The 57,671-nt window shown below is 67.9% G+C and carries 53 protein-coding genes and 2 tRNA genes (2 of these 55 cut by a window edge); 24 read left to right on the forward strand and 31 right to left on the reverse strand.

What is annotated here, in order from left to right:
- The 5 genes in view from ACFXIV_RS30855 to ACFXIV_RS30875 are tightly spaced (at most 20 nt apart) and all read right to left on the reverse strand, a layout consistent with a single transcriptional unit that may run on beyond the window.
- Positions 1-1,176 carry the 5' portion of a sulfate/molybdate ABC transporter ATP-binding protein gene (locus tag ACFXIV_RS30855; protein WP_379400779.1) on the reverse strand. Its footprint begins 6 nt before the window's first position, so only the first 1,176 of its 1,182 coding nucleotides appear in the window; the start codon lies at positions 1,174-1,176; its stop codon lies off the left edge, out of view.
- A gap of 4 nt (positions 1,177-1,180) precedes the next feature.
- Positions 1,181-2,800 (reverse strand): DUF885 domain-containing protein, encoded by a 1,620-nt coding sequence (locus ACFXIV_RS30860; protein ID WP_379400780.1) that lies wholly within the window; start codon positions 2,798-2,800, stop codon positions 1,181-1,183.
- A 10-nt stretch (positions 2,801-2,810) separates the two neighbouring features.
- Positions 2,811-3,584, reverse strand: a complete 774-nt coding sequence (locus tag ACFXIV_RS30865) for an ABC transporter permease (protein ID WP_379384544.1) — start codon at positions 3,582-3,584, stop codon at positions 2,811-2,813.
- Complete coding sequence (gene modA / locus ACFXIV_RS30870) at positions 3,581-4,324, reverse strand: molybdate ABC transporter substrate-binding protein (RefSeq protein WP_379400821.1); 744 nt, start codon at positions 4,322-4,324, stop codon at positions 3,581-3,583. The genes ACFXIV_RS30865 and modA overlap by 4 nt, the downstream gene beginning before the upstream one ends.
- 20 nt (positions 4,325-4,344) lie before the next feature.
- Positions 4,345-4,758, reverse strand: a complete 414-nt coding sequence (locus ACFXIV_RS30875) for a TOBE domain-containing protein (protein WP_354849050.1) — start codon at positions 4,756-4,758, stop codon at positions 4,345-4,347.
- A gap of 53 nt (positions 4,759-4,811) precedes the next feature.
- Here ACFXIV_RS30875 and ACFXIV_RS30880 point away from each other — a divergent pair, with 53 nt between their 5' ends.
- Positions 4,812-5,726, forward strand: coding sequence for a hypothetical protein (locus ACFXIV_RS30880; protein ID WP_379400781.1), 915 nt, complete (start codon positions 4,812-4,814; stop codon positions 5,724-5,726).
- A gap of 19 nt (positions 5,727-5,745) precedes the next feature.
- Here the strand turns inward: ACFXIV_RS30880 and ACFXIV_RS30885 are convergent, their stop codons facing one another.
- Positions 5,746-7,185 carry a CCA tRNA nucleotidyltransferase gene (locus ACFXIV_RS30885; protein WP_379400782.1) on the reverse strand — a complete coding sequence of 480 codons (1,440 nt, stop codon included), beginning with the start codon at positions 7,183-7,185 and terminating at the stop codon, positions 5,746-5,748.
- Between the two features lie 203 nt (positions 7,186-7,388).
- Between ACFXIV_RS30885 and ACFXIV_RS30890 the strand changes: the two genes are divergently transcribed.
- Together ACFXIV_RS30890 and ACFXIV_RS30895 are read left to right on the forward strand one after the other, a co-directional pair.
- On the forward strand, positions 7,389-7,943 hold the full coding sequence (locus ACFXIV_RS30890) for an NUDIX hydrolase (RefSeq protein ID WP_354849043.1): 555 nt from the start codon (positions 7,389-7,391) through the stop codon (positions 7,941-7,943).
- Positions 7,940-10,459, forward strand: coding sequence for a DUF6049 family protein (locus ACFXIV_RS30895; RefSeq protein ID WP_379400784.1), 2,520 nt, complete (start codon positions 7,940-7,942; stop codon positions 10,457-10,459). Before ACFXIV_RS30890 ends, ACFXIV_RS30895 begins: the two co-directional genes overlap by 4 nt.
- A gap of 20 nt (positions 10,460-10,479) precedes the next feature.
- On the opposite strand, the gene ACFXIV_RS30900 is transcribed toward ACFXIV_RS30895, so the two are convergent.
- Positions 10,480-10,785, reverse strand: a complete 306-nt coding sequence (locus ACFXIV_RS30900) for a hypothetical protein (protein ID WP_379421352.1) — start codon at positions 10,783-10,785, stop codon at positions 10,480-10,482.
- A gap of 165 nt (positions 10,786-10,950) precedes the next feature.
- Between ACFXIV_RS30900 and ACFXIV_RS30905 the strand changes: the two genes are divergently transcribed.
- From ACFXIV_RS30905 to ACFXIV_RS30930, 6 genes are all read left to right on the forward strand, one after another.
- Positions 10,951-14,787, forward strand: a complete 3,837-nt coding sequence (locus ACFXIV_RS30905) for a lipid II flippase MurJ (RefSeq protein WP_379400822.1) — start codon at positions 10,951-10,953, stop codon at positions 14,785-14,787.
- Positions 14,788-15,048: 261 nt separating this feature from the next.
- Positions 15,049-15,636, forward strand: coding sequence for an RNA polymerase sigma factor SigM (gene sigM, locus ACFXIV_RS30910; RefSeq protein ID WP_379400786.1), 588 nt, complete (start codon positions 15,049-15,051; stop codon positions 15,634-15,636).
- 101 nt (positions 15,637-15,737) lie between these two features.
- Complete coding sequence (locus ACFXIV_RS30915; RefSeq protein ID WP_379400787.1) at positions 15,738-16,661, forward strand: hypothetical protein; 924 nt, start codon at positions 15,738-15,740, stop codon at positions 16,659-16,661.
- Between the two features lie 248 nt (positions 16,662-16,909).
- Positions 16,910-17,893, forward strand: coding sequence for a thioredoxin-disulfide reductase (gene trxB, locus ACFXIV_RS30920; RefSeq protein WP_379400789.1), 984 nt, complete (start codon positions 16,910-16,912; stop codon positions 17,891-17,893).
- Positions 17,894-17,905: 12 nt separating this feature from the next.
- The gene (gene trxA, locus ACFXIV_RS30925; protein ID WP_354849029.1) at positions 17,906-18,244 is read left to right on the forward strand and encodes a thioredoxin; all 339 of its coding nucleotides are present in this window, start codon (positions 17,906-17,908) and stop codon (positions 18,242-18,244) included.
- 144 nt (positions 18,245-18,388) lie between these two features.
- Positions 18,389-19,585 (forward strand): N-acetylmuramoyl-L-alanine amidase, encoded by a 1,197-nt coding sequence (locus ACFXIV_RS30930; protein WP_379400790.1) that lies wholly within the window; start codon positions 18,389-18,391, stop codon positions 19,583-19,585.
- A gap of 69 nt (positions 19,586-19,654) precedes the next feature.
- Here the strand turns inward: ACFXIV_RS30930 and ACFXIV_RS30935 are convergent, their stop codons facing one another.
- From ACFXIV_RS30935 to rpmH, 9 genes are all read right to left on the reverse strand, one after another.
- Positions 19,655-20,374 carry a GNAT family N-acetyltransferase gene (locus ACFXIV_RS30935; RefSeq protein WP_379400791.1) on the reverse strand — a complete coding sequence of 240 codons (720 nt, stop codon included), beginning with the start codon at positions 20,372-20,374 and terminating at the stop codon, positions 19,655-19,657.
- Between the two features lie 160 nt (positions 20,375-20,534).
- The gene (locus ACFXIV_RS30940) at positions 20,535-21,551 is read right to left on the reverse strand and encodes a ParB/RepB/Spo0J family partition protein (RefSeq protein WP_379400792.1); all 1,017 of its coding nucleotides are present in this window, start codon (positions 21,549-21,551) and stop codon (positions 20,535-20,537) included.
- 51 nt (positions 21,552-21,602) lie between these two features.
- Positions 21,603-22,571 carry a ParA family protein gene (locus ACFXIV_RS30945; RefSeq protein ID WP_379400824.1) on the reverse strand — a complete coding sequence of 323 codons (969 nt, stop codon included), beginning with the start codon at positions 22,569-22,571 and terminating at the stop codon, positions 21,603-21,605.
- 348 nt (positions 22,572-22,919) lie between these two features.
- Positions 22,920-23,657, reverse strand: coding sequence for a 16S rRNA (guanine(527)-N(7))-methyltransferase RsmG (rsmG, locus tag ACFXIV_RS30950; protein WP_379400793.1), 738 nt, complete (start codon positions 23,655-23,657; stop codon positions 22,920-22,922).
- A 157-nt stretch (positions 23,658-23,814) separates the two neighbouring features.
- The gene (locus tag ACFXIV_RS30955; protein WP_379400794.1) at positions 23,815-24,351 is read right to left on the reverse strand and encodes a protein jag; all 537 of its coding nucleotides are present in this window, start codon (positions 24,349-24,351) and stop codon (positions 23,815-23,817) included.
- Positions 24,352-24,381: 30 nt separating this feature from the next.
- Positions 24,382-25,470 (reverse strand): membrane protein insertase YidC, encoded by a 1,089-nt coding sequence (gene yidC, locus ACFXIV_RS30960; RefSeq protein ID WP_379400795.1) that lies wholly within the window; start codon positions 25,468-25,470, stop codon positions 24,382-24,384.
- Positions 25,471-25,474: 4 nt separating this feature from the next.
- Positions 25,475-25,795, reverse strand: a complete 321-nt coding sequence (gene yidD, locus ACFXIV_RS30965) for a membrane protein insertion efficiency factor YidD (protein ID WP_354849007.1) — start codon at positions 25,793-25,795, stop codon at positions 25,475-25,477.
- A complete protein-coding gene (gene rnpA, locus ACFXIV_RS30970; RefSeq protein ID WP_354849003.1) occupies positions 25,792-26,163 on the reverse strand; it encodes a ribonuclease P protein component in 372 nt (123 codons plus the stop codon). The genes yidD and rnpA overlap by 4 nt, the downstream gene beginning before the upstream one ends.
- Positions 26,164-26,251: 88 nt before the next feature.
- On the reverse strand, positions 26,252-26,395 hold the full coding sequence (gene rpmH / locus ACFXIV_RS30975) for a 50S ribosomal protein L34 (protein ID WP_033085250.1): 144 nt from the start codon (positions 26,393-26,395) through the stop codon (positions 26,252-26,254).
- 536 nt (positions 26,396-26,931) lie between these two features.
- On the opposite strand from rpmH, the gene dnaA reads away from it, so the two are divergent.
- The 9 genes from dnaA (at position 26,932) to ACFXIV_RS31020 (ending at position 39,703) form a co-directional block, all read left to right on the forward strand.
- Positions 26,932-28,896: a chromosomal replication initiator protein DnaA gene (gene dnaA, locus ACFXIV_RS30980; RefSeq protein WP_379400796.1), complete on the forward strand. Its 1,965-nt coding sequence runs from the start codon at positions 26,932-26,934 to the stop codon at positions 28,894-28,896.
- An 802-nt stretch (positions 28,897-29,698) separates the two neighbouring features.
- Entirely contained in the window at positions 29,699-30,868 is a 1,170-nt protein-coding gene (gene dnaN, locus ACFXIV_RS30985) for a DNA polymerase III subunit beta (RefSeq protein ID WP_379400797.1), read from the forward strand.
- A gap of 163 nt (positions 30,869-31,031) precedes the next feature.
- Positions 31,032-32,216, forward strand: a complete 1,185-nt coding sequence (gene recF, locus ACFXIV_RS30990) for a DNA replication/repair protein RecF (RefSeq protein ID WP_379400798.1) — start codon at positions 31,032-31,034, stop codon at positions 32,214-32,216.
- Positions 32,217-32,328: 112 nt separating this feature from the next.
- Positions 32,329-32,937, forward strand: coding sequence for a DUF721 family protein (locus ACFXIV_RS30995; protein ID WP_379400799.1), 609 nt, complete (start codon positions 32,329-32,331; stop codon positions 32,935-32,937).
- A 431-nt stretch (positions 32,938-33,368) separates the two neighbouring features.
- Positions 33,369-35,402: a DNA topoisomerase (ATP-hydrolyzing) subunit B gene (gene gyrB, locus ACFXIV_RS31000; RefSeq protein WP_354848986.1), complete on the forward strand. Its 2,034-nt coding sequence runs from the start codon at positions 33,369-33,371 to the stop codon at positions 35,400-35,402.
- A 78-nt stretch (positions 35,403-35,480) separates the two neighbouring features.
- On the forward strand, positions 35,481-37,994 hold the full coding sequence (gene gyrA, locus ACFXIV_RS31005; RefSeq protein WP_379400800.1) for a DNA gyrase subunit A: 2,514 nt from the start codon (positions 35,481-35,483) through the stop codon (positions 37,992-37,994).
- A gap of 45 nt (positions 37,995-38,039) precedes the next feature.
- A complete protein-coding gene (locus ACFXIV_RS31010; RefSeq protein ID WP_379400801.1) occupies positions 38,040-39,014 on the forward strand; it encodes a DUF3566 domain-containing protein in 975 nt (324 codons plus the stop codon).
- 137 nt (positions 39,015-39,151) lie between these two features.
- A tRNA-Ile gene (locus tag ACFXIV_RS31015) sits at positions 39,152-39,225 on the forward strand.
- 370 nt (positions 39,226-39,595) lie between these two features.
- Positions 39,596-39,703 (forward strand) — tRNA-OTHER (locus tag ACFXIV_RS31020).
- Positions 39,704-39,885: 182 nt separating this feature from the next.
- Here the strand turns inward: ACFXIV_RS31020 and ACFXIV_RS31025 are convergent.
- Both ACFXIV_RS31025 and ACFXIV_RS31030 read right to left on the reverse strand, forming a co-directional pair.
- Entirely contained in the window at positions 39,886-40,266 is a 381-nt protein-coding gene (locus tag ACFXIV_RS31025) for a nuclear transport factor 2 family protein (protein ID WP_379400802.1), read from the reverse strand.
- Positions 40,263-40,883: a hypothetical protein gene (locus ACFXIV_RS31030; protein ID WP_379400803.1), complete on the reverse strand. Its 621-nt coding sequence runs from the start codon at positions 40,881-40,883 to the stop codon at positions 40,263-40,265. The genes ACFXIV_RS31025 and ACFXIV_RS31030 overlap by 4 nt, the downstream gene beginning before the upstream one ends.
- Positions 40,884-41,407: 524 nt before the next feature.
- On the opposite strand from ACFXIV_RS31030, the gene ACFXIV_RS31035 reads away from it, so the two are divergent.
- The 6 genes from ACFXIV_RS31035 (at position 41,408) to ACFXIV_RS31060 (ending at position 43,725) form a co-directional block, all read left to right on the forward strand.
- Positions 41,408-41,737: a hypothetical protein gene (locus tag ACFXIV_RS31035; RefSeq protein WP_379400804.1), complete on the forward strand. Its 330-nt coding sequence runs from the start codon at positions 41,408-41,410 to the stop codon at positions 41,735-41,737.
- The gene (locus tag ACFXIV_RS31040) at positions 41,734-42,033 is read left to right on the forward strand and encodes a hypothetical protein (RefSeq protein WP_379400805.1); all 300 of its coding nucleotides are present in this window, start codon (positions 41,734-41,736) and stop codon (positions 42,031-42,033) included. Before ACFXIV_RS31035 ends, ACFXIV_RS31040 begins: the two co-directional genes overlap by 4 nt.
- Positions 42,034-42,099: 66 nt before the next feature.
- Positions 42,100-42,411, forward strand: coding sequence for a hypothetical protein (locus ACFXIV_RS31045; protein WP_379400806.1), 312 nt, complete (start codon positions 42,100-42,102; stop codon positions 42,409-42,411).
- An 11-nt stretch (positions 42,412-42,422) separates the two neighbouring features.
- Positions 42,423-42,692, forward strand: coding sequence for a hypothetical protein (locus ACFXIV_RS31050; protein WP_379400807.1), 270 nt, complete (start codon positions 42,423-42,425; stop codon positions 42,690-42,692).
- On the forward strand, positions 42,689-42,865 hold the full coding sequence (locus ACFXIV_RS31055; RefSeq protein ID WP_379400809.1) for a hypothetical protein: 177 nt from the start codon (positions 42,689-42,691) through the stop codon (positions 42,863-42,865). Before ACFXIV_RS31050 ends, ACFXIV_RS31055 begins: the two co-directional genes overlap by 4 nt.
- 203 nt (positions 42,866-43,068) lie before the next feature.
- The gene (locus tag ACFXIV_RS31060) at positions 43,069-43,725 is read left to right on the forward strand and encodes a hypothetical protein (protein ID WP_379400811.1); all 657 of its coding nucleotides are present in this window, start codon (positions 43,069-43,071) and stop codon (positions 43,723-43,725) included.
- A 65-nt stretch (positions 43,726-43,790) separates the two neighbouring features.
- Here the strand turns inward: ACFXIV_RS31060 and ACFXIV_RS31065 are convergent, their stop codons facing one another.
- From ACFXIV_RS31065 to ACFXIV_RS31125, 13 genes are all read right to left on the reverse strand, one after another.
- The gene (locus ACFXIV_RS31065) at positions 43,791-44,216 is read right to left on the reverse strand and encodes a hypothetical protein (protein ID WP_379421353.1); all 426 of its coding nucleotides are present in this window, start codon (positions 44,214-44,216) and stop codon (positions 43,791-43,793) included.
- Between the two features lie 12 nt (positions 44,217-44,228).
- Positions 44,229-45,665 carry a hypothetical protein gene (locus ACFXIV_RS31070; RefSeq protein WP_379421354.1) on the reverse strand — a complete coding sequence of 479 codons (1,437 nt, stop codon included), beginning with the start codon at positions 45,663-45,665 and terminating at the stop codon, positions 44,229-44,231.
- 2 nt (positions 45,666-45,667) lie between these two features.
- Positions 45,668-45,955, reverse strand: a complete 288-nt coding sequence (locus ACFXIV_RS31075; protein ID WP_379403985.1) for a hypothetical protein — start codon at positions 45,953-45,955, stop codon at positions 45,668-45,670.
- Complete coding sequence (locus tag ACFXIV_RS31080) at positions 45,952-46,353, reverse strand: hypothetical protein (RefSeq protein ID WP_379403986.1); 402 nt, start codon at positions 46,351-46,353, stop codon at positions 45,952-45,954. Before ACFXIV_RS31080 ends, ACFXIV_RS31075 begins: the two co-directional genes overlap by 4 nt.
- Positions 46,353-47,168 (reverse strand): N-acetylmuramoyl-L-alanine amidase, encoded by an 816-nt coding sequence (locus ACFXIV_RS31085; protein WP_379421355.1) that lies wholly within the window; start codon positions 47,166-47,168, stop codon positions 46,353-46,355. The genes ACFXIV_RS31080 and ACFXIV_RS31085 overlap by 1 nt, the downstream gene beginning before the upstream one ends.
- Complete coding sequence (locus ACFXIV_RS31090; RefSeq protein WP_379421356.1) at positions 47,161-47,799, reverse strand: hypothetical protein; 639 nt, start codon at positions 47,797-47,799, stop codon at positions 47,161-47,163. Before ACFXIV_RS31090 ends, ACFXIV_RS31085 begins: the two co-directional genes overlap by 8 nt.
- 7 nt (positions 47,800-47,806) lie before the next feature.
- Positions 47,807-48,844, reverse strand: coding sequence for a hypothetical protein (locus tag ACFXIV_RS31095; RefSeq protein WP_379421357.1), 1,038 nt, complete (start codon positions 48,842-48,844; stop codon positions 47,807-47,809).
- Complete coding sequence (locus ACFXIV_RS31100) at positions 48,841-49,917, reverse strand: hypothetical protein (RefSeq protein ID WP_379421358.1); 1,077 nt, start codon at positions 49,915-49,917, stop codon at positions 48,841-48,843. Before ACFXIV_RS31100 ends, ACFXIV_RS31095 begins: the two co-directional genes overlap by 4 nt.
- Positions 49,917-50,963 (reverse strand): hypothetical protein, encoded by a 1,047-nt coding sequence (locus ACFXIV_RS31105; protein ID WP_379405764.1) that lies wholly within the window; start codon positions 50,961-50,963, stop codon positions 49,917-49,919. Before ACFXIV_RS31105 ends, ACFXIV_RS31100 begins: the two co-directional genes overlap by 1 nt.
- Before the next feature lie 29 nt (positions 50,964-50,992).
- Positions 50,993-52,597: a phage tail protein gene (locus tag ACFXIV_RS31110; RefSeq protein ID WP_379405762.1), complete on the reverse strand. Its 1,605-nt coding sequence runs from the start codon at positions 52,595-52,597 to the stop codon at positions 50,993-50,995.
- Positions 52,597-53,493 (reverse strand): phage tail protein, encoded by an 897-nt coding sequence (locus ACFXIV_RS31115; protein ID WP_379405760.1) that lies wholly within the window; start codon positions 53,491-53,493, stop codon positions 52,597-52,599. The genes ACFXIV_RS31110 and ACFXIV_RS31115 overlap by 1 nt, the downstream gene beginning before the upstream one ends.
- Positions 53,490-57,254: a phage tail tape measure protein gene (locus ACFXIV_RS31120; RefSeq protein ID WP_379421359.1), complete on the reverse strand. Its 3,765-nt coding sequence runs from the start codon at positions 57,252-57,254 to the stop codon at positions 53,490-53,492. The genes ACFXIV_RS31115 and ACFXIV_RS31120 overlap by 4 nt, the downstream gene beginning before the upstream one ends.
- A gap of 393 nt (positions 57,255-57,647) precedes the next feature.
- Positions 57,648-57,671, reverse strand: partial view of a hypothetical protein gene (locus ACFXIV_RS31125; protein WP_379406011.1) — the 3' portion only. 348 nt of this gene lie beyond the right edge of the window; the window shows 24 of its 372 coding nt (coding positions 349-372); its start codon lies off the right edge, out of view; the stop codon is at positions 57,648-57,650.

Below are 57,671 nucleotides of genomic sequence, written 5' to 3' on the forward strand. Positions count from 1 at the left end.
CGGGTAGACCTCTACTTCGGTCGCCTTCACCGCGAAGTACACCTCCATCCCGGGGACCACACCGAGCTGGGCCACCGCGGCCGGAGTCAGATCCGCCGCCAGGCCCGCGGCCGCCCCCGGACCGTCCACCCCGCGCACCCGCACCAGACCGCCGCGATCCTCCAGCTCCGCCACCCGCACCCGGAACACATTGCGGGGACTGCCCTCCGGATGCTCCAGGTGCACCGCCACGGCCACCGGCGAGAACACCGCCGCCGCCCGCCCGGCGGCCGTCCACTCGCCCTCGGACCTGCCGAAGACCTCGACCGTCCCGTCCGTGACCGCACCCAGCCCGGCGCTGCCGCCGCTCACGGCCGCACCCATGATCAGGTTGACTCCGGCGATCCGGGCAGCGAACCGGCTGCGGGGCCGCGCCAATACCGCAGCCACCGAACCGGACTCGATCACCCGCCCGGCCTCGAGGACCGCGACCCGATCGGCCAGGGTCACCGCGTCGATGATGTCGTGCGTCACCAGAATCGTGGCGCTGGGCCGGGCATCCGGCAGCGTCACGGGATGCGCGGCTATATCCCGTGCAGTGGCCATCAACTCGCCATTTTCATCCTCCGCACTGCCGGAGGCAGGTTCCCGCAGGACTCTCCGCAGCAGCGCCCGCATGGCGGGCGCCGCGGTCACATCCAACGCGGCCATCGGCTCGTCCAGCAGCAGTACCCGCGGGTGCACGGCCAGCGCGCGGGCCAGGGCCACGCGCTGCGCCTGACCGCCGGACAATGACCCGGGCGACCGGTCCGCGAATTCCTCGGCATCGACGGCCCGCAGCCATTCCCGCGCGAGAGCGGCGGCGGCCCGGCCACGTACACCCCGGCTGCGCGGCCCGAAGGCCACATTCCCGGCCACCGACAGATGCGGGAAGAGCAGGGCATCCTGCGCCAGCAACGAGACGGCCCGCCGATGCGGCTCCACCGCAATGCCTTTCGCGACATCCGTCAGCACCCGCTCGCCCAGCCGGACCTGCCCCTCGTCCGGAATCACCAGTCCGGCAACCACATCCAGCAGTGTCGACTTTCCCGCACCGTTCGGTCCCAGCACGGCCAGCACTTCCCCGGCCGGAATGTCCAGCCGCACCTCGAAATCCCGGTCCGCCAGGCGCGCGGAGACCGCCAGCCCGCTGGTCATCGAATCAGCTCCCGTCGATCCCGAGCAGGGTGCGCAGATGGCGCGGGGCGGGGGAGCCGTGGGAAAGCATGGCGTCGTGCCAGTCACGCAGGGGAGTGGCGGCCGGGCGAGCCGCGGCCACGGCGGCGACCTCGGTATAACCGACGAAATAGGTCGAGAGCTGGGTGGAGCTGAGCAGGGTGCGGCGCCACTTGCCGGCGGCCTCGCCCTCCTCCTGGAGGCCGAGGTCCCGCATCAGCCGCAGGGCCTCGGCTTCGGTCATGCCGTCGCAATGCACCGACTGGTCGAGGATGGCGTTGATGGTCATGCGCAGGTGGGACTTCAGCTGCTGCAACCGCACCGGCAGGCCGCCGAAACCGGTGTCGGCCATGAGCTTCTCGGTGTAGACCGCCCAGCCTTCGATGAAGGTGCCGCTCCAGCACAGCGCGCGCACGGGGGTGGAGCCGCGGAAGCGGCGCGACCGGGCGAGTTGCAGGTAGTGGCCGGGCATGGCCTCGTGCACGGTCAGATTGCGCATCATGTGGTTGTTGTATTCGCGATAGAACGAGGTCACCCGCTCGGGCGACCAGTCCGCCGGGGTCGGTGCGATGGCGAAAAAGGTCGGCAGCTCGGCGGTTTCGAGCGGGCCGACCGGATCGCAGTACGCCACCGCCACCCCGCGCGCGAACTCCGGCATCTTCTGGATGACCAGCGGATCCTCGACCAGGGTGGCCAGGTCGTGGTCGCGGACGAAGGCGGTGGCCTCCGCCAGCGCCTCGGCCGCCACCGCGACCACCGTGTCATCGGCCGGTCGGTCCGCCGACAATTGCGCCAGCGCCCGGCGGACGGTCTCCGCATCCGGATTCGCGACACCGAGCAGTTCGCCTGCCGCGGAGCGGATCTCGCCGGTCAGCTGATCCAGGTGCCGGTGCGCGCGGTCCAGGATCTCCCGCGCGCCCAGCTCGGTGTCGAGGGTGTGCCAGAGCTTGGCCTCCCACAGCCTGCGGCCCAGACGCGGATCGCGGTCCGCGCTCTCGACCTGGCCGGTGAGCCACGCGGTGAAGTCGGTCAGCGCCGACATCGCCGCGGTGGCAGCGGGTTCGATCGCGAAGCCGGGCACCTCGGCGGCCAGCGCGGGCACCTGGTCGCGCACCAGCGCGGTCACGCCGCCGAACTGCCCGATGGCGGTCTCGACGTGCACGCGCGGCATCTCGCCGAGCAGCGCGCGGGCGGTGGCCAGCGCGTCGGGCACCGCCGTCAGCCGGTCGCGCAGCGCCGCCAGCCGCACCTCGGCGGGCGCGAACGGGCGCGCCAGCAGGTGGTGGAGCAGCGGTCCGGGATTGTGCACCAGCGGATTCCACTCGTGCTCGCGGATTTCGGTGAGCTCGAACAACAGGCCGTCGACCCGCTGCTGCAGGAGCGCGAGATCGACGCCGTCCGCGGGGGCCAGGTCGTCCGGATCGACCTCGGCCAGGGTATGCGAGGCCTCGCGCAGCAGCTCGGCGTGCCCGCGCACCGCCTCCGCCGACCAGTCGGGGAGCCGATGATCGGCGCGGTGGTCGCCCACCGAGGCGGCCAGCTGCGGGCCGGCGGTCAGCAGCGCTTCGACGATGCGCTCGGCACGGGAGACGAATATCGGCGACATGGCAGCCACGCTAGCGCGCCTCCGGCCGCCGGTAGGCCACCAGCACGATCACCGCCGCGACCAGCACCAGCAGCAGCGAAAGCGCCACGGCGGCATCCGGATCGGACTCGCGCTGGAGATAGATCTCCAGCGGCAGCGTGCGGGTCTTCCCCTGCAGGCTGCCCGCGAAGGTGAGCGTCGCGCCGAACTCGCCCAGGGCGCGGGCGAAGGCCAGGATCGTGCCCGACACCAGAGCGGGGCGCAGCAGCGGCAATGTCACCCGCCACCACACCAGCGACGGCCGCGCACCCAGGGTGGCGGCGATCCGTTCGTAGCGGTCGCCCGCGGTGCGCATCGCACCCTCCAGCGTGATCACCAGGAACGGCAGCGCCACGAAGGTCTGCGCCAGCACCACCGCGGTCGTGCTGAAGGCGATGCGGATGCCGAGCGACTCCAGCTGGTGGCCCACCAGCCCGTTCCGCCCGAACAGATACAGCAGCGCCAGACCACCCACCACCGGCGGTAATACCAAGGGCAGCAACACCAGTGCGCGCAGCACCGGCAGCGCCCGCCAGCGCGAGCGGGCCAGCACCGCGGCCATCGGCACACCCAGCAGCACGCACAGCAGCGCGGCCGCCACGGAGGTGCGCAGGCTCAGCAGCAGCGCCACCCGCGAGGACTCCGAGGTGATCAGATCCAGGAAATGCGACCAGTCCACCGCCCCGGTCAGCGCCACCAGCGGACCGGCCACCAGCACGAAGCCGATGGCCGCCGGCAGCAGCAGCCAGACCGGGGGCTTGATCACGGCCGCCCGAAACCGGCCTGCTGCAGCGCCTGCCGGCCATCGGGCCCGGTGACCAGCGTGACGAAGTCCTTGGCGGCCGCGGCGTTCTTCGAATCCGCCACGGTGGCAATCGGATAGGTGTTCACGGCGGTCGCGGACTCCGGGAAGTTCACCGTCGTCACCTTGTTACCCGCGCCGGCCGCGTCGGTGACGTAGACCAGGCCCGCGTCGGCCTGCCCCGAGGTCACCTTGGCCAGCACGTCGGTCACCGAGGACTCCTCACTGACCGGCGAAATCGACACGCCCGCACCGGTGGTCACCTTCTTGGTGGCCGAACCGCACGGCACCTGCGGCGCGCACACCACCAGGCGCAGCCCGGACTTGGACAGATCCGCCAGCGAACCGATGTGCGCCGGATTGCCCGGCGGCGTCACGATGGTGAGGACATTGGTGGCGAAAGTCTGGGGCTTGTCGGTGATCCGGCCGCCCTTCACCGCCTTGTCCATGTTCGCCTGATCGGCGGAGGCGAAGACGTCGGCGGGCGCGCCCTGATTCAACTGCGCCACCAGATCCGAGGAACCGGCGAAGGAGAAGGTCACCTTCGTGCCGTGGTGCGCGCTCTCGTACCGAGTGCCCAGCTGGGTGAACACCTGCTTGAGCGAGGCGGCCGCGAAGACCGTGATCGTCGTGGTGTCACTGCTGTCCGAGGAGGAACCGCAGCCCGACAGCAGACCCGCGCCCAGCACCGCGGTCGCGGCCAGCACGGCTCCGGACCTGGAACCTAGGCCGCGCCACCGGTTTCCGTGGCGGTCTCCACCACCACCGTGGTGGCCTTCACGCTCGCCCACGCCACGCTGCCGGGTTGCAGCCCCAGCTCGCGCACCGACTCGCTGCTCATCAACGACACGACTGTGAACGGTCCGCATTGCATCTCCACCTGTGCCATCACGGTATCGGCCACCACCCTGGTGACCAATCCGGGAAAACGATTGCGCGCCGAACTGGCACTAGCCATCCGGGTCTGTGGAGTGCGAGCCTGCTCGACGGCCAATTCCGCGAGCTCGCTGCCATCCACCACCAGGCGACCGGATTCGTCCTTGCGTGCGGACAGCACGCCACCGTCGATCCAGCGGCGCACGGTGTCGTCGCTGACGCCCAGCAGCTGGGCGGCGTCACGAATCCGAATTTCGGGCATGACAAGCAGAATAGATCCGCAAATACGGAAGTACCAATCGAATCGAACCGTAGATGCGGACAACAACGGCCGGCAAGGTGTTCCAGTTCACTGTCGCGCCGCTGGCGCCCGCACCGGCGGCCAGTACGCTCGAAGCAATCATGGCCACGTATTTCGATCCGAAGGCCTGGTCACCCCTGCGCGCGGTGGACCTGGGTATGGACCTCGGAAGACGCTTGTTCGACCAGAGCTGGCTGGACCAGTGGACCAGTTTCACCACCGCCTGGCTCGAACCAGCCGCCGACTTCGGAGCCGGGACAGTCACCGCGCTCATGCCCGACGTCCTCATGACGCTGCTGTCGGAAGGCATCCTGAGCCAGTTCGGCGGGCAGGAGGTCAGCGCCACCCTGCTCGGACACGACCTGCGAGCCACCCTCCACACGCTCAAGGTGCGCCGGCGCGGGGCGCACTTCCAGACCAAAACCGTGCTCACCGGGCTGATCTGGAACACCCACCCCATCGAGGAACTCACCGTCATCGCCCACGGCGTGCGGCTGATCCCCGGCGTCCCCACCAAACTGCGGACCTCACAGCTCGACCTCACCGGTGTGATAACCCTTGCGGCACTGCTGGAGTGGATCAACACCTGGCAGCCCGACTGGGAACTGCAGCCCGCCGACGACGGGCTCATCCTGGCCCGCCACCGGCGCCGCAGTATCCGGGCGCTGGCCGCGGCCGAGATCACCGACAACGTCCTGTCCATCACCGTGCACCGGGCCCACTGGCGAAAGGTGCGCGCGCCCAGGCGATTCACGACGCTGAACCCGATTCCGCTGTCGGGGCTGCCCAGCGAGGCGCGCATCAGCCGAGCCGAACACGTCGGGGAGCACGTGTTCTTCAGCGTCGACCTGCCCGCGATCAGCGGCTCGTTCGATCTCGCGCAGATCCGCTCGGCCATCGTCGCGGGGACGACGCTGATCATCTTCTAGGGAACCCCGACTCCCGGGGCTATCGAACCTGCTGCGTCGGCCACCATTCGAGCAGGGCCGCCTCGGCCTCTTCACGCGTCATCGGACCACGGTCCAGGCGCAGTTCCCTCAGGAAACGCCACGCCTTGCCGACATCCGGGCCCGGCTTCAGGTCCAGCAACTCCATGATCGAATTGCCGTCCAGATCCGGGCGCACCCGCTCCAGATCCTCCCGCTCCCGCAGGCGTTCGATCCGGGTCTCCAGATCGTCGTAGGTCGAACGCAGGGCGGCGGCGCGGCGCTTGTTGCGAGTGGTGCAGTCGGCGCGGACCAGCTTGTGCAGACGGGGGAGCAGCTCACCGCCGTCGGTCACGTAGCGGCGCACCGCCGAATCGGTCCACTGCCCCTTGCCGTAGCCGTGGAAACGCAGGTGCAGATACACCAGCCGCGCCACGTCCTCGGTGAACTGCTTCGGATACTTCAAGGCGCGCATGCGCTTTCGCACCATCTTCGCGCCCACCACCTCGTGATGGTGGAAGCTGACCCCGCCGCCGGGCTCATTGCGCTTGGTCGGCGGCTTGCCGATGTCGTGCAGCAGGGCGGCCCAGCGCAGCACCAGATCCGGATCGCCCTGCTCCTGATCGATGGCCTGGCGCAGCACGGTCAGCGAATGCTGGTAGACGTCCTTGTGCTGATGGTGCTCGTCGATCTCCAGCTGCATGGCCGGGACCTCCGGCAGCACCCGTTCGGCCAGCCCGGTCTCGACCATCACATCGATGCCCTCGGTCGGGTATTCGCCGCCGATCAGCTTGTCCAGCTCCGCCCGCACCCGCTCGGCCGTGATGCGCTCGATCTCCGGGGCCATCTCGATGATCGCCGCCCGCACCCGCGGCGCCAGCCGGAAACCCAGCTGCGCGACGAAGCGCGCGGCGCGCAGCATGCGCAGCGGGTCGTCCTGGAACGAATCATGCGGCAGCGCAGGCGTATCCAGCACCCCGGACAGCAGCGCCTCGACGCCGTTCAGCGGATCCACGAACTCCAGCTCGCCCAGCGCGCCGATGCGCACCGCCATCGCGTTCACCGTGAAATCGCGGCGCACCAGATCACCCTCGAGGGTGTCGCCGAAGGTGACCGCCGGATTGCGCGAGACCCGGTCGTAGGCGTCGCTGCGGAAGGTGGTGATCTCCAGCTGCTGCCCGGACTTGGACGCGCTCACCGTGCCGAAGGCCAGACCACCGGTGTCCCACAGATGATCGGCCCAGCCGCGCATCAGCTCCTGCACCACCTCGGGGCGGGCGTCGGTGGTGAAGTCCAGGTCGGTGCCCAACCGGCCGAGCACCGCGTCGCGCACGCTACCGCCGACCAGATACAGCTGATGACCGTGCACGGCGAACAGTTCACCCAGCGGAATCAGCACATCCGAGAGCCGTCCCAGCGTTATCGCGGCCGCCGCCAGCAGGCGAGTACGACGATCCTCCACAGCTGCTTCCTCGGACTTCGGCGAAACCACGAAAAAGCAGCTTAGTCGGTCGGGGTCGCGATCCCCGAAAAGTGTCCTGCCGCTCCCGCCGGTCACCCGGCGTGCCGCGCCACGACCGGTGTCTACCTGCTATGAGAGCTCTGTATATATAGGAGCTACTCCGCTGGGGCGGGCGGAGCCGCCGTCCCCTATAGACTGACGCAGTGTCCCCGGCCGATCGCGCGAACAGTCGACGCCGCCAGCCCCGGCGGCGTGGTTCGGCCGGTACCGCGGCGAAATCCACCGGTGCGGCCAAGCCTCGCATGCGCACGGTCCGCGAAACCTCCGCGGGCGGACTGGTGGTGGACGGCCTCGACGGCCCCAGCGATAAACGCTGCGCCGCCCTCATCGGGCGCACCGACCGGCGCGGACGACTGCTCTGGTCGCTGCCCAAGGGCCACATCGAAGAGGGCGAGACCGCCGAGCAGACGGCCATTCGGGAGGTGCAGGAGGAGACCGGCATCCACGGCACCGTGGTCGCCGAACTCGGCAGCATCGATTACTGGTTCGTCACCGAGGGCCGGCGGGTACACAAGACCGTGCACCACTATCTGATGCGCTCACTCGGCGGTGAGCTCTCCGATGCCGACGTCGAGGTCACCAAGGTGGCCTGGGTTCCCTTGAGCGAACTAGACTCCCGGCTCGCTTACGCTGACGAACGCAGGCTGGCCGAGGTCGCCAACCGGCTGATCGACCGGATGGAGAACGGCAGACAATGACGCGTGCGGGATCGCAGCGCACGCTGCTTTCACTCGTCGCGGTAATGCTGGCGGTGCTCACGACGCTGGGAATCGGACCCGGAATCGGCACACCCATTGCCGCCGCCGAACCCACCGGCAGCGGCAGCGGACAGCCGAGCGGACCGAAATTCCTGAAGCTTTCCCTGGATTCGGTGACGCCCACCGCCATCACCGCCGCCAGCGACCCCTACTTCGTGGTGTCGGGCACCGTCACCAATATCGGTGACCGGCCGGTGGACGATGTCAGCATCCGCATCCAGCGCGGCGCGGCCGTCACCAGCCCCAGCGGCCTGCGCTCCACCCTGCGCCTGGACCAGGTCAACTACGACATCAACGGCGAATTCCAGGACGTCTCGGACCAATTGACCCCGGGACAGCGCAAACAGTTCAGCCTTACCGTCGCCCTGCGCGCGGGAACCGATCTGCCCAGCGACATCTCGTCACTCGACATCGCCGCGCCCGGCGTCTATCCGCTGCTGCTCAATGTGAACGGCCAGCCCGCGTACGGCGGGCAGGCCCGCCTCGACGACGCCCGCTTCCTGCTGCCCGTCCTCGGCGTCCCCGGCACCGACGCCAAACGCGCGCTCGCACCGGCCGCTCCGCCCGCCGTCGACGCCCCGCCGGTGGCCACCACCATGCTGTGGCCGCTGGCCGACCGGCCCCGCCTGGTCGCCGGACAGCCCGGCACCCCAGACGGGCAGGCGCTGCTCACCGACGACGACCTGGCCGCCTCACTCGCGCAGGGCGGACGACTCGACCAGCTGCTGTCGGCCCTGGAGAGCGTGGTCAAACCCGACAGCGGGCGCGACCGCAACCTCGTCAGCGCGCTCTGCCTGGCCGTCGACCCGGACCTGCTCATCACCGTGTCCGACATGACCAGGGACTACCGGGTGCTGGCCAGCCCCTCGGATCCGGACGGGCCCACCCGCTCCGGCACCGGTAGCCACGCCGCCAAGGCGTGGCTGGAACGGCTGCGCGCCCTCGCACCTGGAATGTGCGTGGTGGCACTGCCGTTCGCGCAGGTCGACCCGAGCGCGCTGGCCGCCGCCGGCGACGTCACGCTGGCCGACCGCGCGCTCAACGCGCCCGCCGACCTGATCGACTCCCTGCTCGCGGTGAAATCGGTACGCGGCGTGGCCGTTCCGGATGCCGGCACCGTCGACACCGACGGCGCCACCCTGTTCGCGCACCACGGCTTCACCACCACCGTGCTCGCCGACAACGCCGTGACCACCGGCGACAACCGCGCCAACTTCACCGCCGCCAAGACCCCACCGGGCGGCGCCGCCCCCGAACCCGGCACCCCCGACCTGGTGAACCTCGCCGACATCACCCTGCCGCCCGCCGCCGGCGCGGCCCCGCCGCCCGCGCCCGCCACCCTGCACGCCGCCACCTTCGACATCTGGGCCGCGACCGCCCTGGCCGCCATCGGGTCCAATCCGCCCACGCCGCCTTTCACCCCCGACAAGGTCCGCTACGAGGTCACCAACGACTCCCGCGCCGCCCGACTGCAGGACGCGCTCGGGGCCATGGCCTGGACCGCGCTCAACCCGGAACCCGGCCGCCCGCGCTCGGCGCTGCTGATGCCGCCGCAGCAGTGGGGCGCCAACCGGGACGAAGCCTCCACTGTGCTGGGACAACTGGACCTGCTGGTGAAGACCGGCCTGGCCACGCCGCGGCCGTTCACCGATCTGGTTGCGCAGCAGCCGGATCCGCAGGGCTACCAGCTCGACTACCCGGGCGAGGCCGCCGACGACGCGGTACCCGCCCACTTCGCCGAACCGGTGCACCAGCAGGCCCAGCGCATCACCGAGCTGATGAGCGCGCTGGTGGACGTGCCGCAGCAGGAACTCAGCCCCCGCGCCTTCCTCACCCCGCTGCGCGACGACCTGATCCGGGTGCTCTCGCTGTCCGACCGGCGGGCCGGGGCCGCCGCCGCGGACACCAACGCCCAGCGCCGACTCGACCAGACCACCAAAACCATGGACAACCTCTACGGTTCGGTGACAGTGCTGCCGCCCGGCGGCGTCTACACCCTCGCCTCCGAGCAGAGTCCGCTGCTGCTGGTGGCCCGCAACGACCTGCCGGTGGCCATCCGGGTGCGCTTCAAGATCGACGCGCCGGCCGAGACGAACATCACTGATATCGGCGAACAGCAGCTGCCCGCCAAGGGGAATCGATCCTTCCAGATCCCCACCGAGGTATCCGACAGCCGAAACCTGGTCATTCCCATCGCGCTTACCACATCCGACGGGGTGACGCTCGGCAATGCGGTATCGGTATCCGTGCGGTCCAACGCTTACGGTCAGGTGTTGGCAATAATTACTGCGTGCGCCTGTGCGCTGCTGCTCCTGCTGGTCGGCCGCCGGCTCTGGCACCGCTTCCGCGGACAGGCCGACCCGGCCGACGAAGGGTTCGAACCCGAACCCCGAGGCGGAGACGACAGTGCGGGGCGCGCGGGTAAGCGGGACAAGAAACGACAGGAGGCACGGTGAGCGAGTACGGCGGGCCGCGCTCATCCGGCCGACCAGAGGGACCCGACGGGCCGCCACCGCGGCGCACACCATCGGCGCCGTGGGAACGCGGCGCTCCCCGCCCCGGCCCGCGCGGGCCGCAGGGCCCAGCCTCCGGACAGCAGCGGGCGGTTCCCGGTAATCCACAGGGATATCCGGGCCAGCCGTATCCGGGACAGCCGTCCGGTCCACAGCGGCAGGTGCCGCCGCCCGGCGAATCCGGGCCCATCATGCACCGCCCCCGCCCCCAGCAGGGACGACCCGATCCCATGGCGGGCGGGCGCGTCCCGGCCGAAGAGCGCTACCACTGGGGACACCCCGGCGGCGAAGGCAACCGCCCGCAGGGCCCCGGCCCACGCCCCATACCGCCCAACGAGCAGCGATACCCGACACCGCCGATGTCGAACCCGCGCCCGAGTCCGTCGACCGGCCCACAGCGCCGGGCTCCCTCGACCGGTCCGCAGCGGCAGACAATGCCGCGCACCGCGACCGTCCCCGCCGCACAGGTGGAGGAGAAGGCCGACAACTCGAACGCCAAACTGGTCCGGGACACCGGGTCTCTGGCCATCGCGACCCTGATCAGCCGCATCACCGGTTTCGCCAAACAGGCGCTACTGCTGACCGTGCTCGGCCCCGCCATCGCCAGTGCCTTCACGATCGGCAGCTCCATCCCGAACATGATCTCGGAGCTGCTACTCGGCGCGGTGCTGACCGCGATCGTGGTTCCGACCCTGGTTCGTGCCGAGCGTGAGGACGCGGACGGCGGCGCGGCCTTCGTGCGTCGCCTGTTCACCACGGCGTTGACCATCCTCGGCACCGGCACGGTACTCGCGTTGATCCTCACGCCGGTCCTGACCAGGCACGTCTTCCTCTCCGCCGACAGCAAGGTCAATTCCGGGCTCACCACCGCGCTGACCTTCATGCTGGTCCCCGCGGTGCTGCTGTACGGAATGTCCGCACTACTCATGGCGATTCTGAACACCCATCAGGTGTTCAAGCCCGGCGCCTGGGCGCCCGTCCTCAACAACTGTGTCGCTCTGGTGGTTCTGAGCCTGTACGCGGTGACACCGGGTGAGATCACTCTGGATCCGGTTCGAATGGGCGAACCGAAGCTGCTGCTACTCGGTATCGGCACCACGCTCGGCGTAGCGGTCCAGGTAGCGGCGCTGCTGCCCGCGATTCGCCGGGAGGGCATCGATCTACGGCCGCTGTGGGGTATGGATGCCCGCCTCAAGCAGTTCGGCGGGATGGCCGCGGCCATCGTCCTCTATGTCCTGATCAGCCAGATCGGTTTCAGTTTCACGCTGCGAGTCTCTTCGCACGCCGATGTCGCGGGTCCGACCATCTACCAGAACGCCTGGCTGCTGTTGCAACTGCCATGGGGTGTGCTCGGCGTGACCCTGCTGACCGCGATCATGCCGCGGCTGAGCCGCAACGCGGCCGCCGACGACACTCCAGCGGTGGTGGACGATCTGGGCGCAGCAACCCGACTGACCATGATCGCGCTGGTCCCCATCGTCACGTTCCTTACCTTCGCCGGACCACAGATCGGCGAGGCGATCTACGGCTACGGTCGCTTCGGCGGCGACGCCGCGCGACTCGGCGAGGCGGTGTCCTGGTCGGCGTTCAACCTGATTCCGTACGCGCTGGTGCTGATTCACCTGCGCGTCTTCTACGCGCGTGAACAGGCGTGGACACCCACCTGGATCATTCTCGGCATCACCAGCGTGCAGATCACCCTGTCCGCGCTCGCACCTGTCCTCGTCTCCGCGGACCACGTGGTCATCGCGCTCGGCGTGGCCCGCGGCCTCGGCTTCGTCACCGGCGCGATCATCGGCGGCTGGCTGCTGCACCGCAGCCTCGGCGATCTGCGCATGGCGAATGTCGGCCAGACCATCACCCGCGTGGTGCTGGCTTCACTGGCCGGTGGCGCTGTCCTGCTCATCGTGGACAAGGTGCTGGGCCTGCACCGGCTTTCGGACAGCTTCGGCGGATTCGGCTCGCTGGTGCGGGTCGGCCTCACCGCCATCGTCATGTTCGGCGTGGCCTTCGGCCTGATGCGCCTGCTCGGCATTCCCGAGATCGTGGCCATCACCGTCGCGGTCTCGCGCCGGCTCGGCATCACCCCGCCCGCACCGGATCTCGACCTCGACGGCACCCCGCTCGAGGACATCCACGAGACCACGCTGCTGCCCAAACCGGACCTGCGGGCGGCGCCGTACTACTACCGCTTCGATCCGTACCTCGACGCGCAGACCATGGTGCTGCCCGTCATCCGGCCCGATGCGGTTGAACTCACCGAAAAGACCGAGTTCCCGTACCCTGTTCGGCAGGCAAGCGCAACTGCCCAGACCGGCATGTCCGCGGACAGCTCCCGCGGCACGCCGGACAGTGCACGGACACCGGACGGCGGCTTCCGCACGACTTCGGATGCCGGCGCAGCGGTTCCGGCTCCGATACATCGGTCTTCGACATACCAGGGCGAAGGAGGAACGAGGGTGAGCGACGATGCGGCGGGCGGTGTCCCGGCCGCCGAATCCGCAACGGCCGCGGGCGGCGGGCTCTCCACGGACACCCCACCCTCCGGCGCAGCCGGCGGAAAGCCCGGTGGCCGAGCCGAATCCGCGGCCCACTCCGGCGGTCCCGGCGACCACGAGGAACCCGAGCACCTACCGGAGGCGGAGGACCACGCCGGTCCCGAAACCGGTGTGTACGAGGCCATCTCGCCGCAGATGCCGCCCATGCGGGTGGAATCGCCGAGCAAGCGCATCCAGCGCGGCCCCAAGCTGACGCCCGGCGCGTCGGTGGCGGGCGGCCGGTACCGGCTGCTGGCCGGCCACGGCGGCGCGCGCGGGCTCAAGTTCTGGCAGGCCCTCGATGTGAAACTGGACCGCGAGGTCGCGCTCACCTTCGTCGACGCCGATCAGCAGGCCACCGACAACTCCGGACACGATGGGCCGCAGGCCATCCTGTCCCGCACGCTGCGCCTGGGCCGGATCAACTCGCCCGGTCTGGCCCGCGTGCTGGACGTGGTGCGCGGCTCCTCCGGCGGCATCGTGGTGGCCGAGTGGACCCCCGGCCGCTCGCTCAAGGAGATGGCCGAGACCGTGCCGTCGCCGATCGGCGCCGCGCGCGCCGTCCGGGCGCTGGCGGCCGCGGCCGAAATGGCTCACCGCGGTGGCGGTTCGCTGTCCATCGACCATCCGGACCGGGTGCGCATCAGCGCCACGGGCGACGCCGTGCTGGCCTTCCCCGGCACGCTGTCCGACTCGGACGCCCAGTCCGACGTGCGGGGCCTGGGCGCCATGCTCTACGCGCTCATGACCGCGCACTGGCCGATCCGGGTCGGCGGCATCTCCGGCAGCGCGGCCACCGTCGGCGGCCTGCCGCTGGCCGACTTCGGCCCGGATGGAACGCCGGTGGAGCCCAGGACCATTCGGCCCGAGGTGCCCTTCGAGATCTCCGCGGTCGCGGTGCGGTCGCTGGAGTCCAACAAGGGTGTGCGCACCGCCGCCACCGTCCAGCACGTGCTGGAGCAGGCGTCGGTGGTGGACCAGAAGACCGACTTCATCCCGGTGCTGCGCCTGGGTCAGAAGCCGCCCAGCGCACCCGACGAGACCCTCGCCGATCCGGAACTGCTCGCCGCCGAGAAGGAACGCTCGCAGCGGATGATGTGGATCCTGGTCGGTCTGGGCGTGCTGGCCGCGCTGGTGGTCGGCGTCATCATCTGGTGGCTGCTGAGCGTCTTCGCGCCCGGCTCCTCCAACGCGCCGCTCAACGAACAGCGCAATATCGGCCTCACCACCTCGGCGACGGCGCCGCCCAGCCCCGGCGCGTCCCAGGCTCCGGCCAGCGCGCCGGCCAGCGGCGGGGTGCCGGTGCCGGTCACCGGCGCCACGGTGTTCTCCCCGGAGGGCACCCCGGACAATGTCGGCAGCGTCGCGGCGGTGCTGGACAACAACCCGGCCACCACCTGGCGCACCGACGCCTACTTCCAGCAGTTCCCGGCCCTGAAGAAGGGCGTAGGCGTGCTGACCACCCTGGGCAGCCCCAGCAAGCTGACCAAGGTGATCATCGAATCGCCCTCGCCCGGAACGCAGGTCGAGATCCGCACCTCGCCGACCGCCTCGCCGACCCTGGATCAGACCCAGCTGATCGGGTCGGCGGTGCTCGGCGACGGCACCACCGAGATTCCGGTGCGGGCCGATCAGCCGGCCCGCTACGTGCTGGTGTGGATCACCCAGCTCGCCAACAACGGGGGTCAGTTCCAGTCTTCGATCGCCGAGATCCGGTTCGAAGCCAGCGTCTAATTTGCCCTCCGCTTCGCTCCGGGCTGGTTGAACAACACTGAGCGCTGATTACAAGTAGATCGCGCAATTCAGACCAAGCGCCTGCTACCTGCGCTTTTTCTCGATTTTCGTTGCTACCGAATCGTTATCTTCGATATGATCTTGCGTACTCTCGGCAAGGGGAGCTCCCGGGGGCCGACTTCTACGGTCCCGGATGACAGCCACACATCTCGGTGACGCCCGGCCCGTGAACAGGCCGTGCCGCCGGTCTGAGGGGAAGCATTGTCGTCAGCGCACGAACTCGTGGAAGCACCGCAGGTCAGCGATCGCGACCTGCTCACCGCCCACGCCGGTGGGGCACCCTACGCCTTCGCCGAACTGCTCCGCCGCCACCGCGACCATCTCTGGCAGACCGCGCTACGCGCCTCCTACGGCCCCGAGGACGCCGCCGACTCGCTCCAGGACGCCCTGCTGTCCGCGCACAAGGCCGCGGGTGCCTTCCGCGGCGACGCCGAGGTACGCAGCTGGCTGCACCGCATCGTGGTCAATGCCTGCCTGGACCGCATCCGCCGCAACAAGCTGCGCCGGACCGAACCCCTGTCCGAGGACACGGCCGACGAACCACGCTGCCCGCGAGACGATTTCGCGGCCCTGGAGGCCACCCTGATGGTCGACGCGGCGCTGTTCACCCTGCCCGCCGACCAGCGCACCGCCCTGGTCGCCATCGAGCTCGAGGGCTACTCCATCGCGGATGCCGCTGCGCTGCTGGGCATTCCGGAGGGCACCGTCAAGAGCCGGTGCGCCCGCGGGCGGCGGCGGCTCGCGGCGCACTTTCAGGAAGCAAACACCGGACCTGCGATGAACACCTGAATTCCACTCGAACACCGCGATATTGGGGGAACCTTGAACGGTTCCGCTGCGTCGGATACAAAGACAGGTCTGCGTTTCCTACTCGAGGCCCTGGAGGGGCAATGGAGGACACCGGAGGAGCAATGGCGGGTACCGCGGTACCCACGCCGCCCTTCTCCACCGAACTGCTCGCCGATCTGCACGGCGGCAGTCTGCCGCCGGAAGAATCCGAGCGGCTCTGGCCCGCGGTCCGGCGCGACCCGGAGGCCATGCGCTATCTGCACTCACTCGACCGCGTCGACGATCGCCTGCACGACCTCGGCCAGGACGAACACATCGCCCACCCCATGCCCGCCGAGGTGGCCGCCCGTCTGGAACGCATGATCGAAGACCTCGCCACCGGCGACGAGGACCCGGCCACCGCCGACCGGCCTGCCGCCGTGACCCGGCTGCCCGTCGCGCCGCCGCCCGTCACCCGCTCCACCCATCCGGCCCCGCCCTCCACCACCCCCATGCCGGTGCTCGACGGCTCCGTCTTCGATACCGGCCGGCTCGATCCCCGGGAGCTCGAGGATCCCGAACCTCCGGCCGCGTTCGAGCACGATACGGATCCCGGCGAGCCCGTCCCGTTCGAGACCCCCTCCCGCCGCCTGCGCTGGCTCACCGTCGCCGCGGCCGCCGCGGCGGTGGTCGCGGGCGCCGTGGTGGCCGTGGACGCCGTCAGCACCCGCACCGTGACCCCGGCCGCCCAACCGGCCGCCGACGCCAACCTGGACCCGGGTCTGGCGCCGACAGCCGTCCTCACCGCCATGGGCCGCCACGACATCACCGGCCCACTGGCGGCCGGCAATGCGCTCGCCGCGTGCCTGCAGGCGGCCGGGCTGGACCGCCAGGTGCTCGGCTCCCGCAGCGTCGTGTTCTCCGGCACACCCGGGGTACTGGTCCTGCTGGCCGGACCCAAACCTCCGCAGATCACCGCCGCCGTCCTCGGAACAGCCTGCGGCCCAGGCAATCCCCAGGTGCTCGGACGCGCCGACATCGGCTAGCGCTCGCGGCCCGGCTCGATTCTGGACTGCGCTCCGCCTCCCCGCGCTTGGAGCGGGGGAGCGAAGCGGAGGAGCGGAGGAGGGAAGAATCGAGCTTCCGGCTCCATAGACCTGCGCCTTGGCCGCGAACCGCCCGGAGCGAAGCGGAGGGCAAACAGGCACGGGAACAACAGCGTTTAGGCTGTTGTTGACCGACACGCTCACGCTCGAGCGATCGAGATTCTGCACAACAGCTTCGGAGGGCCACCTTGAGCACGCCTGTTCGCGACCTGATCATCGTCGGTTCCGGTCCGGCCGGCTACACCGCCGCGGTGTACGCCGCCCGGGCGGAACTGGAACCGCTGCTCTTCGAGGGCACCCAGTTCGGCGGCGCGCTCATGACCACCACCGAGGTCGAGAACTTCCCCGGCTTCCGCGAGGGCATCATGGGCCCCGACCTGATGGAGGAGATGCGGGAGCAGGCCAAGCGCTTCGGCACCGACATCCGCACCGAGGACGTCGACGCCCTCGACCTGACCGGTCCCATCAAGAAGGTGACCGTCGGCGGTGAGGTCCACGAGGCCTACGCTGTGATCCTCGCCATGGGCTCCGCGGCCCGCTACCTGAACGTCCCGGGCGAGCAGGAGCTGCTCGGCCGCGGCGTCAGCGCCTGCGCCACCTGTGACGGCTTCTTCTTCAAGGGCCAGGACATCGTGGTGATCGGCGGCGGCGACTCGGCGATGGAGGAGGCTACCTTCCTCACCAAGTTCGCCAGCTCGGTGACCATCATCCACCGCCGCGAGGAGTTCCGCGCCTCCCGCATCATGCTGGAGCGGGCCAAGAACAACGACAAGATCCGCTTCGTCCTGAACTCGGAAGTCGTTGCGGTGCACGGGGATACCGCGGTCACCAGCCTGACCCTGCGCGACACCCGCACCGGCGAGACCTCCGAGCTGGCCGCCACCGGCCTGTTCGTCGCCATCGGCCACGACCCGCGCAGCGAACTGGTGCGCGGCCAGGTCGATCTGGACGACGAGGGCTACGTGCTGGTCCAGGGCCAGAGCACCTACACCTCGCTGCCGGGCGTCTTCGCCGCCGGCGACCTGGTCGACCACACCTACCGGCAGGCCATCACCGCCGCCGGTACCGGCTGCCGCGCGTCCATCGACGCCGAGCGCTGGCTCGCCGAGCAGGGTGACATCACCACCAACACCCTCGATCACGCCGGTCAGCCGGTGGAAGTGAACAACTAAAAGGAGCTAGGCATGTCCGACGCCAAGACCGGTGCCACCAAGACGGTGACCGACGCCACGTTCGCCGACGAGGTGTTGCTCAGCGAGAAGCCCGTTCTCGTCGACTTCTGGGCCGCGTGGTGCGGCCCGTGCAAGATGGTCGCACCGGTGCTGGATGAGATCGCGGCCGCCAACACGGACAAGATCACCATCGCCAAGGTGGACGCCGACAACAACCCCGAGACCGCGGCCCACTACGGCATCATGTCGTTGCCTACTATGGTCCTGTTCCAAGGGGGCAAGGAAACCAAGCGGATCGTCGGTGCGAAGGGCAAAGCTGCCCTCTTGCGCGAACTGGAAGAAGTTCTTTAACGACTCGCCGTAGGATGCCTGCACTCGACAGTTGCCGAAATTCGGTCCGGGTCTGAAACAATCGTTCGACGCTCCGGTCGTGCGTAGGTGTGAACCGCCGCATGAATGGGTACCCGGGTTGGCGGAAGGAAAGGGCTCTCACGCATGCACCGACTTCGTCACGGCGATACAGGACCAGCCGTAGCAGAGGTTCGGAGCACCCTGGCAAGCCTCGGGTTCCTGCATTCCCGCCCCAACAGCGACCCCTCGGGTCCGATCGGGGAGTACTGGAAGGACGCCGACGCGATCTTCGACCATGATCTGGACTCCGCGGTGCGTGCCTTCCAGCAGCACCGCGGACTCCTGGTCGACGGCGTGGTCGGTCCGGCGACCTACCGCGCGCTGAAAGAGGCGTCCTACCGCCTCGGCGCGCGGACCCTCATCTACCAGCTGTCCGCACCGCTGTACGGCGACGATGTCGCCACCCTGCAGCGGCGACTGCAGGATCTGGGCTTCTATGTGCACCGGGTGGACGGCTACTTCGGCCCGCACACCCACGACGCGCTCACCTCGTTCCAGCGCGAGATCGGGCTGTCCTCGGACGGCATCTGCGGTCCCGACACCCTGCGCTCGCTGGATCTGCTGGGCGCCCGCGTCACCGGCGGCAACCCGCACCGCATCGCCGAGGAAGAGGTGGTGCACCGGGCCGGGCCGCAGCTCACCGGTAAGCGCATCGTCATCGATCCGGGCCTGGGCGGACCCGACAAGGGCTCCCCGGTGCCGACCGAATTCGGTGACGTCTACGAATCGGAGATCCTCTGGGATCTGGCCAGCCGGCTCGAAGGACGGATGGCCGCAACCGGTATGGAGACCTTCCTGTCCCGGCCGTGGGGGGCCAACCCCTCCGACGCCGAGCGGGCCGAGACCTCCAACACCTTCGACGCCGACCTGATGATCTCGCTGCGCTGCGCCAGCAATGACAGCGGCGCCGCCAGCGGCGTGGCCAGCTTCCACTTCGGCAACTCGCACGGCTCCACGTCCATGATCGGACAGGTGCTGGCCGGGTTCATCCAGCGCGAGATCGTGGCGCGAACCTCGTTGCAGGACTGCCGGACCCACGCCCGCACCTGGGATCTGCTGCGGCTCACCAAGATGCCGACCGTCCAGGTCGATATCGGCTACCTGACCAGTGATTACGACTCCTCGGTGCTGACCAACCCGCGCATGCGCGACGTGATCGCCGAGGCCATCCTGATCTCCGTGAAGCGGCTGTACCTGCTGGGCCAGGACGACCAGCCCACGGGGACATACACATTCGCCGAACTGCTCGCCGAGGAACTGGCGGCCGCAGACCGGCTCTGATGTTTCACATGAAACAAACCCCTCCAACCCATTCGGGCTGGAGGGGTTTTTCGTTGGCGATGCGGTGGGCTACCGCGTGGCGATGCGGGTGGGCATCGTCAGCGCGGCCGCCGCGAGGAGCTGATCGAGCGCCCGCTCGACGTCTTCCTTCCACAGATGCTCGTGATCCAATTCCAGACGCAGGCGCGGGAATCGATGATGCGAGGCGACCACCTTGAAACCGACGTCCTCCAGGAAGTCGGCCTCGATCATGCACTGCTCCGGCGAACACCCGGACGGAGCAGGCGCTGGGGAGCGGCGCGGCGTGCCGATCCGTTCGCGCAGGGTCATGGAACCGACGGCCGGCATCGCGGTGGTCGGCGGATCCTTGCGAATGCCGAACGCCTCGATGGCCCGCACGCCGCGGCGCACCAGATCGCTCACCACGGCCTGAATCAGCTGCAGGGCTATGTCGGTGTCGCGGTAGGGCATTTCGGCGCTCAGCGTGGTCAGCAGGACCGCATCCGGGCTAACCGGGGAGGTGGGGAAGAGACCGGCACGCGGCACCGCGCTGGGCGGCGCATAGAGCGCGCAGCCCGCCGAGCGGTCATCCACCACGGCGACCTGTCCGCACGACCCCCACTGCAACATGACGGTGGAGAGCCAGGCCTCCTTCTCGAAGGTCGGGTCGCTGAAGCTATGGGAATCCGCTGCCACGGCCGGATCGATCTCCCAGAACACGCACCGCCGCGCATGTACCGGAAGTTTGTCGAGTCCGCCGAGGGTAAGTGCGGTCACGCTGGTCGACACCGCTCTGCTCAGCCTCCAGCTGTCTGATTCATCCACACTCACGCCGCATCACACAGTGCTCGCCAAAAAGAATAAGCGATCAACGCTTTACGCCTCTCCAGGGCCATGAACCCGAACGTCACAGTGACGTTTCCACTGTGACCCTCGGGGTGGACCCACTCTAGGGCTTCGACTGCTCCATGAGACTGACAATTCGCTCGAGATCATCGATGGAGCCGAACTCGACCGTGATCTTGCCCTTACGCTTGCCCAGACTGACCGTCACGCGGGTGTCGAAGGACTCCGACAACCGCTCCGCCACGTCCTGCAGACCCGGCATCTGAATCGGCTTGCGCTTGGGCGCCGGGGGAGTGACCGCATCCGGATTCCGGTTGGCCAGGGTGACGGCTTCCTCGGTCGCCCGGACCGACATGCCCTCCGCCACGATCCGCGCGGCCAGGGCCTCCTGCGCATCGGCCCCCGCCTCCAAGGCCAGCACGGCACGGGCATGCCCGGCCGACAGCACGCCGGCCGCGACCCGGCGCTGCACCGGAATCGGAAGCTTCAGCAGGCGAATCATATTGGTGACGACCGGACGCGAACGGCCGATGCGCGCGGCCAGTTCCTCGTGGGTCACGCCGAACTCCTCCAGCAGCTGCTGATAGGCGGCCGCCTCCTCGAGCGGGTTCAGCTGCACCCGATGGATGTTCTCCAGCAACGCGTCTCGCAGCATGGAGTCGTCCGCGGTCTCACGCACGATGGCCGGGATGGCGGGCAGGCCCGCCTCCTGGCCGGCCCGCCATCGCCGCTCACCCATGATGAGCTGATAGCGGGGGACCGGCGCGGACTCGACCTGACGCACCACGATGGGCTGCATCAGACCGAATTCCTTGATGGAGTGCACCAGTTCGGCGAGCGCCTCTTCTTCGAAGACGGTGCGCGGCTGCTTGGGGTTCGGCTCGATCTGCTCCGGCGGGATCTCCCGGTAGACCGCACCCGCGTCGGTGGCGTCGACGGCCGACTCGACCGGATCGGGAACCCGATGCAGGTACGCCGACGCCGGCTGCGGACCAACCGGATCCAGGCCGATGACAACATTGGCGGCGGCACTGCCGAGCCCGCCGGGCGTGGTCACCGGGCCGGTCGGGATCAGTGCCGCGAGGCCGCGCCCCAGTCCACCCTTCTTCGCCTGACTCATCGGCCTACTGACCCCTTCCGTTGTTCACCGTTCACCGCCACCGAGATTCACCTACACACCGGATTGTGCGTCCGAAACGGGCACCGGCGCAGTCTGGCGCGCCGAGTTGCGCGCCGCGATCTCACGTCCGGCATCGAGGTAGCTCATCGCACCCCGCGAGCCCGGATCGTAATCGAGGACGGTCATGCCGTAGCCGGGAGCCTCCGACACCTTCACGCTGCGCGGGATGACCGAGCGCAGCACCGCATCTCCGAAGTGCGAGCGCACCTCCTCGGCCACCTGATCGGCGAGCTTGGTACGGCCGTCGTACATGGTGAGAACGACGGTGGAGACATGCAATCCGGGATTCAGGTGTGCCTGCACCAGACCGATATTGCGGAGCAACTGACCCACGCCCTCGAGTGCGTAGTACTCGCACTGGATGGGGATCAGCACCTCCTTGGCGGCGACCATCGCATTGACGGTGAGCAGACCCAGCGACGGCGGGCAGTCGATCATGACGTAGTCGATGTCGTACCCGGCGAGGTTGGCCTCCTGGATGGCGGCCTTGAGCCGGCCCTCGCGGGCGACCATGGAGACGAGTTCGATCTCCGCGCCGGCCAGGTCGATGGTGGCCGGGATGCACAGCAGCCGTTCATTGTGCGGGCTCTGCTGGATGGCGTCGCTGACCGAGCACTCGCCGATGAGGAGTTCGTAGCTGGAGGGGATGCCCGAGTGGTGTGCGATGCCGAGGGCGGTGCTGGCATTGCCCTGCGGGTCGAGGTCGATGACGAGCACCCGCATGCCCTGAATGGCGAGCGCGGCAGCCAGATTCACGGCCGTCGTGGTCTTGCCCACGCCGCCCTTCTGATTGGCGATGGTGATGACGCGCTGTTCCCGGGGACGCGGAATCTGGGCATTGGTGCCCGACAGCACCTGACTCGCGCGCTGCGCCTCGGCGGCAATCGGGGTGTCAGCGGAGATGTTCCCGAACGGGGTACGGCTGAACTCGTCGGTATCGAAGGGACCGCTATCGAGCATGCCGGGAACCCGGGACGTTGTTTCCCGTGAAACATTCGCCGGACCGTTGGACATACAGGCTCCTAACCCGAAGAACTCAAAGACACATGGCCGAGCAGAATTTCGCGCACCCGGCAGCAACGGCCGCGACGCTGCGTTGTCACCGAGGGCTGGCTCGAATCGGCTGGAAGTCGTTCACGCTCGACGTTCATTAGCTTGCCAGTAGAGGACACAATACGGAAGTTGAACGGACAGCTTCGCACCGCGACACGCCTCGAGTCGGGGAAACTCACCCGCGAAACCACTCAAAGATCGCAACCGGCTTCATGTTTCACATGAAACATCGCGACCCCAGTCGCCCGAGCTTCGTCAGTGACGCTTCGGGCGACTGGTCCCACGACCCCCACCCTTGCGCTCCGCGCGGCGATCCGCGCGCGCCAACCGCTCGGCACTGATGACATAGGTCGGCGTCTCGAGCACTCCCGCACCACATTCCAGGACCTCGGCGTGCCCCGCGCCCGCCTTGGTCAGGTCGTCGCGATCGCGCTCGAGTTCCTCGGCAGCGCTGATTCCCTTGAGCGCCAGCATCCGTCCGTGTTCGTGGACCAGCGGCATGGACCACCCCGCCAGCTTCGCCAGGGGAGCGACCGCGCGGGAGGTGACGATGTCCGCGCCGCCCGCCTCCTTCTTCACGCCGGCCTGCTCGGCCCGGCCGCGCACAATGAGGACATTGTCGAGTCCGGCCTCGGCCACGAACTCGGCCAGGAAGACGGTCCGGCGAAGCAGCGGCTCCACCAAGGTGATTCGGAGATCGGGCCGGGCAATGGCGAGCGGGATGCCGGGCAGGCCCGCCCCGCTGCCGATGTCGACCACGCGCACGCCGTGGGGGATCAGGTCACCGATCACCGCGCAGTTGAGAATGTGGCGATCCCACAGCCGGGGGACCTCACGCGGGCCGATCAGTCCGCGCTCCACGCCCGCGGTGGCGAGGGCGGTGTAGTAGAGCCGGGCCTTGTCGAGCCGATCGCCGAAAACGACCGCGGCTGCGGCCGGGGGATCGACCGGACCCGGAGCGGTCATCTCGGTGTCAGGTTCCACGTGAAACATCCTTCCGAACGAACTTGCCCAACCCGTGGGGGACTCTCGGGGATCGTGCCCCCGAACCCCCTCGCACGGTGGCGAATTGCGACGGGGGACGACTTCAGATAAGCGTAGGGCCCCCGGGTCTCTGCAACCCGGGGGCCCTGCCCTACGTGTCCGCGTGTCAGGCGGGGAGTACCACCACGCGACGGTTCGGCTCCACGCCTTCACTCTCGCTCACCACACCGTCGAGGGCGGCCACGGCGTCGTGGACGATCTTGCGCTCGAACGGGGTCATGGGGGCGAGGGCCTCACGCTCACCGGTTTCCAGCACGCGCTTGGCCGCCTCGGTGCCGAGCTCGCTCAGCTCCGAACGACGATTGGCGCGCCAGCCGGCGACGTCCAGCATGAGCCGGCTGCGCACGCCGGTCGCCTGCTGCACGGCCAGCCGGGTCAGCTCCTGGAGCGCGTCCAGCACCTCACCCCGGCGACCGACCAGCTTCGCCAGATCCTTGCCGCCGTCGATGCTCACGACGGCGCGGTCCCCCTCGACATCGAGGTCGATATCGCCGTCGAAGTCGAGCACGTCCAGCAGCTGCTCGAGGTAATCGCCAGCGATCTCACCCTCTTCGATGAGCGCTTCCTCGGCGTCGGTCGCGGCGTCCGGTGCCGCAGTCGCTGCCGTCACAGTGGGTTCCCCTCCGTCGGTTTCAACAGTCATGGTTGTTTCCTTCATCTGGAGTTGCAAGTCTCAGCGACGCCGCTTCTGGTTGGCGCGGCCACGATTACCGGAGCGCTTCTTGCCGGTGCTCGGCCGGGCGCCGGGCGCGGGCTTGGCACCATTCTGGGACGCCTGCGGCGCATCGGAGACGGCGTCCTCGACGGCATCGGCGGGGGCGTCCTCGACCTTGGCGGCCGCCTGCTTCTTGCGAACGTCGACCGGCTTGGCGCCCGGCTTCGGGGCGTTCTGCGCGCGACGCTCCAGGGCCGCCTGCTTCTTCTCTTCTTCTTCCTTCTCGATGCGGCCGAAGACGAGGTGCTGCTGCCCGTAGGTCCAGATGTTGTTGGAGACCCAGTAGATCAGGATGGCGACCGGGAGGAACGGGCCACCCACGAGCACACCGAGCGGGAAGACGTACAGCGCCATCTTGTTCATCATGGCGGCCTGCGGGTTGGCCGCGGCCTCCGCGGACTGCCGGGCCACCGAGGCGCGAGCGTTCATATGGGTCGCGACACCGGCGATCACCATGAGCGGAATGGAGACCAGCGCGATGGCCAGCTTGGTCGGCACGCCGCCGTAGTCGGCGAAGGACTGCAGCACGGTGGCGGGCTCGGTGATGTAGGCCGAGAGGGGAGCGCCGAAGAGCCGGGCGGACAGGAAGGACTGAACGTCGGCCGCGGAGAAGATGTAGTTCGGGGTGTGGGCATTGTCGTAGGGCGTCATGCCCAGCTGCCCGATCCCGTGGCCGGTGCGGTTGAACGACCGCAGCACGTGGAACAGACCCAGGAACACCGGAACCTGCAGCAGCACCGGCAGACAGCCCATGAGCGGGTTGAAGCCGTGTTCCTTCTGCAGCTTCTGCATCTGGACCGTCATCTCCTGACGGTCGTTCTTGTACTTCTTCTGCAGCTCCTTGATCTGGGGCTGCAACTCTTGCATCTGCCGGGTGGTGCGCACCTGCTTCACGAACGGCTTGTAGAGCACGAGCCGCAACGTGAACACCAGGAACACCACGGCCAGTGCCCAGGCGAATCCGCTGTTCTTGCCCAGCACATACCCGAATGCCTGGTGCCAGAACCACAGAATGGCCGACACCGGGTAATAAATGAAGTCGAGCACGGCGCTATGCACTCCCGTCGTTCGTATCGCCGGTCACCGCGGGCGATGACCCTTCGTAAGCTGATGCCGCGTGCCGGTGCTTGCGCTCCGGTACGGGGTCCCACCCACCAGGGTGCCAGGGCGCACATTTCGCCAATCGGACGGCCGTCAGTCCGAGCCCGACGAACAGTCCGCGGGTGCGCAGCGCCGTCACCGCGTACTCACTGCACGAGGGAGTGAATCGGCACACCGGCATGCGGGTGGGGGAGATATAGGTCCGATACAGCTCGATGAGGAATATCAGAGCTTTGGCCGGTATCCGGGCAGCGGCGCGCAGGGCGTTCATGAGAGAGCGCCGAGCTTGCGCAAACCGCTGTGCAATTGACGCAGCAGTTCGTCGGAGGGCGCGCCGGCCGCACCCGGCAGGGCGCGAATGACAATGTCTGCGCCGCCGGGCAATTCGGCCGTCAAGCTTGCGCAGATATGACGCAGGCGGCGGGCCACCCGGTGGCGTACCACCGCCGGACCCACCGCCTTGCTGACGATCAAGCCGAAACGCGGACCGCCCACCCGGATGGCCGGGGTCGATCCGCTCGACTGATCATCGTGTAGCAGTACGTGCACAACTAGGTCCCGTCTCCCGATCCGCCGGCCCTGGCGCACCGTCCGGGAAAAGTCGATGCGCCGGTGCAGCCGGTAGGGCTCAGGCAGCACCTGAGCATCCAGCGGAGTGCGGGCGGATGGGGGACCGGAGACCGGACGGCGAGTCGCACATACGACGCCGCATCCGGGGGTTACCGAATCAGGCCGTGAGCTTGGCGCGGCCCTTGCCACGGCGCGCCGAGACGATGGCACGACCCGCACGGGTCCGCATCCGAAGACGGAAGCCGTGGACGCGCGCCCGACGACGGTTGTTCGGCTGGAACGTCCGCTTGCCCTTGGCCACGGTCAACACTCCTCTAGGTGGTGGGCATCCGGTGACGCCCGAAGCTTTGTCGGTGAAACAGTGCTCTCGAGGGACCTGGGTCTCTCGGCGCAATACCCTTGTCGGCACGGGCAGCAGACAGCCGCCACCGCACCATAGGGTGACTGTAGAAGGGTACTTACCCCCTGGACGAGGGTCAAACTCGGGGGTAGAGGCCCGATTTCCGCACTGGATCGATCGTTCCGCGTGGCGTTTGCTGCGGGTTCGTGTCGCGGCGCGGGCGTCGTGTACGGTCCTTTCCAGTCCTTCGCTGCGACTGCGGTTGACTTTGCCAGCTGATTGCTGTGAACCCGCAGGTACGCGCCTGATTCGGGGAATCAGACACGCGGTTGCGTGTATCCCCAGGTTGTCCACATCTGTGGATAATTGTGTGGAAAGACCCCTGGAGTGGCATATTCGTAGGGCCGACGGTGACTCGCCGACGCCCGGTGACTGGGGGAGCCGAGCAGCGCAGACCGTCTGCTCCTATCGACCTACATCCGGGGAGGACTACGTTCGTGGACGACGAGCAGAATGTGCTGACGGCTGTCTGGCCCGAGGTGATCGCCGAGTTGGCGAGTGGTTCCGCGGACGGGGAGATCCAGCCGGTCAGCAAGGCCCACAAGGCGTGGCTCAACACTATCGAACCGATCACCTTCGCGCAGGGCTTCGCCCTGCTCTCGGTGCCGGGCACGATGGCGCAGGTGACGGTCGAGCGGGACCTGCGGGAGCTCATCCTGCGATCCCTGGCCCGCCGCGGTCTGCAGGTCGAGGGCCTGGGCGTGCGCATTCGCGCGCAGCAGCATCCGCCCGCCGGTCGCTCGGGGAATGCCCCGCGGCACGCGCGCATGACCTCCCGGCCCGAGCGCCCGCGCGAACCCGAACCCGTGCCTCCCGCGTATCCGGCCGAGCCGCCGCTGGGCGAGCGTCCACAGCCCATGTATCCGAGTCCGCAGGAGTACGCGGCGCCGCGCTACCTCCCTCCCCAGGACTACCCGGCCGAGTACGACGAGCGCGATGCTTATCCACCTGTGGAATTCGGGCAGCCGCCGATGGCCGAAGAGTTGCCGATGTCGGCGCCGGACCGTCCGATGCCGGTCGGGGAGCCGCCCGCGCCGCCCCGGCGCCGTGACAACCATCGCAGCGCGCCCATGCCGCCCGGGCAGGAGTCGCTGTTCTCGCCGGACCCCGACGACGAACCCGTCCGTCCCGCCTCGCAGCGGTATTCCGACGAACCCCAGCGGTATGCCGATGAACCCGCCCCGCAGCGGTACTCGGACGAGCCCGCACCCCAGCGTTATTCGGACGAACCCGCGCCGCGTTATTCGGACGAACCGGCCGCGCGCCGGCCGGTGGACGAGGCGCACGACGACGAGCCGGTGGTCAATGTCCGTAATTCGTGGCCGACCTATTTCAACCGGACGCCCGAACGCGAGCCCGCGCCCGCGCAGTCCTCGGCCAGCCTGAACGCGAAGTACACCTTCGACACCTTCGTCATCGGCGCCTCGAACCGCTTCGCGCACGCCGCGGCGGTGGCCATCGCGGAGGCGCCGGCGCGCGCCTACAATCCGCTGTTCGTCTGGGGCGCTTCGGGTTTGGGCAAGACGCACCTGCTGCACGCGGCCGGCCACTACGCCCAGCGGCTGTTCCCGGGCATGCGGGTGAAGTACGTGTCCACCGAGGAATTCACCAACGACTTCATCAACTCGCTGCGTGACGACCGGAAGGTGGCGTTCAAGCGCCGCTACCGGGAGACCGACATCCTGCTGGTCGACGACATCCAGTTCATCGAGGGCAAGGAAGGTATCCAGGAGGAGTTCTTCCACACCTTCAACACCCTGCACAACGCCAACAAGCAGATCGTGGTGTCCTCCGACCGGCCGCCCAAGCAGCTGGCGACGCTGGAGGAGCGGCTGCGCACCCGGTTCGAGTGGGGGCTCATCACCGATGTGCAGCCGCCGGAGCTGGAGACCCGCATCGCGATCCTGCGCAAGAAGGCCCGCATGGACCGCCTGGATGTGCCGCACGATGTGCTCGAACTGATCGCCAGCCGGGTGGAGCGCAATATTCGCGAGCTGGAGGGCGCGCTGATCCGCGTCACCGCGTTCGCGTCGCTGAACGGGCAGCCGCTGGATCTGTCGCTGGCCGAGGTGGTGCTGCGGGATCTGATGCCCGACACCGCGACGCTGGAGATCACGGCGGCCACGATCATGGCCGTGACCGCGGAGTACTTCAACACCACGCTGGAGGAGCTGACCGGTCCCGGCAAGGCGCGGCCGCTGGCGCAGGCCCGGCAGATCGCCATGTATCTGTGCCGCGAGCTCACCGATCTGTCCCTGCCCAAGATCGGCCAGGCCTTCGGCCGCGACCACACCACGGTCATGTACGCGGAGAAGAAGGTGCGCAAGGAGATGACCGAGCGGCGGCGCGTGTACGACCAGGTTCAAGAACTCACAGCCCGAATCAAACAGCGTTCGCGCTGATCCACAGTCCACAGGACCCCACGTCGTCTGACGTGGGGTTCTTTGTTTTCCGGGGTTGTGGATTCCTCGAGGAGTCCTCGAGGAAGGTGTGTGGATTCCTCGAGGAATCCCACTGTTGTCCACCGAGTTGCCCCCAGGCCGTCATGCACAGGGGTGCACAACTTTTCGTGCACAGTTCCCACAGGTGGATTCATCCTCGAGGGCTGACCTGCCCGGATGCGCTCAGCGGCTTGTGGATTCCTCGAGGAGTCCATGTCAGGTCCTCGAGGAATCCTCGAGTTGTCCCCGGTTTCGCTCAGATGTGCGCAGCATGGCCCGAAACGTGGGACCAACTCGAGGATGGCTCGAGGAGAAATGTGGAGTAGCAGGTCAACTCCACAGCCACGCGTTGTTCATCCTCGAGCCACCCCGACGACATCCACACGCCGCCGGACGCTCCGACCTGGGTGAATGGCCGAAGTCCACAGAACTAACAGGACCTACTACTACTTCAGTTCTTCTTCTAGAAAAGGTTCTTCTAAAACAGGGTGTGTGGAATCTCGGGTTGGGAGAACACGGTTCGATGAGCAGCCCCTCCCCACCCGATCGGGCAGCCAGGAGAAGGACGGGCAAGGGATCGGTGCCGAAGGGGTTCAGTGGCAATGCCCGTGAGAGCCCACCAGAGTTCCGGTGGTGAGCCGGAGGGTCGGCGTAGGCACGTCGGTCTCGCGCAGGTACGGTTTGGTGTCGGCCCCGTGTGCGAGACTGCCGATTACTGATCCGAAGATCCGAACGACCGACAGTGGAGAGGACAGACCGGGCGATGGAGCTTGCAAGCATGAAGTTTCGGGTCGCCCGCGAGGACTTCGCCGAATCCGTAGCCTGGGTGGCCCGCAGCCTGCCGTCGCGGCCTCCGGTGCCTGTGCTCGGTGGCGTGCTTCTCGTGGCTGACGAGGACGGCCTGACGGTCTCCGGTTTCGATTACGAGGTCTCCGCGCAGATGCGGGTGGCCGCGGAGGTCGCCGGTCCGGGTCAGGTGCTGGTGTCGGGCCGCCTGCTGGCCGATATCACCAAGGCGCTCTCCAACAAGCCGGTGGACGTGTCGCTGGACGGCACCCGCGTGCTGATCGCCTGTGGCAGCGCCAAGTTCTCCCTGCCGACCATGCCGGTCGAGGACTATCCCCAGCTTCCCGAGCTGCCGCCGCAGACCGGTGAGCTCGCCGTGGACCTGTTCTCCGAGGCGGTCTCCCAGGTGGCCGTGGCCGCCGGCCGCGACGACACCCTCCCCATGCTCACCGGTATCCGCGTCGAGATCGAGGGCCCCAAGGTGGTCCTGGCCGCGACCGACCGCTTCCGTCTCGCCGTGCGCGAGCTGGAATGGCAGCCGGGCCGTGCCGATGTGGAGACCGCGGTGCTGATCCCGGCCCGCACCCTGTCCGAGTCCGCGAAGACCCTCGGTGCGTCCGATCAGCCGGTGCAGCTGGCGTTCGGTAACGGCACCGACGGCCTGCTGGGCATCGTGAACGGCGGCCGCCGCACCACCACGCGCCTGCTCGACGCGGAATTCCCCAAGTTCCGTCAGTTGCTCCCCAAGGAGCACACCTCCATCGCCACCCTCGCGGTGAACGCGCTGACCGAGGCCATCAAGCGTGTGGCCCTGGTGGCCGAGCGCGGCGCCCAGGTGCGGCTGGAGTTCTCCGAGGAGGGCCTGCTGCTCTCCGCCGGTGGCGACGACGCCGGCCGCGCCGAGGAGTGGCTGGAGGCCGAGTTCCGCGGTGAGCCGCTGACCATCGCCTTCAACCCCGGCTACCTGCTCGACGGCCTCTCCGCCGCGCATTCGGACCGGGTGACCTTCGGTTTCACCACTCCCAGCCGCCCGGCCGTGTTCCTGCCGGCGCCGGAGGAGGAGCCCGCCCAGCTGGAGTCGGGCGCGTTCTCGGCCCTCAGCGGCAACTACATCTACCTGCTGATGCCGGTGCGGTTGCCGGGCTGAGCCCGTTCGGCAACCCATCGACTCGGCGCGGACGACATACCTGTGCACAGTGTTGACAAACCTGTGAAAAACTCGGCGCGCGCGGCGAATCCGCCGCGCGCGTTCGAGTATCCCCAGTCAGGGCCGGTACTGGACCCGATCGCGGGCATGGTGGACTAGCCGGATGCACGTGCGTGCGCTGTCACTGCGCGACTTCCGGTCCTGGGAGGCCGCCGAACTCGAACTTTCGCCCGGTGGAACGGTTTTCCTGGGCGCCAATGGGAACGGCAAGACCAACCTGATCGAGGCCGTCGGCTATCTGTCCACACTCGGCTCACATCGGGTGGCGGCCGACGCTCCGCTCATCCGGATCGGCGCGCAGAAGGCCCGGATCGGTGCGACGGTGGTCAATACCGGCCGCGAGCTGCGGGTGGATATGGAGCTGAATCAGGGCACGGCCAATCGCGCCCAGATCAATCGCTCACCGGTGCGGCGGCCGCGGGAGATCCTGGGGATTCTGCAGACCGTGCTGTTCGCGCCGGAGGACCTGTCGCTGGTGCGCGGGGATCCGGGGGAGCGGCGGCGCTTCCTGGACGAACTGGCCACCGCGCGACTGCCGCGGCTGGCCGGGGTGCGCGCGGATTACGACAAGGTGCTGCGGCAGCGGTCGGCGCTGTTGAAAACGGCTGGGCGCAACGCCCGTTCGGGTGCGCGCGGCGCGGAGATGAGCACCCTCGATGTGTGGGACGGCCATCTGGCGGCGCACGGGGCGGTGCTGCTGGCGCAGCGGCTGCGGCTGGTGCACGACCTTTATCCACATCTTGCACAGGCTTATTCAGATATCGCGCCCGAATCCCGGCCTGCCGCAATCGGTTACCGCAGTGTGAGCCTGCCGCCGGAATTCCTGGATCCCGCGCGGGCGCCACAGGCCGAGGACGAGGAGGCGCTGGAGGCGATCCTGCTGCGGGAGCTGGCCGCGGCGCGTCCCAAGGAGCTGGAGCGCGGGGTGTGCCTGGTCGGCCCGCACCGTGACGATCTGGATCTGATGCTGGGTTCCGCGCCCGCGAAGGGTTTCGCGAGTCACGGCGAGTCCTGGTCCTTCGCCCTGGCATTGCGGCTCGGAGCCTTCCAGCTGCTGCGTTCCGCCGGAACCGATCCGGTGCTGATCCTCGACGACGTGTTCGCCGAACTGGATCGCCGGCGCCGCACCGCCCTGGCCGCGGTCGCCGCCGGCGCCGAACAGGTGCTGATCACCGCCGCGGTGCCCGAGGACGTACCGCCCGAGCTGGATGCCGTGCCGGTGCGGGTGGAGACCACGGGCGAGGCCGATCACCGGGCGTCCCGGATAGCCGAGTCGGCGTCCATGTGACCTTGCGGCGGAATCGCGCGTCGTGCCGGTGAGTCGGTCGGTGCGATACGGCAGAATCACGTGACGAACCGCCGATGATCATCGGGATTCCCAGGTGTGGAAGGAGTTGTGGATGGCCGAGCCGACCGAAGGCAACGACCACACCCCGCCCGCGGCGAATCCTGGTGCCCCGCGTCAATCCAGCGATGGGACCGGCCCGGAACCGGAGTTGCGCGGCGTCGACCTGGCCCGGCGTGCCCTCGAAGAAGCACGTGCGGCGGCGCGCGCGGCCGGTAAGTCGGTGGGTCAGGGCCGGGCCTCGCCGCGCAAGGGTGGCGTTCGTGCCCTGCGGCGGCGCAGCGGCTGGTCGGGTGCGCATCCGGACGAGCGCGATCCGCAGACCCTCTCCGCGCTGGCCATGCAGCTGGCCAAGGGCCGCGGCTGGTCGGCCAAGGTCGCCGAGGGCACGGTTTTCGGCCGCTGGGCCAGCGTGGTCGGGGAGGACATCGCGTCCCACGCCCAGCCCATCTCGCTGGAGAACGGCGTGCTGAGCATTCAGGCCGAGTCCACGGCCTGGGCGACCCAGTTGCGCATGTTCCAATCCCAGATCCTCGCCAAGATCGCGGCCGCGGTCGGCAACGGCGTCGTCAAACAGCTCCGGATCAACGGCCCGACCGCACCGAGTTGGCGCAAGGGCGAGCGGCACATCAAGGGCCGGGGCCCGCGCGACACCTACGGGTAGGCCGCGAATTCCTGCTCCGCGGCGTTTGTTTCACGTGGAACGAGAAGAGATCTCACGCGGAGCGTCCGGAGATCACGGAGATCACGGAGAACCCTCGCGCAAACCGCTCCGGGCCCGCGCTCACATCGCCCGCTGAGGCTTCCGGAACCCCCCGCACCCATAACGGGTCATATCGCTGGTCGATTTCATGACCCTACGGCCCACTCAGGGGTGTCATAGGTGGGTTCTCTGTCGGTCGTACCAGTAGGATGGGGGAGTAACTAGCGGCGATACCTCCCGGCGCGTTCCGCAGCGCCCGCGCGTGAGCCCCCGTAATTCTCGAGCAGACAGCGTCTGGGTACTCGAGCAGACAGCGTCTGAGGGCTCCACGCGTGCCATGCACTGTGCCGGGAGGATCAGCAAGTAAGGAGAGCTACCCACCAGTGGCTGCCATGGACTCCAACGCAGAAGGCTCGACCAAACAGGGCAATCAGTCGTACAGCGCGACCTCGATCACGGTGCTCGAGGGTCTGGAGGCGGTACGCAAGCGCCCCGGTATGTACATCGGCTCCACCGGTGAGCGCGGCCTGCACCATCTGATCTGGGAGGTCGTCGACAACTCGGTCGATGAGGCGATGGCCGGGTATGCCACGCGTGTCGATGTCACTCTGCTGGCCGACGGCGGTGTCGAGGTCGTCGACGACGGTCGTGGTATCCCCACCGATATGCATGCGCAGGGTGTGCCGACCATCGAGGTGGTCATGACCCAGCTGCACGCCGGCGGCAAGTTCGACGGTGAGTCCTACGCGGTGTCGGGCGGTCTGCACGGTGTCGGCATCTCCGTGGTGAACGCGCTGTCCACCCGCCTCGAGGCCGAGGTGAACTACGGCGGGTACCACTGGACCCAGGAGTACAAGGACGCCAAGCCCGGCAAGCTGATCCAGGGCGAGTCGACCAAGAAGACCGGCACCACCATCCGGTTCTTCCCGGACCCGGACATCTTCGAGACCACCACCTTCAGCTTCGAGACGGTCGCCCGCCGCCTGCAGGAGATGGCGTTCCTGAACAAGGGCCTCACCATCACGCTGACCGATCAGCGGATCCACGAGGGCGACATCACCGACGAGGTGGTGAGCGAAACCGCCGAGGCGCCCAAGCATCTCGACGAGAACGCGCCCGCCGCCGAGCCGAAGACGAAGACCCGCACCTATCACTACCCGGGCGGTCTCGAGGACTACGTCCGCCACATCAACCGGACCAAGACGCCGATCCACAACTCGATCGTCGGCTTCACCGGCAAGGGCACCGGCCACGAGGTCGAGGTCGCGATGCAGTGGAACTCGGGCTACTCCGAGTCCGTCCACACCTTCGCCAACACCATCAACACCCACGAGGGCGGCACCCACGAGGAGGGCTTCCGCGCGGCGCTCACCACGGTGGTGAACAAGTACGCGAAGGACAAGAAGCTCCTCAAGGAGAAGGAAGGCAACCTCACCGGTGACGACATCCGTGAGGGTCTCGCCGCCATCGTGAGCGTGAAGATCGCCGACCCGCAGTTCGAGGGCCAGACCAAGACCAAGCTCGGCAATACCGAGGTGAAGTCCTTCGTCCAGCGCACCTGCAACGAGCACATCTCGCACTGGTTCGAGGCGAACCCGGCCGATGCGAAGACGATTGTGCAGAAGGCGGTTTCGTCGGCGCAGGCGCGGGTCGCGGCCCGAAAGGCGCGTGAGCTGGTGCGCCGCAAGTCGGCCACCGATATCGGCGGTCTGCCGGGCAAGCTGGCCGACTGCCGCTCGAAGGATCCGAGCAAGTCCGAGATCTACATCGTGGAGGGTGACTCCGCCGGTGGTTCGGCCAAGTCCGGCCGCGATTCGATGTACCAGGCGATCCTGCCGCTGCGCGGCAAGATCATCAATGTGGAGAAGGCGCGCATCGACCGCGTGCTGAAGAACACCGAAGTGCAGTCCATCATCACGGCCTTCGGCACCGGCATCCACGACGAGTTCGACATCGCCAAGCTGCGCTATCACAAGATCGTGCTGATGGCCGACGCCGACGTCGACGGCCAGCACATCTCGACGCTGCTGCTGACCCTGCTGTTCCGCTTCATGCGCCCGCTGGTCGAGCACGGTCACGTGTATCTGGCCATGCCGCCGCTGTACAAACTGAAGTGGCAGCGGTCCGAGCCGGAGTTCGCTTACTCGGACAAGGAGCGCGACGGTCTGCTGGAGCGCGGCCTGGCGGCCGGTAAGAAGATCAACAAGGACGACGGCATCCAGCGCTACAAGGGTCTCGGTGAGATGAACCCGAAGGAGCTGTGGGAGACCACCATGGATCCGACCGTGCGCGTCCTGCGTCTGGTCACGCTCGATGACGCGGCCGCGGCCGATGAGCTGTTCTCGATCCTCATGGGTGAGGACGTGGAGGCTCGCCGCAGCTTCATCACTCGGAACGCCAAGGACGTCCGGTTCCTCGACGTGTAATTCGCGACAGCGGAGGCCTTTTCGGCCTCCGCGTGCGCGCCGCGAGGACCACCCCTACTTCTGACGGAGACCTGATCCATGACTGAGACTTCGCTTCCGCCCTCGGGTGGCGACCGCATCGAGCCGGTCGACATCCAGCAGGAGATGCAGAACTCCTACATCGACTACGCCATGAGCGTGATCGTGGGCCGCGCGCTGCCGGAGGTGCGCGACGGCCTGAAGCCGGTGCACCGCCGCATCCTCTACGCGATGTACGACAACGGGTATCGGCCCGACCGCGGCTACGTGAAGTCCGCGCGCCCGGTCGCCGACACCATGGGTAACTACCACCCGCACGGCGACAGCGCGATCTACGACACCCTGGTGCGCATGGCGCAGCCGTGGGCGCTGCGCTACCCGCTGGTCGACGGCCAGGGCAACTTCGGTTCCCGCGGCAACGACGGCGCGGCCGCCATGCGTTACACCGAGTGCCGCCTGACGCCGCTGGCCATGGAGATGCTGCGCGAGATCGACCACGAGACGGTCGATTTCATCCCGAACTACGACGGTAAGACGCAGGAGCCGACCGTTCTGCCGAGCCGGGTGCCCGCTCTGCTCATGAACGGCTCCAACGGCATCGCCGTCGGCATGGCGACGAACATCCCGCCGCACAACCTGAACGAACTGGCCGAGGCCATCTACTGGGCGCTGGACAACCACGACGCCGACGAGGAGACCACCCTCGCCGCGTGCATCGAGCGCGTGAAGGGCCCGGACTTCCCGACCGCCGGCCTGATCGTGGGCACCCAGGGCATCATCGACGCCTACACCACCGGGCGCGGTTCGGTCCGCATGCGCGGTGTGGTGGAGATCGAGGAGGACAACCGGGGTCGCACCACGATCGTCATCACCGAGCTGCCGTACCAGGTCAATACCGACAACTTCATCAACGCCATCGCCGAGCAGGTGAAGGACGGCAAGATCGCGGGTGTCTCCGACATCCACGACGAGTCGTCCGACCGTGTCGGTCTGCGCATCGTCATCACGGTGAAGCGCGACGCCATCGCCAAGGTGGTGCTGAACAACCTTTACAAGCACACCCAGTTGCAGACCTCCTTCGGCTGCAACATGCTCTCGATCGTCGACAAGGTGCCGCGCACGCTGCGCCTGGATCAGATGATCCGGCTGTATGTGAACCACCAGTTGGAAGTGATCATCCGGCGCACCAGGTACCTGCTGCGCAAGGCCGAGGAACGCGCTCACATCCTGCGCGGTCTGGTGAAGGCGCTCGACCAGCTGGACGCCGTGATCGCGTTGATCCGCCGCTCGGCCGACACCGAGACCGCGCGCACCGGCCTGATGCAGTTGCTGGAGATCGACGAGATCCAGGCGACCGCCATCCTCGACATGCAGCTGCGCCGCCTGTCGGCCCTGGAGCGTCAGAAGATCCTCGACGAGTTGGCCAAGATCGAGGCCGAGATCGCGGACCTCAACGACATCCTGGCCAAGCCGGAGCGGCAGCGCGCCATCGTCCGTGACGAATTGGCGGAGATCGTCGACAAGTACGGCGACGACCGCCGCACCAAGATCATCGCGGCCGACGGCGATGTGCAGGACGAGGATCTGATCGCCCGCGAGGACGTGGTCGTGACGATCACCGAGACCGGCTACGCCAAGCGCACCAAGACCGACCTCTACCGTTCGCAGAAGCGCGGCGGCAAGGGCGTGCAGGGCGCGGGTCTCAAGCAGGACGACATCGTCAAGCACTTCTTCGTCACCTCTACCCACGACTGGCTGCTGTTCTTCACCAACAAGGGCCGGGTGTACCGGGCCAAGGCGTACGAGCTGCCCGAGGCCAACCGCACCGCGCGCGGCCAGCACGTGGCGAACCTGCTCGCCTTCCAGCCGGACGAGAAGATCGCCCAGGTCATTCAGCTCAAGTCCTACGAGGACGCGCCCTATCTGGTGCTGGCCACCCGCAAGGGTCTGGTCAAGAAGTCCAAGCTGACGGACTTCGATTCCAACCGGACCGGCGGCATCGTGGCGGTGAATCTGCGCGACGAGGACGAATTGGTCGGTGCGGCACTGTGTTCGGCGGACGACGATCTGCTGCTGGTGTCGGCGCACGGCCAGTCCATCCGCTTCAATGCCAATGACGAGGTGCTGCGCCCGATGGGCCGGGCCACCTCCGGCGTGCAGGGCATGCGCTTCAATACCGACGATGAACTGTTGTCGCTCAACGTCGTTCGCGACGCGGAGGGCATCTATCTGCTTGTCGCGACGGCGGGCGGGTACTCCAAGCGCACGGCCATCGACGAGTACACGGCGCAGGGTCGCGGCGGCAAGGGTGTGCTGACGATCCAGTACGACGCGAAGCGTGGCAATCTGGTCGGTGCGCTCATCGTCAATGATGATGATGAGCTGTATGCGATCACCTCCGGTGGCGGTGTCATTCGCACCGCGGCGAACCAGGTTCGCAAGGCCGGTCGCCAAACGAAGGGCGTGCGGTTGATGAACCTGGGCGAGGGCGATACTTTGCTCGCGATCGCTCGGAACGCGGATGAGCCCGACCAGGTTGCCGAAGATGACACCAGCGGTTCGGCGAAGCAGTAGTTTCACCACAGCAGCGGCGGCACAAACGGATCGAAGGATTCACCATTGACCACGAATCAGCCGAATGACCAGCGCGGTCATGCCAATGGCGTGACCGAGAGAATCGCCCCGTCCCCGATTCCGCCGCGGCCTATTCCGCGGACCGGCGGGAACGACGGCGGTGCGCCGCAATCACCTGAATTGTCGGACCACTCCGGCGATTTCGGGCCGGAAGGTAACAATTCGGCAGAGGCCGCGGCACCGGAGGCCGCGGACGCCCAGGGCGGTTCGCCCTTCCAGGAAGGCTGGTCGCAGCTGCCGCAGCGGGAGCCGCAGTCCAACCTCTACCGCCCGGGCCAGGCCCCGATGCCGGGCAGCACCGCCAGCCTCAAGGGCGGCGGTCTGCAAGGTGGCGGTCTGCAGGGCGGCGGCCTCAACGCCGGCGTCTCCAACGCCCGCACCACCGCCGACCTGGCGGCCAAGGCGGCGCGCAAGGAGGCGGCCATGGTGAAGTCCGTCGGCATCGACGGACCGACCCGCAGCATCGCCCGCCCGGAACTGGTCAAGGATCTGCCGGATCTGTCCGAGCTGCGGCACCCGCTGCCGCCGCCGGAGCCGATCGCGCCGGCCGGTCCGGTCTCGCCGTCCGCCCCCGCGGCGGTGGCGCAGGCAGCGGCCACCGGTGAGCCGCTGCGTGCCACCGTGCAGCTGCGCCACATCGACCCGTGGTCCACGCTGAAGGTCTCGCTGGTGATCAGCGTGGCCATGTTCTTCGTGTGGATGCTGGCGGTCGGCCTGCTGTACCTGGTGCTCGAGGGCATGGGTGTGTGGGAGCGCCTGAACTCCACCTTCACCGACATGGTCTCGGACAACTCCAGCTCGGCGCTCATCGATGCGGGCACGGTCTTCGGCTACGCCGGTGTGATCGGTCTCATCAATGTGGTGCTGCTGACGGCGCTGTCCACGGTCGGCGTCTTCGTCTACAACCAGTGCACCGATCTGGTCGGCGGCATCCAGGTCACCCTGGCCGATCCCGACTAGAAACCGCTGTTTCGATCCGCCGCTACGGCCGGTCCGTCCTGCCCTATGCAGGGCGCTGACCGGCCGTTTTGGTTATCGGCGCTCCGGTACGGTAATCTTCTGCCTCGTTCGAGTCACACACTTCGAACACCCATTGAGGGCCTATAGCTCAGGCGGTTAGAGCGCTTCGCTGATAACGAAGAGGTCGGAGGTTCAAGTCCTCCTAGGCCCACTCGAAAGATCGAAAACGCCTTCCGGGAATCCCGGGAGGCTTTTTTCATTTCACGATTCGGCCACTGCGGCATCGGGATACGACACGCACGGAATACGAAAAAGCCGCAGGTTGCGAGGCAACCTGCGGCTTTCTTCTGTGGAGCCTAGGGGAATCGAACCCCTAACCGCTGGTCAGACTGCCTCGGCGCGACGACTGGTTTATGCCCGTCACCTGCGGTGACTCGGGACTGATCGGGATACAGCCGGGTTGGACCGGGACAGCGTACGACGTTTTCGTGGACGCCGTCCACGAAAGTGTGGGCGCTGTGCCATGCCCACCACCAGACGAAGGCCAGCGCCGAAGCACAGGCCGCTAGAATGTCAAGGCAGGCGGGCTAACTCAGCCTGGGAGGCATCGGGGAAGGTGCACCGGTACCCGATGACCGAGAGTGCCCCAGCAGGGGAAGTCACCGGTTCGAATCCGGTGCCCGCCGCCAGTACCCGCCCCCTATAGGGCGCGCCGCGCGGGATCCTGAGGTTGATCGACCCCTAATACGGCGCAAGCCTCGGGCCCTGTCATCCGACAGGAACTCCCGAGGCTTACTTCCGGATCTCACCGCGATGGATCCAGCTACGCCAATCAACGTACGCAGGCGGGCGCGGCGCGTCCACTATCGCATCAACTGATCGTTTCCGAGGCCCAGTACTCCCGCAGGCTCCGGATCCGCTCGCCGTCGAACTCGAGCAGGGCGACCTCGCGCATGCGCTTACGGATACCGCGGACGAGGTCATCGAAACGGGCTTCCCACTCGACGATCGCGGTCTCGCCGTCGACATACAGGCTCAGCAACTCACACTCGATGGCCGCTTGCGACTCGACCACTTTCGACTGCCAGTAGTCCCGGATGCCCTCATGGTTCGCGATTGGCTCGCCGAGCACGCGCTCGTGATAGGTGGCGTCCTCGGTGAAGATCGACAGGATCAGGTCGGGGTCCTGCTTGGTCCACGCCCGGATGTAGATATCCACGACGTCTCGGACGTGCTGCTTGGTCAGGGTCATCGTGCCTCCGTGATGTCCTCGAGCGTCATCGGACCGGCCGTGTGGCTGCGGTCCTCGAGCAGAGCGTAGATCAATGCCGGCGCTTTCAAGGTGACGGCGGCGAGATCGATTCCGTCCAGCGAATCCGGCGCGATGCGCACCCATTTCCACTGCTCGGCAACAACTTCCATGTCATGCGGGAACCCGGTGTAGTAGCCGCTGAGCATCATCTCGCCCGGCATTACCGACAGGTGAAGGGAGCCGAAATAGTAGCTATCGCTCAGGTTTCGCCACTGGCCGATCAGGTGCCGTCCACACAGCTCGGCCTCGACCCGGTTGCGGAATCCCGCCGCCTGGTCCTCGCTGCGTGGCTGCGGCGGCCAGTTCGCGGCCGTGATCCGCCGGCCACCGCGCGGGGTGATCACCGCGATATCGGCGTGGTGGCGCACCCTGTCGAATCGGTAGGTTGTCACCCAACAGCCTGTGAGCACATTCGGCGGCAGCGACGGCCCGGTCAGCACGTCGTCAGCATCCTGCGAAATCGGATTGGCCGCCAACGCATCCCAGAATCGGCGCATCTGCGCCTCGTCGAGACCGTCGAGCAGCTCGGCCAGGCGCGTCTGGTTGACCAGCCGCAACCTCGCGTGTGCTCCGGCGCGCCGCCACCGGTAGAGCATGCTCGCGGTGACACCGACCTTGTCGGCGAAGGTCTCAGCGTTGTCGCCCAGTGCGCTTTGCAGGGCGTACGACTCGACGCCCGTCCATCTCCCCACTTCCCTCATGCTGGGAAAATACGCCGAGATCCCGTGGGGGGTGTGTACTTTCGTGAACTTTTCGAGCCTTTGATACTCCACTGTGGCGCAATGGTGAATCCACGGCCGCGCGTCGGACCATCGATATAGCACCCGATGCCAGACGCGACTCCCTCAACGCTCTGGCGTCGGGTGCACTCCATCCGTTCCAGGGAGCTGGAGGCACCCGACATGGGAATCATCCTTCTTTTCACCCTCGCTGCGCTAGTGCTCGTCGGAGCCGCCACGCTCGTGGTACCGAGCGACGAGCACATACGACGCCAGAACAGGCTGACCGTCAGCGACATTCAGGCCCGGCTCGCCGCCGAGCCACCTCGCACGTACGTCCCGATCAGCCGGGGGTGGTGACCATGGGTCTGCTGCCGTCCGCCTTGGGTTTCCTGCGCAGCGACGTGTCAGCCACGAAGCAACAGCAGGACGAGCGAGCCATCGAGCGCGCGGCCCGCCTGAGCGGTTACGACCTGCGCAAGATCGTCGTGTTCAGTGAGCGCACGCTGGATCCGGTCCATCGCCTGCGTGTGGCGGTCGACAGGATGAACGCAGATGCCGTAATCGTCCCGAGCGTGGAGCATTTCGACGCGCGCCGTGTGCCAGCCGAGCTGCTCGAGGTCGCGGCGGTGCTCATCGTCTCGCCCCGTGATGCCTACGCGCGCACCGCCGCCGGGCGGAGCAGTCGGTGAACACGCCGAGCCCCATGGAGAGCCCGGGGCCCGACCGAGAGGCCTTCGTGACAGGCGTCGAACTGGTGCGGCGGCGGGCAGACGAGATCGCGGCCTCGGCCGGGCCGGGCTGGACGGTCGAAGTCGAGCCGCAATGGCCCTACGGCTGGGTCCTGCGCGATCCGAGCGGCTGGCGCAAGGCCAGCGGGAGCCTCGACCAGATCGAGGAATGGCTCACGGAGAGCCGCCGAGTAGGCAGCGCCACCTGGACAGAGGAACAACAGATACACGCCGAGCAACAACGCTGGCCGCGATGACCTGCCGCCCGGGACGTGCCGGGCGAGCTGGAAAAAGAGAATAACAACCAGATGAGGTGAATTGCCTTGCGACAGATAATGATCCGCGCCGCCCTGCTCGCTTCCGCCGCCACCGCCGCCCTATGGCTGACCACCGGGACCGCCACCGCCATGACCGCCGATGCGTGCGAGGCATTCGGCGGCAAGGTGTTCCCCACGACGGTGCTCAAACTCCCTGACAGTGCGAACGCCACAGCGGGCGAGGCGTACTGCGTGTGCAGGCATCAGGGTGACACCGCCGTAGACGGGATGCCCGTGTGGGGTGACTGGATTTGGGTCGGCAGCGTGACCAGCGGCGCTCCCGTCGGGTTCTATCACTGCGCCAGCCCCACGGGGTAGCATCGCCCGGCATGACCAGCGAAGACCATGCCTCTGCTGCCTCGGTCGGTCGGCATCTTGGTCCGCCGCCAGGCGAGTTCACGCCCCTGATCCAAATCGGCCAGCCGTTACCGTGGCCGGACACTCCGTTCGTCGGATGCGTGGTGCGGATCAAGGGCCGCGAGGACATGATCGCCGCCGGAACCACCGCTGCCGAAGCGGTGGCGAACGCAATCCGAACTCTCACCGATGTACTCGAATTCCGACCCGACTGGCTGAAAAACCCGGAGGAGGGGTTGTGACCGAGACCCACAAACTGGACCTGAACAGGGCCCGCGAACTGTGCGGCAGGATCCAGGCCATCGCCGAAGAACTCGGCGCGATTGCCGGACCGCCAGAACACCCAGCGATCGTCGCGTTGGCGCAGGCAGCGAACGAGATCACCGCGAGCGCGCGACTACATGTCGGCGCGTGAGTGACCTCGACACGACGCGCAACTGACCACACCGCCCCAGCCAGGAAACGGCTGGGGCGGTGTCGTTTCGAGTCCACCGCCGGGCTATGACAATTCGTGCACGCTCGCGGCGCGACCGTGCCAGATTGCGGCCAGTCGATAACGCTGGGTAAAGGGCAGGCGATCCGCGACTATAGAGATTCTCAAGTTGAAGGGGGCATCTGTTGCCTGCTCTGGACGATCCGACAGCAAAACCGAAGCGCGCGAAGCGCATCTCCCTCCTAATACTGGGCGGCGTCCTCGGCGCCTTTGTCCTGCTGGTCATCTTGGGCCTGGTCTCGCAGGTATTAGGGCTAAGCAAGAAGGATTCGGCGACGACCGGCGCGACGACGACCATTGCCGCGCCAGCGGCGCCGGCCGCCACGCCCGCGCCGACGACGACCCCGGTCATCAGCTCGGCGACGGCACCGGCAATCAGCTCGACGGCGGCGGCTGCCGTCGACTGCTATCCGCCGCGGGCAATCGACGACCCGGACCTCGCCGCATTCACCGCAGGCTTGCAGTTGCCTATCGGCGTAACCGTTACGCATGGACTGTTGAGCACACAGAGCGACCACCCCGGCAAGGTCGGCGTCCACATCTACCTGTGCGCTCCGACAGCTCGGACTGCTGATGCTCTGCGGCCGATCGCGACCGACATTGCCAAGGCGCTGAAACAAGTGCCCTTAGGTGAGCGGACCTTCACCGTTTACGTCGCATCCAAGGACTCGGGATTCAATGACCTGGCGAAGATCAAAGATCCTGATTTCCACCTGCACTTGTGGAACGGCCGACCCTCGGCGAAGGCCGAGCTGGCAACCTGGCAGGTTGTCGTAGGCTGAAACGACGAAAAACGCGCCCCGGCCGAGGTAGGGCCGGGGCGCGTCGCGTTCGTTGGTGAGTTGTTCTACGCTGCGACGAACTGCAGGTAGGTACCGACATCGCCGATGGCGACTGTGCCGAAACTGTTGGATACGCGCATGTCGATCAGATCGCCTTGTGCGACAACTATTCCTGCGATGTCGAGGCCGATCGTGGACACCGTGTTCGATGACGCCGACTTGATCGAGGCATTGTTCCTGTAGATGTAGCCGGTGACGGTGCCGCCGAGCGAGTTCGCGGTCACCACCATCCGCGCGGTGATGTCGATGATGCCCGCACGGTCAACAACGAGCTGATCGGCCACGAGGTTGGTGCCGGAGAACGCGGGGTCGGGCGTCCAGACCGGCAGCAAGGTCGGTGACGAGCTGGTCGGACCGTAGGCACCGGATTTGTTCATCCGCTGCGACGCCGGCCGCGACGCTAAACCGGTGCCTACCACGATGATTCCCATGTCCGCCGCCCCTCACGCCGTGCCGAGCAGGTCGGCGATCAGTCCCTTGCCGGGCGTGGTGCCGACACCGGTGATGCCGACGGTGAGGATGTCGCCCGCCGCGTAAGCGAATACGCCGGCCGCGGTTCCGCCCGCGACCTGGCTGCCCCCGGCGACCGTGATGGCGCTACCGGCAACCGCGCTCCCGTTCTTGCGGAGCTCGACGACCAGGTTGCCGCCGGATCCCTCGGTCCCACCGCGAATCGTCCACGAGGTGAACGTGACCGCTCGCTGCAGCTTGACGCCGAACGTGAAATCGCCTGTGCCCGTTGCGCGCACGGTGTCCTTGCCGCACACCACAACCGACAGGTCATACGGCGAGGTGCCGGCGGTCGGTGTGCGCGTGTTGGCCAGCCGGGCGTCGTTGCCCTCGCACGCTGTGCCCGCGGCTGTGCCGAGGGCGAGGCTCGAGGTGCCGGCACCGATCGCCGAGCGGGCGGCGGCGCCGTTCGCCGCGGTGAGTACCGCGCGCCCGGTCGATGTCGAATCGCTGATATCGGCGGCGGTGTGCGTGTGCACGAGCGCGGCCTTGCCTGCCAGGCCCGGCACGGTGGGCGCGCCCGCGGATCCACCCAAGTCGCCTGCGAGCTGGATGATGCCCTTCACGCCCGCGGTCGCGTCCGGCGCCGCAGGTCCGGTCGGGCCGGGCGGGAGCACGAGGTCGAGAGTCCAGTCGGGCGGGCCGCCGTGGACGGCCGCACTCGCCGGGCCCTCGGACACCGCGCCGATCGCGAGCGTGAACGACTCGACGGCGGCCTGCGCAGCGCTGGCGGCCGCCGATGCGCCACTCGCGCTGGCGGCGGCCGCCGTTGCTGCGGCCGATGCCTCGGTGATGGCGGGCACGGCGACCGGGTCCAGGTCCTCGCCGTTGTCCAGCTCGAAAACGAGAGCGTCGCCGACGAGGCGCACGCCGATCACGCTCAGCCCGCGCACGACCGCCTCGCCGTTGGACGCGGGGACCGGTGAGACGAGGGTCAGGTCGACCAGGCCCGTCGAGTCCACGTCCGGGTGTTCCGGATCCGGGCCCGCGACGTAGGGCGGGACCATGAACGCGAAACCGTCCATCGGGACGCGGTTGCCCTCATAGCTCAGATTGAAGCTGACGCGCCACGTCCAGCCGCTCGGGTTGGTGTCTCCGTTGGGCGCGACCAGGCGGATTCCGCGCTGGCCGCGCCAGGTGAGATAGCCGAACTCGTCGAGGCTGGCAATGTAGTAGTCCGGGAGCTGGACGTAGGTCGCTGGATCCGGTTCAGCTTCGGCGACAAGCACTTTGGGTGCGCCGGCACTGAACGTGAGCGTGCCCGCCAATGGTACGAACTCTGGGGTGTCGCCGATGTCGGGTCCGTCGGCGATGTTGGCCAGGAACCGGCCGACGACCTTGCCGTATTTCAGCGGGAGTAGCTCCGCCATGGTCAGATCTCCTCGGCCAGCTCGTCGGGAATGGTGTAGGTGGCCACTGGCGGGGTTTCGCCGAGGTGCCGCAGGCACGCCTCCAGTTCGCCGATGTGACGCAGCAGCGCGCGCAGCAGCTTGAACGCGAGGGTGATCTTGCGGTCCTTCGCTGCCAGGGCCACCTCGAGCACGTCGACGCGCGTCCGGAGCTTGGCGACCTCACGGGCCTGCCAGGTGGTGACAGCCGCGATCACGGTGGCGACCGCGACCCCGGCCGCCTGGATCAATTCCGGTGTCGGCCAGCTCATTCACGCCTCCACATCCGCTGGCGCTCGCGCTCGCGCCGCTTCGCCCGCTCGAGGGCCGCGGCGGCCTCGGCCGGGTTGCCGTAGTAGTCGACGAAAGCGGCGGTGATCGTGTGGTCCCGGTCGGCAGGCGCGCCGTTATCGCGCGGCTCGGCCGCCAGCCACGGCACCCACGTGGCCAGCGCGATGTTGACCTGGGGCACGGACATGAATCGGGTGATGGCAGCCGAGATCGCCAGCGCCGCACCGACCCCCGCCGCCGTCGAGGGCAGGCCAGAGGACGACACGATCAACGGCATCGCGGCGGCCAGGCCGACGACGAGCTGAAAGGTGGTGCGCGCCAGGGTCCGCCACGGATAGCGGACCTGGCTCGCGTTCTCGGGGGCGCTGTGCTGTCCCATCACTTGCCGCCCGCGAGAGTCCGGCGGATCTCGGCGATATCGGCGCGCACCTCGGCCAGCGCCTCGACGAGGGTGTTGTCGCGCTTGGCGTCGACCTTGGACGCGCCGAGGATCTTCCAGCCCTTCTCGTCGGGGCCCATGAGCTGGTCTTTGGTCAGGCTGGTGTTCTTGTCCATCCACCAGAACAGGTCGCGGAACTTCAGGGAGTTTCCGCGGAAATTCTTGATGATCGCGTCAAGCATGTTCTCGTCTCCTTCAGTGGTGTTGTCGCCGTTCATGGCTCGGGCAACGTCGGCGCGGAAAATGTTCATGTCGATGGCACCTGGATCCCATTTCCCCTGCGCCGCCCCGGCCCACTCCTTGTGGCCGATAGCGTGCGAGGCGGGCTGTCCGAGGTAGTCGAGGATCGCGGCGACGCCTCGGATGTAGGCGTCGTACTGGGCGTCGGACCAGCTCGCGCGGTGCGGCAGGCCGGGGCGGCCGCCGCCGTCGTTGGCGGCCTCGATGCCGATGGTGTACTGATTCGCCGCGTTGGTCGGCAGGCCCGGGTAGCTGCCTTCGCCTGCGTGCCAGGCGATTCCGGCACCGCACACGGTGTAGACGCCCTCGGGCGACAGGTGCAGCTGGGAAGCCAGGTCGAGGGACGGGTGTTCGGCGATGCCGCGCGGGCTCTCACCGAACGAGCCGGTGTGATGGCAGACGACACCCCAGATGTTGCCGAAATCGCCGTGCCCGCGGTCGCGCCAGCCCGGGTACTCGTGCACCTCGAGGCCCGCGTTACGCAGGACCTCGGGCAGCCATGTCGGATCACTCATTGCCTTGTGCCTCCTCGATTCGCGCGCGCAAGCGGCCGATGATGCCCGCGTACGCCTCGGATTTGCTTGCGGCGCCGCTGTATTCGATGCCGCGCGGGTGGGCCGCCGACCAAGTCCCGTCGTCCTCCTGGCGGACAGCGACATCGGCGGGGTCGTAGAACTGCTCGGGGTCCGGGGCCGGCCACTCACCCGACTCGTCCGGCCTGACATGGAGCCCGTCGTCATACGGCGCGGGCGGCCCGCCGGGTGTCGGGATCCACCGAATCTGTTCCAGCTCGGCGTGATGCCGCCAGCCGCGCTCGAATAGGTAGGCGCCGATGCGCACCGCGGCCTTGATCTCGACGACGCCCGGCTCGGCGAGCTTGCGCCCGGCAGGGTTGCGCCACTCGGGCAAGTGGATGATGGCGAGATCCTTTGCCAGGGCGAGGACTTGGGGGTCGAGCTGGGGCATGTCGCCGGGGTTGGGGAGCTTGCCGTCGATCGCCTTGCGCAGGAATTCGCGCATCGCCTCGGTGAGCTCGGGCGGGGCCTGCTGCGCGCGGGCCTGCTGGGCGGCGGCGGTCTGCTCTTGAATTCGGCCGGCCTCGGTAGTCATCTGCTCGACTACCTCGGGTGCGGGTTTGTCAGTCACGGGGGCCTCACGGGTTGTAGGGCTGCGCCATCACGATCAGCTGAGCGTTGGCGGTTTGGACGCTGTAGTTGCTGCTGCCGAACACGCGCCGTGCGACGACGTAGAGGGCGGCGGTGGTGTTGGCGGGGACGACGCCGAGGTCGCTTGCGGGGCTGAGCGGGTATTCCCAGCGCGGATGGAACGCGACCTCGCTCGAGTTGGCCAGGCCGACCGAGACGCCGTAACCGATGAGGGTGCCGTCGAGGCTGCCGAGGCGGATCTCGACGTTGACGCGGCCAGCATCGGGCGGGCTGACGTGGTTCTGAATCGCGATGGTGCCTGCCAGCACGATCGGCCGCCACGCGTACGGCAACGACGGAATGTTCATGGTGGCAAGGGTTTTCGGGCTCTGACTCAGGTTCGATCCGCCGGTGAACTGCCCGCCCGCGATCGCCCACGGGCCCGCGAGCCGAGGCGGCGTGGCCGGATGGAACTTGGAATCGGCGGCGTCCCAGGCGAGTACGTAGTCCTGTCGGGCTCCGGTCATGTCGACGTCCTGAGCGTCGGCGATCCGGCCGGGCTGCCCGGGGTCGCCGACGTCGCCGGTCGCCCCTCGCGGGAAGGTGATGGCGAGTTGCTGATCGGGGGCGGTGCCGGTGATCGAGGCGGCGGCCGCGGATCCGGTCGCGCCCGCGATGGCGACGCCGTCGAGGACGGTCGGGTCGGCCTGGTGGCCCGGGGCCTGGAATGCGTCGAGGCTGCGTACCCATTCCATTCCGGTCCACAGGTACAGGGCGTTCTCGGCGACGACGCGCCATGCCTTGCGGGCGTCGGCGGTGCCCAGGCCCAGGGCCTGCAGCGCGGCGAAGGTCGCGATGTCGCCCATCCATAGCCACGGCCACGCCGGGCCGCCCTGTAAGCCAACGATTCCGGGCGGGCCCTGCCGGATCTCTACGAGGACCTCGCGGCCGACGAGCTCGACCGAGTTCACGGTGTAGGGCAGGCCAACGGGGTCCTCGACCGTGCGCATGGTGACGGTGACGTCAGCGTCGTACACGGTGCTCATGCGGGAGCTCCTGTCACGGGGACCGCCCACACCGCGAGGTGGCTGTAGTCGCGGATGTAGTCATAGGGCGGTGCGGAGGCGGTGGCCTGGATTTGCAGCACGATCGTGGCGGCGACGCCTGCGGCGATCACGCCGGTCGAGCCGCCGGGGGTGACGGCGTTGGCACGCAGGGACGGCACGAGCGTGCAATGCCGAAAGATGTTGTGCCCGTGCCCATCCCCGTGACCGACGATCGTTGCGGGGCCGGAAATGATGGCTTGCAGGACCATGCGCTCGGCAGGTTTGTTGCTGGTGCATCGCAGCATCGCGCCACCGGTAACGAACGGCCGCCACGCGGTGTCTTGGGCGGGGATCGGCAGTGTCGCAATCGGGTTCGGGATCGTCGACGAATTGCTGATATCGGCGGCGAAACCTGCACCGCCGTCGTAGCGCTGGTCCCCCACGATCGTCCAGGGCCCGCGCCAGGACGGATCGGGCACCGGTGTCCATTTGCTCGTGGCGGCGTTCCACAGCGGCACCATTCCCGCGGTGCGGGTGATGGTGGAATCGAAATCGCTGGCGGCGCGGATCGGGCCCGGCGGGCCGTCGGGGCCCTTGCGGCCCTTGATACCGCGCGGCACAACCAGATTCACCGTTTGGCTCGGCGGGGTGCCGGTCACGGTGATCTGCAGGTCGGATCCGGCCGGGCCCGTGGTGACGCTGCCGACTGTGAGGGTGTTCGGGACGCCGGTCGGGCCGTGCGCGCCGAACGCGTCGGCGAACGTGTCGAAACTCGTGCCGTTCCAATAGGCGAGGGCGTTGGTCGAGGCGACGCGCCATGCCTTGCCCGTCTGCGAGGGCCCGAGGGTGCTCGCGAGCGCGGACAGCGCCGCATGATCGGCGATATCGCCCTCCCAGCGGAACAGCGCGGCCGCCGGGCCTGTCTCGCCCTGCGGGCCTTCCGGTCCGGTCGGCAGTTCGAGGCTGGAATCGCTGGGGGTGGCCTGCATGGCCTGGACGATGTCGGGCTGGCCGACGCCCTCGTCCAGGCCCGCGATGCGCACGCCGCGGAAGTACTCGCCAATGCTGGACATCACGCTCCAATCGGCAGGGCCCACACCAGCGCGGACGCGTCCGCGCGGTCCCAGACCAGGTTCGTGGTGTCGCCGCCGACCTTCTCGACCATCACCAGCAGCGAGGCGGACTCACCAGCGGGGATGGTGGCGTAGGTGCTCGACGGCGAGAGTGGTTTGGGGGCGTCGTCGCCGAATTTCGGTGGGGCGGTGACGTGATACAGCGGGCCGCTGGCACGGATGCCCGCGCCATAGGCGACCATCACGCCGTTGGGGGTGTTCAGGCGGCCGGTGAGGATCGGGTAGCTGGCGGTTTCCGTGGCGCATTGGATGTATCCCGACAGCCACACCATGGGCCGCCACGCGAACGGGAGCGTCGGCAGTCGGAATGTGCCGGCGACGATCTTCGAGTCCGCGGTGCTGAGATTGGCGACCGCGAAATCGTCCTGATACCAAGCCCACGGACCGAACCCGCCGGGCGGCGGCGCGACCCTCCAACGCTTCGCGGCAGCCTGATATCCGAACATGCCGCGATGCGTCGGGCCCGTGGTGGCGTCGAAATCGGTCGCGGCCGACAGCTGCCCACTGCTGCCCGCCGGACCGGGGTCGCCTTGCAGACCAGCGGGCGCGGTGGCCTGTATCGCGAGCGCCGCACCGGACGCGGTGACCTTGACCGCCGGTGTGGTGATCGTTTCCGCATGCACGGTGGTCGTGGTGATGACGGCCGGGTCGGCCGTCGGGCCTTGAGCGCCAACAGCGCCCGGCGAGTGCTGCCAGCCGGTCCCGGTCCATGTGTCCATGCCGCCTGTGTCGAGGCGATGCCACCACTTGCCGCGGTCGTCGGGCCCGAGGCCGGTCGGCCGGGCCGCGGTGTTGGCGATCGTGCCCATTTTCAGGAACGCCGTGCGCGGGCGGCCGCGCGGGCCGGTCTCGCCGCGGGGGCCGGCGGGCAGGGGATCGCCCGCGGCCTCGGTGGCGGGGGTGATGGTGGCGGTCAGGATCGGTACGCCGTCGAGGTCCGGCTCGGACTCGATGGTGATCCGCGCCGGGAATGACACGTCGGACACGGAAACCTCCTCTCGTGCAGGGGTTTTCGTCAGAAAATGATGAGATCGAGGTCCGCGCCGACGTCGGTCGAGAGCGTTTTCACGATCTGGGCGAGCGCGCCGAGGCGGCCCCATGCCTTGACGACGGGGTCCTCCTCGTCGGATCCGTCGCCGATGGTCAGCTCCCACCGCGCGGCGGTGGTGCGGTCGTCGGTGAACTGCATCTCCGTGACGTAATCGACGAACAGCTGTCCGCCGACCTCGAAACCGGCTTGGTCGCCGAGCGTGAGGTCCTTGCCGATGGTGTAGGGCGAGCCGTCACCGACGGACACCTTTTGCGAGGTGTAGCCGCGGGTTTGATGGAGGCCCTGTTTGCCGGCCATCACGCCGTCGAGGGTGAATGCCTTGTCCGATCCGGTGATGTAGAGCTCCCGGAATGCGAAGGGCCCCGCGCGGTTTGCGCGTCCCTCGTCGCGGTAGACCATGAACGCGAGGAAGACATCGTTCAACTGGCCCGTGTAGAGCGAGTCCAAACCGGGGACGCCGATCAGCAATCCGAGCCAGCTCAGCAGGTTCTTGATCGCGATCTCAATGCCCGCGTTCACCCACCCGGGACTCTTGCCGCCGACGATGATGTCGATCGCGGTCGGCTTATGGATAGCGACCTCACTCGGGCCGAGGCCCGAGTACTCGCCCTCGCGGTACCACACCCACGGCAACCCGCGCTGAGTGCCCAGCGGGCCCGGATTCCCGTAGACCGCTTCGTATTCCGACTGCGCGTCGAACACCGGGTAGCGGACGGGCGTGGTTCCATCGGGGAGGAAATCCTCGACCCACATGAGGAACCCATCCAACAGGGTGCCCGTGGGCCCGGTGACGTTCGATCTGTTCTTGCCCTCGATCACGACCGTGGGCCGGTCGAGGGTGTAGTAATCCGGTGCGGGTTGCTCGTCCTCCTCGGGCAGGAAGAAACGCGCCTCGAGCATGCACCCGGCGTCGTTGAGCTGGTCGACGAGTACCTCGTCGGCCATGTGGAATCGAGCGATGGCCGCGCCCGCCTTGCTGACGTCGTGCCACGGGTCGATCGGCACCAGCGTGATCGGCCACATCGCGCCCGACGGATCCAGCGAACCGTACTGCGACTGCAGCCGAATGAGATTCGGCGCGAGGTAGCTCATCGCCATGGTCAGCACGGGCGCGATCACGACATGGTGGCGCGGGTACTGCGCCAGGATCGGCGCGAACGGGCTCGCCCAGCACGAAATCGACGCGATGTGCTGCCAGCAGTGGATGGCCTCGATATCGATCGTCTCGACGCCGTTCTCGTCGCGCAGGATCGCGGCCCGCGTGACGTATCCATCCCAGCGGGACGCCGCGGTGTTCACCGCCATCGGGATCGTCGCGTCCTCGCCGTCAGGGTTGGCGAAGAAATGGTCGTAGTGAAGGAAATCCTTACGCGGGACGGTCATCTTCAGACCACCCGCGGCGTTGCGGGTGTAGCTGAATTGCAGGTGGGCGTAGTTGTTTTCCTCGCCTACCTCCTCTTTCCACTTGTCGAAATAGCGGACCAGCGTCGTCTGATCGGCCCGGAACTCCTGGTCCTCGCGCTCGGCGAGGTCGAGGCGACGCGCGGCCGCGGCGTGATCCCAGGCCATCAGTACGGCCTCGACGATCTCGGGGTCACATCCACACGCACCGACGCCGCGGTGGTCGCGCCGTCGCTGCAGCGGACGACGAGCTCAGTGCTCGACCACGGCGCGAGCGACGCGAACCAGCGGCGCCCGGCGAGCTGGGCCCACACATTGCGGCCCTCCGGATTGGTGTCGGAGTGGATACGGGCGGTGCGGTGGCGCGGATGCGTGTCGATCCGAAGTTCCTCGCCCACACCGATTACCGGTGTTTCGACGATCCGCAGGGCCTCGCCGGTCGGGTCCTCGATCGCATACCGGCCCGGGCCGGGCATGGTGTAGCGCGCCCAGCCCGGCTGATCGGCCGCGTTACGGGCCCGGACGACACCCTCGCCGGCGCCGTCAGCGTTGATCCACAGATCCCACTCGCCCAGCTGCGAGACGAGCGGATCCATCGCCGTGGCACCCACGGTGTACGCCTCGTGGTAATTCCGTGCCGGGTCGATACCGGTAATCGGCTCGGGCGCGGCGTCCAGGCGCACGGACTGGAACCGCCAGCCCTGGTGACGGGTGAAGAATCCGAGCCGCCCGGGGATGTCGGTCGACCAGTCCCGCCACCATGCGTCATGCACGGCATGGAAGTGGCGAACGTTGGTGAAAACCAACGGGATTGAGTCGCCGCCGATGTCGACGGTGAAATCGAGCTCCTTCTTCGACCGCACCGACCGCAAGAACGTCGCGCCGTCCTGCCGAGCGCCCTCCGACGTCAACAGAGAGACCGGCGCGAACATGTGGCCCTTCGGGTCGCTGCTCCACGTGACGCCCTCGCGGCCCGCGCCGGGCCCGGCAAGATGCCAGGGCCGGGCGGTCGTGCATCCCCAATAGACGACCTTGGTCAGGTCGATGTCGAACAGAGGATTCATCGGCCGATACCCCCCTGTCTCTGCATGGCGAGGGTCCGGCGCCGCTGATTGCGAGCGACCGCGGCCGCCGCGCTCATCGGGTCAGGGGTGGTGATGTTGTAGGTGTCGCCGCCACCGCCGCCGACCGCGCCCATGCCGAGCACGGCCGCGCCGGTCTGCAGCATTTCCTTCCACGAGTCCTGTGCCCATGTCTGGAAGTCGGATTGCGTTTTGCCCCACTGGTTTTGCGCCTGACCCTGGAGATTGGTCATGGCCTCCTCGGGCGACTTCACGTCGTACCACCAGGGCGCGTCACCCTCAAACAGCTTGCCGCTCAAGGGCGCACCCTTCAGTGGGTGATCGCGCTTCTTGTACTCGGTGCCGGTGTTGTCAGCGGCGGGCGTAGTGCCGCCAGTGTCGGTCGGCGTGGTGCCGCCGTTGTGCGCGGTGTCGACGTTCTGCCCACCGACCGGCGTCGACGAGCTGGGGGTCGACGTGCCGAAATTCGACGGCCAGTTGTCCACCCATACCGGCGTCGCGGTGCCCGCCGGCCGTGTCGCGGTCGAGCTGCCGCCGCCGGTCCCACCGCCCGCGCCGGTGCCGCTTCCGCCACCCGCGCCGCCGCCGGTACCGCCGGTGCCAGTGCCGAGGCCGCCGCCGGTACCGCCGCCGAGATCGCTACCGCGCAGCAGGGCGGCCGGAATGTGCATCTGGTCGGTGAACATCTGCGCGGCCGCGCCGACCGGCCCGCCGACGATTACGCCGTCGCTCGAGTTGGACTCGACGTTGGTGCCGTCGCCGAGGGTCATGGCGGTATGCCCGCCGCCCGGGCCGCCGTTGTACCAGCCGATCGAGATGTCACCGGGGCCGCCGAGGCCGTTGACCGCGCCGCGAGCGACGAGCCAGTCACGCTCGCTGGCCGTGGCCATGCGCGAGCTGAACATGTCCGCGCCCAGCGCATCGTTCACGACCGCCGAGACAAGGCCCGAGCAATCGAGCTCGGTCAGCGAGAACCCACCCATCCGGTAACTGGCCGGGTCGAGCTGGCGGGCCGCGGCCATGCCCGGCACGATGCCGCCGGTCGCAAAACCGGGGATCTCGCCGACCATGGATTGCAGGAACTCCGGCGAGGGCACCCAACCGGAGCGGATCGCCTCGAGCAACGGCAGCGTCTCCGGGGTGACCGCGTCCGTGGGCTCGATGAACTCGCCATTGGACACCCACGCGAGAATGCTGTCGCTCGTGCCGGTACCGGGCCCGCTGACAGGACCGCCGGCGCGGAACGCCTGGAGCTTCGCGCCGAGATCGTGCGCGGTCTTCGCGCCCGGGATCTCCCATTTGCCAATCTTTTCCGGGATCGCGGCCAGGGCGTTGCCGATCGCGTGAGCGACCGGACGCAGGACGTCGAGGACGGTGTTCCACACGGCCTTGATGGCGTCTCCGGCCGCGCCGAAAGCATCACCGACCAGCCCGATTCCGGTTTTCATCGCGTCGAAAATCGGCGACACGATGTTCTTCCATACCGCGTCGATCCCGGAACCGATTCCGTCGAACGCTGGCTTGATCGCGTTGTCGTAGAGCCACGTCGCCGCGTCGCCGACCAGGCCGAGCCCGGTTTTCAGCCCGTCGAGCGCTGGCTGAGCGACGTTGTCCCACAGCCAGGACAGGGCCGTGCCGATTCCGTCGAGCGCTGGTTTTACCGCAGTGTCGTAGAGCCAGACCGCGGCGTCGCCGACGAGCCCGATCAGGATCTTGATGTCGGTGAAAATCGGGGAGAGGAAATCGCTCCACAATCGCTGTGCACCAGCGGTGATTCCATCAAAAGCTGGACGGATTGCGTTGTCCCACAACCACATTGCGGCATCGCCGACTGCCTGGAACGCGCCCATCCACCACTCGAAATACGGCTTGAGGACGTTGTCCCACAAGAACAGCGCGGCGGTTTTGATGGCATCGAACGCGCCCTGGACGATCTCGCGGAACTTCTCGGAATGGTTGTAGGCGTAGATGATTCCGGCGACCAGCGCGGCGATCGCGACAACGACGATACCGATCGGGTTCGCCGACATGGCGGCGTTGAGCAGCCACTGCACGCCGGTCCACGCGGTGGTGGCGACGCGGACTACGCCGGTCGCGATCGTGTATGCGCCGAGGGCGAGCGTGTTCCCGGCGAGCGCGGCGCTGCCGGCGCCGCTGGCTGCGGCCATGACGCCTTGGGTGATGGCGTAGCCGGTCGCGGCGACCTTCGCGGCCACCAGTGCAGCGCCGAGGGTGCCGAGGCCGATCGCGAGACCGATGGCGACGTTCTTGTTTTCCTGGATCCAGTGGATGGCCTCGCCCATTTTCTCGACCATCGCCTCGTGGATCCCGCGCTTGAACTTCTCCAGCGTGGTGGCGGTGTTGTCGCCGAGGGTGTGGTCGAGTTGCTGGGCCGCGCCGTCGACCTGGCCCAGGGCTGCGACAGCTGTTGTCGGGTCCATCGCGAAAATCGCGGCGGCCATGTCCTCGAACTTCGTACCATACAAGCCGAGTGCGAGCTGTTGTCTCTCCAGCGGGTCGGTGGTGTTGACCAGCCCGGATTGCAACTGCGCGAACACCTCTCGCGCGGAGTCGCCGCCTTGGGCGAACTTCTCAAACGTGTCTTGCGCGTTGAAGCCCAGGGATTCGATCGCGCCCGCGGTGGCTTCGCTCTGGCCGAGCATCTGGTTGTTGAACTCCTTGAGGGAGTCGACGACCACATCGGAGTTGCGGGCACCGTTGCCCAGGGCCTGCACGACCATGCCCATCGAGTCCTGGCCGGATAGGCCGATCTCCCGGAACACCGTCGGGTATTCGGTGAACGTGTCGAGCAGGTCTTGACCCTTGTCCGCGCCCAGTTTGAAGCCGCGGATCAGGATGTCCATCGCGGCCTGCGCGTCGGGTGCCATGCCGGTTTTCAGCATGGTTCCGACAGCGTCGGCCGCGCCGGAGACGTCCTGGTCGAACGCGCTGGCCAGGTTCAGTACCGACGCGGTGACCTTCTGGATTTCGGCGTCGTTGGCGTCCTCGCCGACAAGGCCCTGTTGCCACACGTTTTTCAGCGCGTCGTTGACCTGGGCGAGGTCCTCGCCGTACGCGTCGGCGTAGAGCTGCCCGGCGAGGTGGCCGAAATGCTCGGCCATCGCCGGTGTCACGTCCAGCTGCGCGGCGAGCTTGGAGTTGAGTTTCTCGCTGTCCAGTGCGTCGGCGGCGAGGTCCATCGCCGAGCCGACGCCCGCGGTTGCGGCGGCGAGGCCGGCCATCTGCCCGACGGCCGGGTCGATCTTGGACATGAGCTTGCCCAGGGCCCCATGGAAGCGGCCCTCGGACTCGGCCGCGCCGTCGGTGGCGTTGGCTGCGGCGGCGCGGGCGTCGGAAAGGTCCTGCACGGCACGCTGTGTCGTGCGGGTCTGCCGATCGGCGTTGCGCTGGGCGGTCGCGACCGCCTCCTCGGCGCGAGCGAGCTGGCTCGCGGTGGCGTTGCCCTTGTCGCGAAGCTCCTGCAACTTCGCTTCGGCGACGCGGACCTTGCCGACCGCGTCCTCGTCCTTCTCGCGCGCGGTCTTCAGCGCTTCGGACGCCTTCTCGACCGCGGCTGTCGCCGCCTCGAGGCCACCGCCGATGGCGCGGCCGGTTGCCTGACCGGCGCTGCGCCCGGCGGCGACGAGTGGGCCCTGCAGCTGCGCCCCGAGGTTGCCCTGGAGGCCGCCGAGCACCGGAATCACTTGCAGCGCTGCGTATCCGATGATCTGCTGATCAGACATCGCCGGTGCCTCCCTTCAATCGGGCCTCGCGGTCGCGTTTCTGCCGGATCCGGCGGGCGCGCAGGCTGTCCCGCCGCGCCGTTTCGGCTGCGGTGGGGGTTTTCTGGCGAGGTTGGGGCCGGGCCGGGTGAGGTCGGCCGGCGAGAATGCCCGCGATGTCCGAGAGCAGGAATGCGTGGTGGTCCCAGCGGGGCAGGCCCTCGTTCTGGAGCCTGACCAGTGCGGCGTTATCGGGTAGCTCGCGGATCCGGACCCAGATCTCGCGCAGCGTGAGACGCCGCTGTCCCTGTTCGTCGAGTCGCCATCGGTCGGTGTACCGCGTGCCGCCGCAGTGGTTGGCGAGGTCGGCCTCGAGGTCGTCCTCGTGATGCTCGATCAGGGACAGCAGCGCCGCTAGTTTCCCGCGTTGCCGAAACC

It is taken from the genome of Nocardia sp. NPDC059236, assembly GCF_042754085.1.
In the GTDB taxonomy this organism is placed as follows: domain Bacteria; phylum Actinomycetota; class Actinomycetes; order Mycobacteriales; family Mycobacteriaceae; genus Nocardia.

Excerpts from the sequence above, each read along its gene's own strand:
- ACFXIV_RS31075 (WP_379403985.1), bottom strand. The coding sequence starts at position 45,955 with ATGAGCTGGCCGACACCGGAATTGATCCAGGCGGCCGGGGTCGCGGTC.
- gyrB (WP_354848986.1), top strand. The coding sequence starts at position 33,369 with ATGGACTCCAACGCAGAAGGCTCGACCAAACAGGGCAATCAGTCGTAC.
- ACFXIV_RS31065 (WP_379421353.1), bottom strand. The coding sequence starts at position 44,216 with ATGGGAATCATCGTGGTAGGCACCGGTTTAGCGTCGCGGCCGGCGTCG.
- rsmG (WP_379400793.1), bottom strand. The coding sequence starts at position 23,657 with ATGTTTCACGTGGAACCTGACACCGAGATGACCGCTCCGGGTCCGGTC.
- ACFXIV_RS30875 (WP_354849050.1), bottom strand. The coding sequence starts at position 4,758 with ATGCCCGAAATTCGGATTCGTGACGCCGCCCAGCTGCTGGGCGTCAGC.
- ACFXIV_RS30940 (WP_379400792.1), bottom strand. The coding sequence starts at position 21,551 with ATGAGTCAGGCGAAGAAGGGTGGACTGGGGCGCGGCCTCGCGGCACTG.
- ACFXIV_RS31120 (WP_379421359.1), bottom strand. The coding sequence starts at position 57,254 with ATGTCTGATCAGCAGATCATCGGATACGCAGCGCTGCAAGTGATTCCG.
- yidD (WP_354849007.1), bottom strand. The coding sequence starts at position 25,795 with ATGAACGCCCTGCGCGCCGCTGCCCGGATACCGGCCAAAGCTCTGATA.
- gyrA (WP_379400800.1), top strand. The coding sequence starts at position 35,481 with ATGACTGAGACTTCGCTTCCGCCCTCGGGTGGCGACCGCATCGAGCCG.
- ACFXIV_RS30995 (WP_379400799.1), top strand. The coding sequence starts at position 32,329 with ATGGCCGAGCCGACCGAAGGCAACGACCACACCCCGCCCGCGGCGAAT.
- ACFXIV_RS30860 (WP_379400780.1), bottom strand. The coding sequence starts at position 2,800 with ATGTCGCCGATATTCGTCTCCCGTGCCGAGCGCATCGTCGAAGCGCTG.
- ACFXIV_RS31095 (WP_379421357.1), bottom strand. The coding sequence starts at position 48,844 with ATGAGCACCGTGTACGACGCTGACGTCACCGTCACCATGCGCACGGTC.
- trxA (WP_354849029.1), top strand. The coding sequence starts at position 17,906 with ATGTCCGACGCCAAGACCGGTGCCACCAAGACGGTGACCGACGCCACG.
- ACFXIV_RS30915 (WP_379400787.1), top strand. The coding sequence starts at position 15,738 with ATGGAGGACACCGGAGGAGCAATGGCGGGTACCGCGGTACCCACGCCG.
- ACFXIV_RS31070 (WP_379421354.1), bottom strand. The coding sequence starts at position 45,665 with ATGGCGGAGCTACTCCCGCTGAAATACGGCAAGGTCGTCGGCCGGTTC.
- ACFXIV_RS30880 (WP_379400781.1), top strand. The coding sequence starts at position 4,812 with ATGCGGACAACAACGGCCGGCAAGGTGTTCCAGTTCACTGTCGCGCCG.
- ACFXIV_RS31110 (WP_379405762.1), bottom strand. The coding sequence starts at position 52,597 with ATGGCCTGGGATCACGCCGCGGCCGCGCGTCGCCTCGACCTCGCCGAG.
- ACFXIV_RS30905 (WP_379400822.1), top strand. The coding sequence starts at position 10,951 with ATGCCGCGCACCGCGACCGTCCCCGCCGCACAGGTGGAGGAGAAGGCC.
- ACFXIV_RS31025 (WP_379400802.1), bottom strand. The coding sequence starts at position 40,266 with ATGACCCTGACCAAGCAGCACGTCCGAGACGTCGTGGATATCTACATC.
- dnaN (WP_379400797.1), top strand. The coding sequence starts at position 29,699 with ATGGAGCTTGCAAGCATGAAGTTTCGGGTCGCCCGCGAGGACTTCGCC.
- ACFXIV_RS31100 (WP_379421358.1), bottom strand. The coding sequence starts at position 49,917 with ATGTCCAGCATTGGCGAGTACTTCCGCGGCGTGCGCATCGCGGGCCTG.
- ACFXIV_RS31050 (WP_379400807.1), top strand. The coding sequence starts at position 42,423 with ATGACCAGCGAAGACCATGCCTCTGCTGCCTCGGTCGGTCGGCATCTT.
- ACFXIV_RS30955 (WP_379400794.1), bottom strand. The coding sequence starts at position 24,351 with ATGACTGTTGAAACCGACGGAGGGGAACCCACTGTGACGGCAGCGACT.
- ACFXIV_RS30945 (WP_379400824.1), bottom strand. The coding sequence starts at position 22,571 with ATGCTCGATAGCGGTCCCTTCGATACCGACGAGTTCAGCCGTACCCCG.
- ACFXIV_RS31115 (WP_379405760.1), bottom strand. The coding sequence starts at position 53,493 with ATGAATCCTCTGTTCGACATCGACCTGACCAAGGTCGTCTATTGGGGA.
- ACFXIV_RS31035 (WP_379400804.1), top strand. The coding sequence starts at position 41,408 with ATGGGTCTGCTGCCGTCCGCCTTGGGTTTCCTGCGCAGCGACGTGTCA.
- ACFXIV_RS30930 (WP_379400790.1), top strand. The coding sequence starts at position 18,389 with ATGCACCGACTTCGTCACGGCGATACAGGACCAGCCGTAGCAGAGGTT.
- ACFXIV_RS30895 (WP_379400784.1), top strand. The coding sequence starts at position 7,940 with ATGACGCGTGCGGGATCGCAGCGCACGCTGCTTTCACTCGTCGCGGTA.
- ACFXIV_RS31085 (WP_379421355.1), bottom strand. The coding sequence starts at position 47,168 with ATGAGTGATCCGACATGGCTGCCCGAGGTCCTGCGTAACGCGGGCCTC.
- recF (WP_379400798.1), top strand. The coding sequence starts at position 31,032 with ATGCACGTGCGTGCGCTGTCACTGCGCGACTTCCGGTCCTGGGAGGCC.
- ACFXIV_RS31080 (WP_379403986.1), bottom strand. The coding sequence starts at position 46,353 with ATGGGACAGCACAGCGCCCCCGAGAACGCGAGCCAGGTCCGCTATCCG.